The following is a 57,200-nucleotide window of genomic DNA, read 5'->3' as shown; positions in this document are numbered from 1 at the left end:
GTCAGCGAGACCGACTCTCTTCATCATCTCGGCATACGCTTCTTCAACACCGCCCATATCGCGGCGGAAACGATCCTTGTCGAGCTTCTCCTGGGTGTCAACATCCCAGAAACGGCAGGTATCGGGTGAAATCTCATCCGCGAGAATGATGGTGCCGTCGGGCAGTCTGCCAAACTCGATCTTGAAGTCGATCAGGTCTACCTTGCACTCCTTGAAGAACGCAACCATGACCTCGTTGATCTTCATGGTGTATTTCGCGATGGTGTCCAGCTCTTCCCTTGTCGCAGCGCCGATTGCAATAATCTGGCTGTCGTTGATCATGGGATCGCCGAGCGCGTCATCCTTGAGACAATACTCCAGTGTGGGAGCCTTGAACGCGGTACCCTCGGGTACACCAAAGCGCTTGGAGAAGGAACCTGCTGCCTTGTTTCTCACGATAACCTCGAGGGGTACGATCTGCACCTTCTTGAGAACCGTATCGCGGTCGCTGAGCTCCTCGACAAAGTCGGTGGGAACACCGTTCTTTTCCAGCAGCTTAAACATAAAGTTGCTCATTCTGTTGTTGACAACACCCTTGCCTACGATAGTACCCTTCTTCTCACCGTTAAACGCGGTCGCGTCGTCCTTATAGGATACGATGCACAGTGCGGGATCCTCGGTAGCAAATACTTTTTTTGCCTTGCCTTCATAGAGCATTTCTTTCTTTTCCATAAGTCTGATTCCTCCAAATCAAAAACAGTTTGAAAATACCAATACGTCTACTATTATATATGATTTTTGAATATTTGGCAACCGTATTAGAATTAAAAATGATTTTTTCTGAAAAAAATAAAATATGCACGGACTTTTAATAAATTATTAGATATTTTTGAGGTTTGCGCATTTTCCTCTTGATTTTTTGCATCAAGTCATGTATAATATACAAAGTCAATACGCCGGTGTGATGGAATTGGCAGACGTAGTGGACTCAAAATCCACCGGTAGCGATACCGTACCGGTTCGAGTCCGGTCACCGGCACCATAGAGAGTGGTTTATCTAAAGCCGCTCTCTTTTTCTTTAACTTAACTTAAACTGTTCAAAAACGGCTTAAACACTGGGTTTTTGAACACCTTGAAAATTAAGTTGAGAAAAGTTGACGAAAAGAAACTGCAACGAGATAAACCAACAATTAAGCAAATGTAGGCTTATAAACCTACAAGTAAACCTACAAAATAACCCCAAAAAATAAAAAAGCAAAAGAACCATACACAAAGGATTTGTTTCGCTTCGCCCTCTGTTAACCGCAGAGGGCTGTTTTTTTGTTCAAGGGTGGGAAGGTGGGAATATAGATTAAAGGGAGCAATAAGCTCCCTCAACCTTATACTATTATATAGCTGCTTGCAATTTCTTTTCTTCCTCTTTCTTCTGTTCGTAACGTTGACTTCCGAACATATCCCTTATATCGTCCATAGTCAATTCTTCATGGCTTTTCTTTCTGAATTTGTCCTTGTGATAATACCAAGCCTTTTTCTTATAGGCGAATTTGAAACCGAGCTGTTTTAAAACCTCTTTGTGTTCTTTGGTGTTGCCTGATACCCAAATCCATTTACCGCATATTTCAACCTCTACGCCCTGCAAGCTAATTAAAACATTAATGATATGTATAAACTCATGCGGCGTTTCGGCGGTCTCCTGCTTTGCCGTGTAGGTTTCGCCCTGTGCGTTGCTGTGTACATTCTTTAACCGCTCCCAGAGCTTTTCAAATTCGGCTTGCATAGCCTTGAATTCCTCGCCGTCGCCCCCGACAATGTCGGGGTGCAACTTCATAGCGAGCTTGCGGTATTCCTTTTTGAGTTCTTCGGCTGTTTTGCAGTTCTTAAAGTATTTCATATTCTCGCTCCCTTTGCGCTGAATTTAGCTATATATTTATCAATGAGGTTGTCGGGCATACTTTCAAAATTTTCGCTGTCGCAAGGCGCATAGCAGAGGAAAAAGTCACCGCAGATAAAATCAAGTATTCCATTGTTGCGGTTGAGCAAGTATCGGTTCGGCGTGAGGTTGCACAACTTTCCTTCCTCATTGCAAACTAAAGCAACTTCATCATCAAACGGATAAATCGCCTGAATATAGCCGCCGACAACGGCTTGCATACTTTCAAGGTCTCCCTTGATATTGGCTACATAAGGGTTAGTGAACGGTTTGACAATAATGACTTTCATTGTGATTAGCTCCTTTTCTTGAAAAATTCTATTCGGTAATTCTGAGTTGGTGGGCTTTACTTAAACCCGATATTGAGTTGTATGCTGTTTTATCACCTTTCCTTTCTGTTATCTGCTATTCGTATAATTCGTCGTGTATGGGCTTTACGGTGCATACAAAGCGGAGAGAATGGCGATATGTCAAGAAGCAAACAACGTGATACGCCGTAGGGCAATTCTTGATATAGCGACATTCGCGGAGCAAAATATGTGCCTAAAGCCAATGACGGCGATTTTGAATAGCGGAGAACAGAAACATAAGTGAGCATACAACGGGAAAAATATCGGGCATAAAAATAACGCTGCGGACAAACCGCAGCGTCAACCTTATATCAATATAAATAAAATTAACATAATTTACATAATCAACTTGAAATATAATAATCATTGTGCTAAAATTAAAAGTGCCAAACAAAATTTTATTTTTTTCACACTTCGAGGTGTGTATTTTTATTTCGGTAAAAATACATGCTCTAATTCTTCACATCTCGAAAGTGTTGAAATTTTGTTTGGCGACAAATGAGCTGTGTTTTTCGTGCGTGGCTCGTTTGTGGCTGCGCATTTTTTAATGACCCTTATAGCTCTAAAAGGAGAGTGAACGCTTATGAAAATCACACACATCATTTGCGGATTGTTAGCTTTTGTTTTACCGTTAGGCTGTGCGGTGAGCGTATCGGCGGCAACACATATACAGCACACGGACAGCAGTTTGATTGGTGACGTTGACAACAACTGTTATATCAATATCTCGGACGCAACCTTATTGCAAAAGCAGCTTGCGGAGTTTGATGATTTAGGGCTTGATATTGAGGACTATAGGACGATAAAAGCTCTTGACGTGAACAACGACAATAACATCACTATCTATGATGTTACCACCATTCAACGCTATCTCGCGGAGATTCCGACTGATTTAACAGGAAGCCCGATAACCAAACACAACCCAATAACACAGGTAACAAAAGTCGAAACAATTGTGGACGCAGCCTACACATTCAAAGCAGGCGGAAAATGGGAACAGCACGCATTCTGTTGCTGTTGTCATCAAGACCTCACAATCATGTACAGAAAATACATCGAAGAAAACCCAAAAGGAACATCTGGTTACTTTGGTGATTTAACCTCGTGGGCACAAACAAAACATCAACACTCAGAATGGATGTACTCACCCGTAACAGGAAAACTCATCAAAGTTCTCGTAACCTGTGACGGTACTATATGGCATAAAGATTTCGGAAGGTCAACTAACAGCCACGAAGCAAAAGAAAAAATCGGTGCTAAACTGGAACCAGTCTATATCGGCGGAAAGGAATACACTTATCCTGCAATACGGAAAATCACATACACCGAAACAACTGACGGCGTAGTGACAAGACAGTGGGCTGAACAGACCGCATATCCAGGACTGGATGAAATCATCAATGGCACTTATACAGAACAATGGGTGTCGGTTGATCCGTAAAAAATAAGCGAAAATTTTACAGCATAATTTATTGCATAATTATCACTGTATTTATCGCTTAATCAACTAAAACATTCGCGGTCAGAATGGAACACAAAAATTAAACAAAATGGTTCCGTTCTGACCGTAGTATTCCTAAACAAAGGAGCGCAACTATGAAGAAACGTATTATTTCCGCTTTACTGTCTGCAACGCTCTTGCTCACGCCATGTGTATTCAGCGTGTCGGCGGAAGAGACTGCAAAGCCTGACAGCTATTTGTTCGGCGACGCAAATTTTGACTCGTATGTTACGATTTACGACGTAACGCGATTGCAGAGGTATCTTGCGGAGTACAACATTGAAGAAGCCCCAGTTTACGGCGGACGTTACACCAAAGATGGCAGCTTAATGACCACAGAAGCCATTATCGAATACGCTTGCGATGTTAATAACGATGGTCACGCCGACATTCAAGACGCAACGCTTATACAGAAATACCTCGCGGGACTCGACGTAAAAGATACCAACCTCGGTAAAATCGCATTCGAATGGCGTGACGCAGAATACCGTAACGTATATCCGAACAAGGAAGTCGAAGTTGTGGATGAAGAAGCCTATGATGAACAAAAGCTTGTTATTGATAAAGAAACAATAACAATCAAACATCCAATCTACAAGAGTGGGTACGACTGCATCTGCAATGACTGCGATATGGTTATGCGTTGGAACAACGGCAAAGCCTTCACAAGCACAGAAATCCTTAACCACCTAAACTCCCACACCAACACAAACCAGTTGCCGACACTGACACCAAATCTCGCAAGATACTACGTAGACGCATACGGACAAAAAAGACCCGTAGGACCCGGATACAGCGTATGGGTAACCTTCAAAGACGAGAACGGCAACCTCTACAAAAAAGACATGCCGTACGATGAAAGCCTGCCTCTGTATCACGGCAACGGCTCTAACGGCTCGTACCGTTACACCTACACAACGAACATCCCTACGGGTGAGTACGAAGAAATCAAAGTTCCCGCAAGAGTGCCTGTATACACAAGCGGTGAAGCGTATATCGCAACTGCCACAGGCGAAGTGCTCTATCACGCAGATGGTGTAGCGTGGACGCCGAGCGAGTTCGGATGGTTCATCGAACGTCGAGCACAGGAAGGCTACGACAATGGTCTGAGCGGGCAAGAACTGATAGCTTACACAGGACGCATCGAGAAACAGTGGACAGACAAAATCCCGACAGGCGAGTTTACAGACCAGCCGTTGGAAGGCTGTTACCACTATGAAATGGTGCATCATGACGCTGTAACACACACAAAAGAAATAACTGACTACGACGCAGAGCCTATCGACAAAAAGCTTATCAAGCCTGAGGGCTACTATGCAGTACAGTAAACAAAATCAACGGAGAGTGCTCACGCACTCTCCCATTTTTTTAGAACGCAAACACCACAAAAATGTTGACTTTATGGGAGAAACCGCAGATTTTACTGAAAAACGAATAGCGCAAGGGCATTTGAAGCAATAAACGACAATGCCCTTGCGCTTTATTTTTTTGCAAAATAGTTGTGTATATCTTTTAATTGATGTTCGCTCATTAAATCGTGTGTTCTTATATGATTAGATATATCTTCTTTTAGCTGTTCTTCAAGTAAGATAAATTTATCCTCAAACAATGCTGTTATCATAATTTCAAGTTTCTTATCCTTTAGAATACTTGCTATTCTCGCGTTTGTTTCTTGTTCATAAACAATATCGTTGCGATAATCTTCAAGCATATCGTATTCGGTGGGGGTCAATTCATTTATTCGCGTCAGACCTTTGCGGTTGACAGCGAGTAATTCATCAACGGTAAGATATCTATGAGCTTCGTCGGCTTCATCATAAAACATAACCGTTTCGTCTTCCGGCGATATATTTGCTTTTATTAGCTTTTCATCATGATCGTCAATCGCTTGCGAGATATAGGCTTCTTCTTCAAATTCTAATAATTCAGAGTTTGTGTATTCAATATTCCGTTCGCTTACTTTAACCAAATGCTTTTTTACTTTTTCATCAGTAAAAAATTTATCAAGGAATTTTTTTGGAACATAGCTTATGGTTTTATCTGACGGAAGATTATTATTTATATAGCGACGTATGTATTTTTTTAATGCGTCATCATCTATACTTGTCGTTATTTTATAAAATCTTTTTATTTCGTGTAAAATATCGGGAATCGAATATAAACCCTCTCTTTTTTTATTCGCCATTTTAGGCATAAAAACCACTCTCCAAACCACAAAAAGGACAGTTTTTGAAATTGTCCTTTTTATTTTAGCATTTTAATTGTGGTTTGTCAATAATTTGTCTTTTTGAGTGTCTCTTTGGTTTGTGTCATAATAAAACCACAGCAAACGAAACGCTGCAAAGACAATTGAATAGCGGCTACGCAAAGGATATACCGCCAAGACCTCTGTTTAGAGCGAGCGCAACACAAAGTTGACGACACAGCGTCGAACCCATGGATTGCCTGTCAGGAAAATATGCATAGTTCGTGATTAAAGCTTAGGGAGTGGTTAATTTGATTGTATAAAAAAATGACAGCAAATTAAAGATAAAAATTAAAGATAAAAAATTTTTTCGAAAGGATGATTCCTAATGAATTGCAATTATAATAAAAAACCTCTTAAAAATGTAAACCTTAAAAACGCATTGCCGTTTTACACACCCGATTTTGATCTTGATGAAAACAACTTGCGTGAACTAAATTTACAAATTGATTGTGCGGTAAAAAGTATTCTTAATGATTGGCAATCAAACCAGACATACAGCCAACTCAAAACAATTTACCAGCACTTAGATGTTTACTTGGGAACGTTTACATACTTATTTGAGGTGAATGATAAAACAGACTTAATTCATAAACCTAAGGAATTTGGTGATTTTGCTTATGATAAACTATTTGAAATCATGTCTGAATCGCCCATATATTTTTTACCTTTCGGAATTGTGGCTGTACATAATTTTGTACGTCCTGATTTAGCCGGAGTTTCTTTCCCTTTGGTTATAATCACACGCAAATGTGTATCTCATTCAGAGATCGGCGAAATTTACACCAAATTAAAAAATGCGCTTGATGAAAAAGCCGCGATTTTCAACCGCTAAACACTTCAAGCTGCGCTATCGGCTATACGGGCATAACAATACTTATAACGAATACTGATAAATTTGAGTTTTAGATCAGAGGTTTTAACGAATGATACAGAAAATCATACTTACACAAAATTCTTATACTATCACTGATTTTACTGTTGTTTTGCTTAACGCTGTTTCGTTTGAAGCAATAACGCAAAACGGTGAGCGTACTCAGCAGTTTATTAAAGTCCGAAACAAAATAGAGAACATCTTGCTGAAAACTGCAATCGTTCTTAATGAAAATGAACGCAAGCAATTATTTTCAAAAGAAGATTTTGAAAAAGTTTTACATAATAAAAAGTTTTTAGCTTTGCTTGAAGATTTAACAGGAAACGCAATGCAGTTTGAAGTTATAAATTGCTTTAGTGATCCAATAAAGCTAAATCAATCCTTTTATACAATCGGGGATTTTGCATTGATAGTTTTTAATTGCTTGGGTGCTCGGATCCGTAAAAAGTCCGGAGAAGAAACACCAAGCATGAGCAGTACAAAAAGACGACTGCGCAGAATGCTGTGTAATTCACATAAGAATATTTACAGCAGGGGTGAGCTTATCAAAACACTTGATGAATTGATTCTTTGGGTTGTTAGTAACAAGTATTGCGATATGCCGATCTTCGATCAGGCGAAATCCGATATATACAATGACGTGCGGAATGCGATAATTGATATTTTCAATTCCGACGATAAGGAAATAATCAAATGCATTCAATCAGCTATAAAACGCTGGAAAATTTGAAAGTTTTAATACGCAAAAACTTTTTGTTCTGTAATGTGACTTTTAAAATGGCTTAATAAAGCCGTTGGTCGCTTATTTGGTTTGTAATAGTCACAATCGGTAATATTACACCGTCGAAGATTATGAATTATCATGATACAATGTAATCACAAAGTTGAGGTTGTCAAAAACAATCTGAATTTTGTTATCAATTTTAATGCGCATTAAATTGAAATAAATAAGAAAAGAGGTTAATTATGCAACCTATTATCACAACAAATTTTTCAAAAACAAAAAACTATCCTAAAAATTCCACACACAAAAACAAATACACCCTGAACATCACGCTTAACACTGACAAAGATTATTTTCTTGACGAGGGCAGCATAGAGACAATGTTTGGCAAGCTTCAAGAAACAGCAAAAACAATGTTCATACCAAAAAGTGAGCGCTATGCAGAACAGGAGAAAAGCATATGACAAAGAGCTATTTCCTTGTAAGCGCATTAAAATCTATTATTGGTATGATCAACAACGTCCAAAACGGAAAGTTGCAGATTGTAGACGATAATGCGGTAACTACACCATATCAATACACACTTGACAGTTTTCTTAACAGGCTCATAATTACCGCCGAGAACGGGCTACAACTCTTTTATCTCGACAAAAAACAATATCGCAAAAGAAAGGACGATAAATAATATGAAATACCTTAATCAATTCAGCGTATTTGACCTCGACAAATTTTTGAACGGAAAAAAACTTGTTGTGACAGGCTGCGCTCCGCTCAAAGATAACGACACAGGAAAGGTGCTCGGTACAAGAGTATCTACCGTAATTTTTGCAGATAACACAGAATATAGGCACAAGGACGGTGAGACTGGCTCGAACCGCTTTGAGAAGCTTAATATCAAGGTGAGCAAAATTATTTCAGTTCCCGAAAATGCGGTTGTGATCCCTGTTAATGCTGTAGGAACAATCTACGGTGAATTCCGTAATCAGCTCAGCATTAAAGCCGAGGATATCAGAATCGTTCAGCCGCCCAAGCAGTAATGAGACGGTATGATAGCAAGGCGTGGTTGTTTCGCTATACTGCGCCTTGCAGGAAAATGCTCTTATCAAGCGTGATTGTTCTGTTAGCAATCGTAATAGTTATATTGATATATTTTTGTTTATCAAATATTTTCGGTATAACACCGTCAGAAAAGATATACCCTATAATTATAGTTTCGGTTGCTATAAACACCATATTAATCGTTTTGTCGGTTGTTATGGTTGTGAAGCAATCACAAGCAAATAAGATAAAATATAAAGTTATGAAAGGCTTGTTCTCATATCCATATGGCAATCCTTTACATCTGAAAGACGGTCAAATATTACCTAAAATCACTTGTACATCAGCCGACAACGGACGCTTTATTTTAACCATATATGCAACCACTGTCACAGTTGAGGATATACAAAACGTCGCGCCGAATATAAGCTCTATTCTTAACCGCAAGTTCGAGCGTTACGCTGTTACAATTTCCAATGCTGACTTAGCTTTTAATTATGTTCAGTTTATTATCGAGGACGTTATGATTGACAATTCTCTTCATTTCACGAATGTAAACCAAATGAAAACAGACCGCCCGATCAAGATTATAATAGACAAAAATAACCACATTGATCTTACTGCCAGCGGATCAATGTTAGTCGCAGGCAAGACAAGGAGCGGCAAAACAACAGGGATAATATCGATCCTCTTGCAAGCTCTTTTATGGGGGCGCGACGAATACGGCTCTAACATCACTATCATTGATCCGAAACAAGCAGAATTATCTGTATTACCTCATGTAGTAACCGTCGATAAAGACGGAGAAGCGAGAAAAATACTGGAAGCTATGAGGGTGTTTGAAACGATAATGACAGAACGGCAACAGCGATTGAACGAATTATCAAAGCAACAAGGCGACGCTATGCACTGGTTTGACTACGATTTTCACCCCTGCTTTTTATTCATTGATGAATATGTTGCTTGCCGTTCGCTGTTTCCGAAAAAAGCCGAGAAAAACAGCGATTACTGCCTTGCGACGTTTGACGCTTTGATTAAGCGTATTGTTACTATGGGTGCTTCGGCTGGCTGTTACGTGATTATTTCAATAGCAGAAGCAAGCGTGGACGAGGGCGGTTTGCCGACTATGCTGAAAAATGCCATGTCAACTAAAATTTTGTTCAGACCTACGCTTTCTGAGGGAAGATTAATGTGGAACAGCGAAAAGCTAAAGACGTTTCCTGAGCGTGTATATAAACAAGGCGACGCTTGGTTTTCGTCTACCGACGGTATTCACGATGATGTTAGCTTTGTGCATTTCCCGTACATGGATTTTTCGGTGTATAAAGAGCTTGGACGCTTGTTAAAAGAATACTATTTGTAATACTTACACGGTATGCAAGCGATTCTTGAGCGCAGCATACCGTGTTCCATGTTCCATTTTATCATTTTTCTATTATTATGGCGGTGGATTGGGCTTGTTATATCCACCGCCACATCACCAACCACTGTTCCATGCAATGCAATGACAGTAAACTTAACATAAGGACGTGAAAAAACTTGGAACAACCAAAATCCAACAAAAGCCGCAATATGATGTACACTCAGCAAATAACGCACCTTCCTTTTCCGCTTGACGAACTTGAAGCCCGATTGAAAGCGCTAAATCCTGAAAAATACGCTTTTGTTGTACATGACAAAGACACAGCAGAGGACGGACAGCCAGCCGAAGCTCACGTACACGCTATGCTAACATTTACAAATCCACGGTCGCTCAATTCCGTAGCGAAAACATTAGGTGACAAACCGCAGTACATAGAGCGTTACGATAAGCAAGCGGATAACGGCTACTCTTATCTCACGCACCGCACGGATAAAGCAAAAAGTAAGCACCAATATGATTTCAGCGAAGTAACCGCGAGTTTTGATTATCCTGCTTATATGGCAGACATAGAGAGCAAAGTGTTAAACGCCACAAAGTACAACCAGACAAAGCTGCTCCTTGACGCGTTCAAGGCAGGACACATTACCAAACAAGAGCTTGAACAGAGATTGACAGGTTCGGAATACGGCAGATTAAAACCGCAAATAGAAAACATACACAGCATAATACTCCGACAAAAAGCTGACGAATGGCGCAAAGAAGTCATTTCACAGGGAAAAACGCTTCAAGTCATTTGGATTTACGGCGACGCAGGAACAGGCAAATCAAGTTTAGCAAAACAGTTTGTGAGAAAAAAAGGGCTTGACTGCTTTATCAGCGGCAGCTCCAACGATACGTTTCAAAGCTACAACGGAGAACATTCCGCGATAATAGATGATTTCAGACCTCGAATTATGCTTTACGCTGATTTGCTCCGCATTACAGACCCCTATTCAATAGAGCATGGCGTTAATGTTCCCTCCCGTTATTACGACAAAGCCCTTTCGGTGGAGTTGATTATCATTACTTCCCCGTATTCGCCCTATCATTTCTATTTAGAGTCTGTTTCAAAACACAAGCGTGATATAGACACGTTCGCACAGCTGAACAGGCGTATTGCGTTAACGCTTTACTGCGATATGGACTATATTTATCAGTCTAAATTTGATACAGCTAGTAATGATTTTATCATTGACAGCACAACCAAGCAACCAAATAAACTATCTCAAAAAGCGAGACCGAAACCTATCGGACAACGCTCCGAGGATATATTTAAGAAAATTTTTGAATAACGCAAAGGAAGATTTTTTATGATTGACACTAACACGAATGAAACCATTACAACCGAAAACAACGAATTAAAATTTTTAAACACAGAAGAAGTAGCCGCGGCTCTCGGTTGTTCACTGCCAACAGCCCGAAAAATTATGCGCAGACCTGATTTTCCGCTTATAAGGGTTGGGAAGAATATGCGCGTATCAAAATCAGCTTTTATGAAATGGGCTGATTCACGGAGAATTTAGCATAGGGCAATAATTCGGACAATGCACGCTTAACACCGCAAATATTTCAACTAATCACTTGCGCAGTGGGATTTGCTATGATATAATAATTATAACAAACAAATCCTCTGTGCTTGTGGTTAGAAAGGATTTTATATATGGCAACCACAAAAACACAGAAAACAAAAAAACGCCGTCCGAGAGGAACAGGCACTATCTATTATGACGCAAAGCGTAAGAGATATATGGGACAAACCATCATAGATTTGGGTAACGGTAAAACCAAGAAAAAGACGGTTAGCGGTACAACAAAAACAGCCGTTTCAGATAAGCTGCGTGAGATTGAGCATAAATCAATTAAAGGTGAGTACATAGAAAAAGACAGTACGAAGCTTTATGATTTAGCTGACAAAATGATTGAGGAACAGTACGCGCTGAATGAAATACGCGTTTCAAGCTATGACCGCAAAAAAGCAACCTTAAAAATGCTTGATGATATTTCAAACAGAGAGATACAAGAAATTACAGAGGACGATATTAAATCATTCTTTGCCAATCATCTCTATTATTCGCAGTCCTGTGTTAATAAGATGTTTCAATTACTTGGTGCTTGTTTTAAGCTCGCGATTCGCAAGAAACTGATTATTGATAATCCAATGGCTGATATGAAGCGTCCAAAGTCATTGCAAAAACATATCCCTGTTCGCGCTCTAACGCTTAATGAGCAAAAGAAACTGCTTGATGTGTTGAAAGCAAAAGATGTTCTATACAGGGAAATAATGATGTTGTCAATGTTCACGGGTATGCGTATTGGTGAAATTTGCGCTCTTGCTGTTGAGGATATTAAATTTGAGGATAGTTCAATTTTTATCCATAAGACAGTTACAAGAGGTACAAATAACAGTACAGAGATAGGCGACGAAACAAAAACATTACGTTCAACGCGAACCATTTACATCAATGAAGAAATTGCGGACTTTCTGAAAGATTGTATCGGTGATAAGAAAAGCGGCTTGATTTTTAAGTCAACCAACAATAAAGTAATAACGACAAATCAAGTCAATTCCTCATATTCAGGCGTTATGCGGAAATATGGAATTATTGACAGTACCATTTACGGAAAGGTTGATTTGCACTCGCTCCGTCATACTTATGCCACAAGATGTATTGAATCAGGAATGCCTGCAAAGGTGCTTCAAAATATACTCGGACACACTGACATCAGTATAACTCTTAATATTTACTGCTCTGTTTTTGAAAAATTCAGAAGTGAACATATCGCTGTTGCGGACGAATATATGAAAGAAAATAATCTTGCTATTGCATAGATAAACCAACACATAAGCCTACAAACCTTGAAAAGTGGCTTAAATACTGTATTTCCTATGGTCACCGGCACCATAGAAACAGGGAATACTTTTTGAAGTATTCCCTGTTTCTATTTTACAAGCAAGCCGGTGACCGGACTTGAAGGCGAGCGTAAAGAAAACAGTCCGGGGACTGTTTTTAGCGAGAGAGAAGATGATCTTTTTCCCATGCCGACACACCGCAGCAAACGAAATGAAACACAAGAAAAAAGTGAACCAAGGTCACCGGCACCAACAAAAGCACATACCCATGCGGGTATGTGCTTTTGTTGGTTATGAAAAAATTAATCATCCGAGTAATCATCATATAAAAAGTCAGCCCAGTAATACTGACTCATATACTCGTTTTGGTAAGCGTTGACCGCGCCCGCGTCAAGTTCCTTGAAGCGATAGTAGTCGCAGTCGAGCACCTCGGGGTTGACTGCTAAGGCGTTGTAGCTGCGCACCACCGCATCCTCCGCGCCGACAGCCTTCAGGCTTTTGATCATGGCGTAAATATAGGTTTGCAGGAGGTTTTGAAGCTTTTTCTCATACGACTCGTCCTCAAAGATCGCGGAGAAAATCTCGCGCGTGGTGCAGGAGCTGCCCTGCTTGTGAACAAGATATGCGAATACCTCCCTTGCCTTGCTGCGCTCAAAACGGACGTGCGCGCCGTCGGGCGTAAATACGTCGAAGTTTCCGAAGCACTGTACGCGCAGCTTCGCATTTTTCTTCGGAATGATCGGGAAGCGCAGATCGGAAAGCTCCTGCTCGATCTTTTCCTTGATAACGGGCTTCATAATATAGCCCGAAGCGTGCAGGCTCATAGCTTCTCCGGCATATTCCGAAAAACCCGTGACAAATATGATATTCATCTTGGGATTGACAGTTTTCAGTTCCTTGGCAAGCTCCACACCGTTCATACCGCGCATATGGATATCTAAAAAGGCGATGTCACAGCCGTTCTTCCGCGCGTCCTCAAGCAGCTCCGCCTGCTTTCTGTAAGCAGTGATATCCGCGTCAGGGCGCGCTTCTTTGATTGCCATTTCAAGCATTTTGAGCATTAATGGCTCGTCGTCCACACATAGCATCCTCATTGTCCGCTTTCCTCCTTCTTAGGAATTATCACTCTTGCTTTCGTCCCTTTCCCTATTTCACTTTCTATTATGACCTCGCCGCCGCACATTTCCTTGATTCGGCGCTTTGTGTTTTCCATTCCGACGTGGCTTCTGCCGTCATTCTTTCTTTCAGCTGTCGTGTCAAAGCCCACGCCGTCATCTTCGACGATCACTTCATAAGCGTTATCGGTTTCTCGGGTGGATATCTTCACAGTGCCGCCGTCCTCCTTCATTCCGACGCCGTGCTTGACGGCGTTTTCAACCAACGGCTGAATCGACAGCAGGGGAATCTCAAAATCTGTTGCCTGTATGTCGTACTCGATATTCAGCTGATCGTCAAAGCGCAGCTTTTCGATATACAGATATTTTTTCAGGTGCTCCAGCTCCCTCGCAAAGGGAACGGGAGCCGTTTGTTTCAGTGAGTCCATATTGCCGCGCAGATAGTCCGAAAACGTCACCGTCGCGGTATACGCGGTGTCGGGATTGAGCTTACAGAGTATCGCGATGGACGACAGCGCGTTGTACATAAAATGCGGTCTGATCTGACTGACCATCACGCTGACCTTTGCTTCGTAAAGCTCGCGCTGTACCTGCTGATAATGAATAGCCTCTTTATACTGACGGCGGAAATCCATTGCGAATCGCACCATCTGGTATATGGTCGTTACCGCGAGACCGAACCACAGATGCGCTCCGCCGGGAATATGCAGATAGATATCAAGAAGATCGATCATCAGGAACGCACTCAGGGGAACCCATGAGATCAGATAATCAAACAGTACAAATCTCTTTTTGCCGCGAATTTCAATGCCCAAAAGGCTTATCATCACCACAGCACAGATAATCATAGCGATATACATTGCACCCGCTGTCGCCATCATATCCGCTACATTTGTCATCTGTAAAACAACTTCCGTTACCGTGAGAGCAAGGTACGCCGTGATGGCAGCGGTAACGATATTTTTTGATATTTTATTGTGCAGCAGCGATCTCAGATAAATCATTACGGCAAGAACAAAAAGGCACAAGCACACCTTGTCCGTCATCAAACAGACAGTGGGGTCTATGATCCACAGATTGAGATAGTCGCTGATTTTTCCGATTACCATATATATTCCCGTAAAAAAGCACAGCGCTCCGAAAGCAACGTAGCGCAAATCGATTCGCCCCAGCAGTCCGCTTGCGATTGGAAAGAAGAAAACACCGAAGAAGCACACCAGCAGGAACATCAATACAGGTGCAAGCGCCTCGAAAAATAAGGTCTGATAAATGCCGTCGGAATAGCACGTCAACACATAAAAGCAGTCGGAGAAGTTCTCGGTCGTCAACTCATAGGGAAACTCCACCTCCAGCGTGAGCTCTTTGTCGGATTGAAATCTTTTCTTTAACTCAAGATATTCCTGATTCACATAATATCCCGGCGTGTTTTTTAAGTGATCGCCGATATACGGGCTGTCGGGGTAATCCTCCTCCGCTCTTCGGTCAAACGCGTCGATGATGAAAGCATTATTTGTTGAGAACGGCTCGAAAGAGAACGACTATAAAGCCGATGATTTCAAAGTGTACGGCACTCCTCTCAAGAAGATGGCTCCGCTGGTAGCGGCACTGGTTGCTTGCCCTCTGGCAGGCACTTACGAAATCTATTCTCAGATCAAAGACGGCTCGATTCTTGTAAAAGACGACACAAAGGCAAACTACGACGCGAATATCGCCGCATACTTGCTGCTCGAGCGGCTGACAAAAGAAATCGGCACTCGCGACAATTACTGCAAGAAATATCAGAGCGGTATAAGCAACCTCCTTCTTTCGCTCATGAACGACGTTAACGCTCTCAAAAAAGAGGAATTATACGATCTTCTCGGCGAGGTGCTTCTGGGCATGGCTGTTTCTTCGGTACCCGGCTTTGAATCTTTAGCAGAGAAAGCCATCCGTAAAGGTTTGCCCTCAGACGCAAACGCCAATCAGATCATTGATGCGATCAACCCGCTCCTCAAAGTTGTCGGTAAGGTTTACTGGGAGCGCCCCAACGAGCTGATCTCCTTAGGTGTTTATATCAAAGAGGTTTTCCAGACTCACGAAAACAGCATCAACATCGCTCACCTCGAAGCGCAGGACACCTATTATGTAGACGCATACAACGCAGAGAACGGCGAAAACTTAACTCTCGCAGCATTAAGAGATAACGCGGATTTCGGACGCGTTACATTCAAGGATTACAACGACATCGGACTGTATAGCAGCGAAGACAATACCTGCTTTGTCAGTGTAAAAGGCAAAAAAGCTGTTAAGAGCGAGATCAAAGAGTGCAGCGACGGTTTTGCGGTAGGCTATTATTCCTATGCGACAGAGGAAGGAATGGAGCTTTTCATGCCGGTCAACCAGAAGTACATCCTGAATATGAAGGGCTACTCTATTAAGCCGTATCACAAGGTAAACTACAGCGCGTTCTATCAGGCGGTAGGTCCCAACAGCAAAAACCTCTTCAGAGCTGACAGAGGTCACGATTCCGACTGGTTCTGCGGAAATACCGACTCCAATCAGATCAAACTCAATATGATGTTTTGATTTCCCACACAAAAATCGAAGATGAAATAAGCGAAACGAAAAGGCCGGCGTGATGCCGACCTTTTTCATTATGTGTTGAATTATGCGCCCCAGCGGTCAAAGAAACGGATCTGCTGATAGCTGAGGATGAAGTTCTGGCTCTCATGGAAGGAGCTGTTGACGAGATACGGCGCGTACATGTAGAGAATTCGGTGCTGTACCGCGCTGCCGTCGTCGTCAAAGACGTAGCGCACCGCCTGACGGCATTCCTCCGAGGTGCCGCGTGTGGTGCTGCCGTCGTAACGGCATTCGCGGATAACCTCCGGGATAGTGGTGTAGCCGTCGAAGCACATCGCGTCCTTTACCGCCTGCGCGATCAGCGCCGCGCCGATAAAGCCGCCGGTGCCGAACTCGCCGTAGCAGAGATTTTCGAGCAGCTGTCTGTCCGAATCCGTGAGGTCGATGTGGTAGGTCGAGTAGGACGTATCGGGGTTGTCGATCGCGAGAAGATAGCCCGCGTCCCACTGTGCCTGATAATCGGCTGGAGAATCGGGAACCTCTGCGGTCGCAAAAACAACGTCGCCCTGCTGTGCGGCCTGCGTTGTCGCGGGCGCCGTTGTCAGCGCCTCGGTCGCTCCTTCCGTCGCACGATCACGCTCTGTCGCGGCGTTGTTGACAGTCGATTCCCTCGGCTCCTCATATGCTGTGTGAGCTTCATCAAGCGTGCTGTACGCAATCTCGTTTGCCGCGGGGTTGATGTTGGACGCGGGAAGCGAGGTGTTGCTCGCTTTCTTCGCGGGACCGCTGAAAATGACCAGAACCGCAATGAGCACCGCCGCAAGCAGCAAGGAGCCCGAAAACAGGAACACGTTTTTGTGTTTCTTGATGTAATCAATCATTCTTGGAATATCTATAACCATTCGTTCACCTTTTTTCGCAATTCTAAATTAGATTTTAGCACAAATCAGTGAATAAGACAACCCCCATTGCCGAAAAAGTTTTTGGAAAGCCGCTGATGATTTCATAACGGTTGCCTAAAAATGTTCATTAGAAAAAAAGCTCCGTCCAAATCGGACGGAGCAGGTGGTAGAATCACGCTTTTCTGTAAGCAGAAGGAGTTTTTCCAAAATGCAGCTTGAAAGCGCGGTTGAAGTTGGAGAGGTTGTTGAAACCCGAAAGAGCCGCAATTTCAATGATCGCGCTGTCGGTTGTCAGCAGCAGCATAGCCGCTCTATTGAGTCTCAGGTCGTTGACGTAGCCGACAAAGGTCGTATTCATCAGCTCCTTGAAGAGATGCGATACGTAGTAGCGGCTGATTCCTGTCGCGTTGGCGACATCGTCGAGAGACAAGCCGTCGATATAGTGCTCGTCAATGTAGGTAGTAACGCGCTGGAGAGCACGGTACTTTTTGCTTTTGCTCTCGGAATCGACGATCTTGACGAATCTGTTGGCAAACAGCTCATAAAACGCCTCGTACATCTTGCCGTAAACAAGGAGCTGGAAAAACTCAGACTTTTCGGTTTCCGCCTTCGTAGCGGTCTGGATGCAGTCGAGAAGCTTCGGATGAGCTCCCTCGCTGGGAGAGATGCGCGCGTAGTTGGTGCAGTTGCCGTTCACCAAAGCCTTGATAATGCTCTGCGGGAGGTAATCTTGAGTTATCGCCGCGGGATTGGTGAAGTTGATGGTAATGACATCAATGTTGACGCTGTTGCTGTTTGTCAGCTTATACCGTGTGTTGGGCGATACAAAATAGATGTCGCCCTCATGGAGGTGAAACCCTCCGTCGGTTCCCTCAAAAGTGACAGAACCGTTTTTAACGTGGCCGAACAGAGCTTCGTGATGAGTAATGCTTTTGTCATTTAAAGGCATTTCTCCGCACACTACTCTAAACGCCGAGTTGGATGCCGAAGAGGCATTCAGTAACTCAATACTCATAGAAAATCCCCCAATTTTTTTGTTCGAGTATGCGCCGAATAGACCTATCCTATTCTAGAAATATTCTACCATATTTGTCATATTTTGTCAATGAATTATTGCGATTAGACAAAAAAGAATTATAAATAATAACAACTTACAAATATCTAACAAAATTATAGGCTATATATTTGTAATCAGACAAAAAAACAACAAAAAATAAAGGGAAAAAGGAGAATTTTCCCGGTTTGAAGGGGATGCTTCCGACCAGTGCGGCATCGATAAAATAAAAAGAGGATGTGGTGAAATATTTGTTTATTAATTTCAAGATACTCTCAGGAGCTTCAATATTTGCTCATAATAATATTACAATATCCGTCTGATATCAGTCAAAAGATAATATACCAAACAAAAATCTAAAATGTTCATTTATGCAAATAATGATTCCTTGGAGCGCAAATCTTGTTCTCACGATGAGTGGAACGGAAAAAAATTGTACAATATCTTGTAATTGTACACAAAAATATTGCTGTTTTTTTATCACTCATATTATCGCCTAAAAACTTACAATTGTCAAGTGACAAGAAAAAAAGCCGGCATTTTTGCCGGCTTTTTTGGGATTAGATCAGATGATTTCAGACATACCTGACGCCGATTTGTTCACCGGCAAAGCCGATATCCTCAGTAAAATCGGCAATGTATCTCTGAATACAGGTTGCGTCGATGATATTGATTTCCCCGTCGCCGTTCACGTCGCCGCAATCAAAATAGATGGCAGTGCTGACTTCCGCTGAGTAAAGCTGAACGAGGGTCACATCATCAATGCTGATCAAGCCGTCTCCGTTAGCGTCGCCGCAGTAGACAGGTATTTCGATCCGTGCCTCGGTTGTTTGGGGTGCCGTCGTATAAGGCGCGGGAACGGTGGTGACATCGGGACTGCTTGTCCACACGGAATTTTCTTCGCTCGGGTAGGTGACTCTCTGACTGTAGGGAACCGTGGTATACGGATAGGTGGGCGGATAGGTGACAGTCTCGGCGGGAATGGAAGGCTGAGTGATGGTGGTGTCAATGCCGTCGCCGCTGACAGTCAGTGAGCCCGAAAGGGAATAACAGGAAAATTTAACGTCGCCCTTTTTCAGCACCATAAAGCTGACGGTTTCTCCCTCTGTTTTGGGGTCTGCGGGATAGATGCAGGAGCCGATATAGACCGTGGCGTAGTAGAGCTTGTTGGAGGGCTCCAGATCGGAAACGGTTTTGTAGAAGTTGACGGAGAAGCCGGGAACTTTCTGCTCCATGCCGTATTCGCCGACAGGCTTGTCCGAACCGTACTGTCTGATGACAAGGTCGCAGTAAAGCTCGAGTGTGCCCGGATACACTTCATCGGTGAAATCTTCTTCATAGGGGCTGCCGTCGGGGTTGGTAAGTCCGCTCGTCGGGTAGGTATAGGGACTGCCGTCGGGATTGGTAAGACCGCTCGTCGGATAGGTATAAGGGCTGCCGTCGGGATTCGTCATACCCGAATAGGGATTGGAAGGATAGGAAGAAATCTCAACGCAGTGGTTGGTGCCGACCTGCTGGTGTGATGCGGACGCGGCAAGCGTGTTGACCGAGAGACCGACAATCAGGCAGATGGACAGTGCGAGTGCGGCGGCGATAACAGCAGCTTGTTTCCAGAATGCTTTCATAAGCCAAAACTCCTCATTTTTTTGATTATAAATAGTATAACATACATATATAAAAAATTCAAAATACATATTCAATAAAAATACAGAGGAGTTTTGACTGTTATGCTGTGATATTTTATCCCTTATCCTTCGGCTTGAAGAGGACGCCCGCAATCAGACTGAGGACCATTGCCGCGCCGATACCTCCCGCGGCGCTTTTGAGCGCACCCGTGAGGATGCCGACAGCGCCGTCCTCACGCAGCGCGTCCTTCATACCCTCCGCCATCAGGCATCCGAAGCCGCTGATAGGAGCGGCGGCGCCTTCTCCGGCGAAGTCAAGAAGCGGCTGATACAGTCCCAGCGCGCCGAGCAGAACGCCTGCCGTAACGAAGAGCGTGAGGATTTTCGCGGGCGTCAGCCCTGTCTTGTCGATCAGGATCTGACCGACGGAGCAGATCAGTCCGCCGACCAGAAAAGCTGTCAGATATTGCATGATGATCTCCTTTCTTATTTATATAGGCTTGGATTAGTATTCGCGTTTTTCGCATACCTATTCAAAAATGTGAATTTCTGTTGAAAATTTTCCAAAACCGCTACACAAAATCAAAGTTTTGTGTTAATATTAAAAACGATGTTATCAAAATAAAGGAGTGAGGCAGATGGTTGAGGTAAAAAACCTCACAAAATGCTATGGCGACATCAAGGCTGTTGACGATATCAGCTTTACCGTTGACACAGGCGAGGTGCTCGGATTTCTCGGCCCGAACGGCGCGGGAAAATCCACGACCATGAACATCATCACGGGCTACATCTCGTCAACCTCGGGAACCGTTACCGTTGACGGCAGCGAAATTCTCGAGAATCCAAAGGAGACCAAGAAAAAAATCGGCTATCTCCCCGAAATACCCCCGCTTTATCCCGACATGACGGTGAGAAAATATCTGGAGTTCATGTTTGACCTCAAAAAGGTCAAGCTGCCCAAGAAGGAGCACATCGACGAGGTCATGCGTCTGGTGCAGATTTCCGACAAGGAATCCCGCATCATCAAGAACCTCTCGAAGGGCTACCGTCAGCGCGTCGGCTTTGCGCAGGCGCTGCTCGGCAATCCGCCCGTGCTGATTCTGGACGAGCCGACCGTCGGACTCGACCCCAAGCAGATCATCGAGATCCGCAAGCTGATCCGCGGTCTCGGCAAGAAGCACACGGTCATCTTTTCGAGCCACGTGCTGTCAGAGGTCTCCGCGACCTGCGACCGCGTGATCGTTATTTCCGAGGGCAGGATCGTCGCGGACGCCAAGACGGAGGAGCTTTCCAAGTCCTTCGCCGACGTCCAGAAGCTCTCCCTCACCGTTGAGGGCGGCAGCTCCGATGTTCTCGGTGAGATCAAGAAGATCCCCGGCGTCAAGAAATACGTCAAGCTCAGGGACGTTTCCGACAAGATCGCCGAGTACAGCATTGAATACAGCAACGACGCGGATATCCGCCGCGACGTATTCAGCGCGATGGTGCGTATCGGCTGTCCGATTCTCGAGATGAAGTCGGGCAACGAGAGCCTTGAGGACATGTTCCTCAAGCTGACGCAGAACGCGGGAAAGAGAGGAAAGTAAGATGGGCGCGATATTAAAAAGAGAGCTGGGCGCGTATTTCAGCTCGGCGACCGCCTATGTGGTCATGGCGGTGTACTTCTTCTTTTCGGGACTGTTCTTCAACTTCTACGTATTCTCGCAGAACAGCACCAACCTGACCTATGTATTCAATAACATGTTCTACATCATCATGTTCCTGATTCCGATCATCACCATGAAAACCTTTGCCGAGGAGAAAAAGCAGAAGTCCGATCAGGCGCTGCTCACCTCGCCCTGCTCCCTGACGGAAATCGTTCTGGGCAAGTTCCTCGGCGCGTTTGTGATGTACACCCTCTGCACCTGCATTTTCCTTGTTTACGCGATCGTGATTTCGTTCTTCGCGCAGCCGCAGTGGTCGGTCATTCTCTGCACGTTTCTGGGAACCCTGCTGCTGGGCGGCTCGATGATCGCAATCAACGTGTTTATTTCCGTCCTCACCGAGAGTCAGGTCGTTGCCGCGGTGCTGGGCATGGGCGTCGGACTGATCATCTCGATGATGAGCTACTTTGTCAGCCTCGTCAGCATCGAGTGGATCAAGACCGTGCTCGAAAAAATCAGCTTTATGAGCTACTACGAAAATTTCACCTACGGTATTCTCAGCATTACCGACGTGGTGTTCTTCCTGAGCGTGATCGCGCTGTTCCTGTTCTTCACCGTGCGCGCGCTCGAGAAAAGACGCTGGAGCTAAGGAGGATTCAAGATGGAAAAGAAAGAAAAAACCTCAAAGGGCTTCAAAGCGTTTCTCAAATCGCGCAAGGCGCGTCACGGCAGCCTTGCCATCGCGATCGTTATCGGCGTGATCGCAGTGGTCGTTGTGATCAATATCATCGTGGGACTGCTCGTCGACCGCTTCCCCAACCTCAAGGCGGACTTCACGGCGAACAACGCCTACGCTTTGCAGGATGAAACCGTCGACTACCTCTCTCACATGAGCAAGGACGCGAAGCTCTATATCCTCTCGTCCGAGGAATATTTCACCCAGGGGGGCGAGTATTTTGTGCAGGCGAAGAACCTGCTGGAAAAGATGATCGCGGTCTCTGACGGCAAGCTCAGCATCGAGTATGTCGACGTCACCTCCAACCCGTCCTTTACGGGCAAGTACAGCAACATCGACTGGAAATCCTCCGATGTGCTCGCAGTCGTGGAATGCGGCGACCAGTATCAGGCGCTCACGGTCGACGAGTGCTTTACCTACAACGCGGAGTACTATCAGATGTACGGCTACCGTCAGTATGAAAGCACCACCATCGAGCAGGCTGTCGTCACGGGCGTGCTCAACGTCGCGACCGAGGACAAGGTCGTGGTCGACTTCATCACGGGCAGCGGAGAAGCGGATTTCACCACGCTGAAATCCATCCTCACCTCCAACGCCTATCAGGTCAACGAGGTTTCTCTCCTCACGGGCGACCTTGACGAGGACGCGAAGTTCGCGGTCATTTTCGCGCCGAGTGTTGACCTCGACGAAAGCACCGTCGAGAAGCTCGAAAAGTGGCTCAACAACGACGGCAAGTACGGCAGAAACCTGATTTACGTTCCCTCTCCCGAGAATATCAACTCTCCCAACGCGGACGCGCTGGTTGAAAGCTGGGGCATGAAGATGACAGAGGGCTTTGTATATGAAACAAGCGAGGATCACCTGTTCAGCGGCGGCGATTACTTCGCCTTCATCACCGATTACGGCGACTATTATACCGAGGGTCTGAAAAACAAGGACATCCCCGTGATGGTCTACCAGACCAGAGGTATCGAGATCACCTCCGAAAACGACGCGCACGCGCTGCTCAATTCCTCGAACCGTGCGGGCGTGATTCCCTACGAACCCGCTGACGACTGGAAGATGGAGGACGCGATCACGGGTTCTCCGATCGCCGTTGCCGCAGAGGGCGTCAAGAAGGGCGGCGACAGCGAGTCGCACCTGATCGTATTCGGCTCCGACCGGATGCTTTCCACCAACTTCCTCAAGCTCAACAGCGTCAACAACGCCGAGTTTGTCATGAACATCTTCAACACCCTCTCCGAAAAGGAGAACGAGAGCGTCACCATTACGGGCAAGTCGCTCGCGAATTCCGAGCTGGGTGTGACCGACCTCAATACCTCGGGCGCGATGATGATTATTTTCGTCGTAGCGCTTCCCGTCGTGATTCTGCTGACGGGCATCATTGTCTGGGTGCGCAGGAGGAACAAGTAATGAACAAGAAAAAGACTTTAATTATCGTCATTATCGCTGCGGTCGTTCTCGTCGGCGTCATGCTCGCGCTGATTTTTCTGCCCAAGGGCAGCGGCTCCGATCCGGACGCCGCATCCGTGGACGAGGGCGTCAAGCTGGAGCTGAGCACCGACGAAAAGGGCGTGCATCAGGCGATCATCGGCAGGGACGCGTTCGGCAACGTCGAGCACAACAGCAGCGGCACGCTGCTCGAGTATGTGCCCGCCGATATCAAGACTATTCACGTAGAGAACAACGCGGGCAGCTTTGATATCACCGCATCCACCCCCGAGGGTGACGCGACGGCATATACGCTCGTCGGCTTTGAGGAATATGAAACCCAGTCGGGCATTCCCGACCAGATCGCGAACGCCGCTTCCACGCTCGGCTTCACGCAGGTCGCGGGTCAGGACAACGGCGGCAGCGAGTTCGGCTTTGACAAGCCGCGCTCCGTCGTCACCGTCACCTTTACGGACGATACCTCTGCGGTGATCACCGTCGGCAACGACGCGCCGCAGGGCAAGGGAACCTATGTCAAGTTCGGCGACGGCAAGGATATCTTCCTCTCCGATACCACCACCGTCAGCGTCTTTGATTTCGGCGTGACCGACCTGATCGCCAAGACCATCACCGAGAGCGCCTCCTCCACCGACGCAGACAGTGCGCAGGTGAGCCTGATGGAGGTCGAGGTCGGCGGCGAGAGCATCGCAATCGAACCCTATACGGGCGACAAGTACCAGACCCACTACCGGATGACAAAGCCGAAGAAGTGCTTTGCGGGTGAGATGGAGGCAAGCCGCATCGAGGGCGGCATCCGCGGACTCTATGCCGACAAGGTCGTGATGGTCAATCCCTCCGACGGACAGATCGCGGACTTGGGACTTTCCCACGCGTCCATGCACGCGGAATATCCCGACGTCAGCGTCAACCTCCGCGCATCCGCTCCCGACAGCGACGGCAATGTCTATGTGATGGTCGAGGGCAGAAATATCATCTATCAGCTTGCCGCCGACAAGGTCGCGTGGGCAGATACGAGCTATGAAAAGCTCAAGGGCGACTATGCGCTCAGTCCCAAGCTGACCGCGCTCAAGGGCTTGAAAATCAACGACAGGGACTTCACGCTCAGCACGCGCGTTTCCCACAAGACCGACGACGAGGGCAACGAGACCACCTCCACCGTCACTACCGTCTTTGAGGGCAAGGACGAGATCCAGATCGAGAACTTCCAGAGCTTCTACGACGAGGTCGCCATGATCGCTCTCGCGGACAATACGGAAGCAAACGCAGGCGGCTCGCCTGAGCTGACGCTTCACTACACCTTTGACGACGACACCTCCGACACGGTGGAATTCTACGCCGCCGGAGACAGCAAATATGTCGTCGCGGTGAACGGCGATATCACGGGTCACGCGAGAAAATCCGACATCACCAGAGTGCTCGAGGATCTGGAAAAGGTCAACGCATAACGCATACAATTATATATATACATTCAGGAGGAATACAACATGGGTATGACAATGTCTCAGAAAATCCTCGCGGCTCACGCGGGACTGGATGAGGTAAAGGCGGGTCAGCTGATCAACGCGCAGCTCGACATGGTGCTCGGCAACGACGTCACCTCGCCTGTTGCTATCAACGTGTTCGAGGAGAACGGCGCGACCGCCGTCTTTGACAACACCAAAATCGCGATGATTATGGATCACTTCACGCCGAACAAGGATATCAAGGCGGCGACGCTCGTGAAGCAGACCAGAAGCTTTGCGAACAAGTATGACATCAAGAATTTTATGGACGTCGGCATGATGGGCATTGAGCACGCGCTCCTGCCCGAAAAAGGTCTGGTCGGCCCCGGATGCCTCTGCATCGGCGCGGATTCCCACACCTGCACCTACGGCGCGCTCGGCGCATTCTCAACGGGCGTCGGCTCTACCGATATGGCGGCAGGCATGATCAGCGGCAAGGCTTGGTTCAAGGTTCCCTCCGCAATCCGCTTCGAGCTTGTCGGCAAGCCGCAGGGCTATGTCAGCGGCAAGGACGTCATTCTCCACATCATCGGCATGATCGGCGTGGACGGCGCGCTCTATAAATCCATGGAATTCACGGGCGAGGGTATTCAGTACCTCAACATGGACGACCGTCTCTGCATCGCGAACATGGCGATCGAGGCAGGCGCGAAGAACGGCATCTTCCCCGTCGACGACATCACCAGAGAATACTGCACCGGCAGATATCAGGGTACTCCCGTCGAGTACACCGCCGACGAGGACGCGGTCTATGACGAAGTATACACCATCGATCTCAGCACCATCCGTCCGACCGTCGCGTTCCCGCATCTTCCCGAAAATACCAAGACCGTCGATGAGATCGGCGAAAATGAAGTGAAGATTGACCAGTGCGTCATCGGCTCCTGCACTAACGGCAGAATCTCTGACCTCAGAGCCGCCGCGGAGATCTTCAAGGGCAGGAAGATCGCCAAGGGCGTGCGCTGCATCATCATCCCCGGCACGCAGAACATCTGGCTGCAGGCGATGCATGAGGGTCTGTTCGATATCTTCGTAGAGGCGGGCGCGGTCGTTTCCACACCGACCTGCGGCCCCTGTCTCGGCGGACATATGGGCATCCTCGCGGCAGGCGAAAAGGCTGTGTCCACCACCAACCGCAACTTCGTCGGCAGAATGGGTCACGTCGAGAGCGAGGTCTATCTCGCAAGCCCCGCAGTCGCAGCGGCAAGCGCCGTCGCGGGCTATATCGTTGACCCCGAGAAGGTTATGTAAGGAGGAAGCAACATGAACGCAAAAGGCAGAGTACATAAATTCGGCGACAACGTCGACACCGACGTTATCATCCCCGCGAGATACCTCAACACCGCCTCCCATAAGGAGCTTGCGGCACACTGCATGGAGGATATCGACGCGCAGTTCGTCAACAAGGTGCAGGAGGGCGACATCATGGTCGCCGAGAAAAACTTCGGCTGCGGCTCCTCTCGTGAGCACGCGCCCATCGCGATCAAGGCGAGCGGCATTTCCTGCGTCATCGCCTCCACCTTCGCGCGCATCTTCTACCGCAACGCGATCAACATCGGTCTCCCGATCCTCGAGTGCGATGAGGCGGCAAAGGAAATCAAGGACGGCGACACCGTTTCCGTCAACTTCGATACGGGCGTTATCACCGACGAGACCACAGGCAAGACCTATCAGGCGGAGCCCTTCCCCGAGTTCATCCAGAACATCATTCAAAAGGGCGGTCTGATCAACTCGATCCTGTAATTTCCTGATTTTTAATTTTGAGAGAGGTTGGATTTGTTTCCTGCCTCTCTCTTTTTCTTTTAAAAGGGACATATCTATTGACAACACAGAAAAAAACCGCCGTGTGATGATATTTTTTTGTCGACTTTTTGCCGGTGCTGTGAAAAAATTAAAAAATAATCTCAATGTTTACCATAATCATAGACACACATGTCGTTTTGTTTATTAGAATGAAGAGAAAAGATGCCTGAAAACTCTGAAAATGGCGGAGATATTCAAGCAAATATCAGGTTCTCATGCGCGAAAAAATGCGCGTTATGGCAAACTTATTTTGTAAGGATCCCAAAATTTTCGGGTTAGGAGAGAGTTAAATGCAAGCTGAATACGAACGTATAATCTTCATCATCACAGAGTTTGATACAGAAGACGTGATTACGACGTCGGGAGGACTGCTCCCGACCGTTCCGTCCACCGATCCGACCAGTTCTACCGAATCTGATGATGAATTGGAAAACCGGTACGGCGATTACGACAGCATCGGAAGCGGTTCGTTTTTCTGATAATGCGAATCGACGTCGTGCGCGGAGAAGGGAAACAGGCTTCCGGTCCGGATGCCTGCCGCAGGAGAACACCTGTCTGCCCCGGTCAAAGGGTGTTCCGAAACTCAGCGCGCGAAAGTCAAGCGGAGCAGACTCGTTTTGAGTCTGCTCGCTGTTTATGCCGTACAAAGGCAATTCCCTGCACAGTGGAAGATGGTTGTTTGTAATCAACAGAAACCAACAGTATCTTTTAGTAAAAATGCTGATGGTTATGTTGTAAGACAGAGAAATAACAGAGATGAAAAGCAAAACATCAACTGCACCAGAGGAATCTCGATTACGGGCGAAAACGGAGATCCGACGGGTACGATTATTGACGACCACCGCAATTTTGATAACTACAGGCTTTACACGTTTGTCGTCACCTATGAGAAATCGGCAGACAAAACAGACAAAAAGGTTGTCGCAAGATCCTATATCCGCTACTACGACGCAAACGGATGGCTCCGCGTATTCTATAATGACTATAAGAAGAATATGTACTACGGCGGCTGTCTGTGCAGCTTTGAGCAGGTTTCGGGAATCGCTTTGTCAAAGCAATCCCAGCAGGCGGAACCCGCGCAGGAAACAGGCGATTGATTCAATTTGAAGTTGTGCTGTCTGAGACAGTCATCTGACGGACTGACCAAGCAAGGCTTGGTCAGTCTTTTTTTACTATCTGTTTTGCTGAATGCCGAATTTAAATAAAGGATTCGTATTCATAAATATTTGATTTGTCCGTGAGAAATGGGATTGGCGCGAGTCTGATGAACACATCCCGCGAAAACGTGTATTCAGAAAATAAAAAAGTTTAAAAACGCGAATCAAAAGACTTTACATTGGTTGGCAAAAGTGATAAAATATAGGGTAATGAAACGTGTGATTTTTTTGCACGTTGCGGCTATTTTCCCCGATTTAGCCGTGTCGATTTATAAGGAGGACGAAACCAATGGCAAGAAAAATGAAAACCATGGATGGTAACAGCGCTGTCGCTCACGTTTCCTACGCGTTTACCGATGTTGCTGCTATCTATCCCATCACCCCTTCTTCCGTAATGGCTGACCTGACCGACCAGTACTCGGCAAACGGTCTGAAAAACCTTTTCGGAAGAGAAGTTCAGGTTACTGAGATGCAGTCTGAGGGCGGCGCAGCAGGTGCTGTTCACGGCTCTCTCGCGGCAGGTGCGCTCACTACCACCTACACCGCTTCTCAGGGCTTGCTCCTGATGATCCCCAACATGTACAAAATGGCGGGCGAGCTGCTCCCCGGCGTTATCCACGTATCCGCTCGTGCGCTGACCAGCCACGCACTTTCCATCTTCGGCGATCACTCCGACATCTATGCCTGCCGTCAGACAGGTTACGCGATGCTCTGCTCCAACAATCCTCAGGAATGTATGGATCTCGGCGCCGTTGCTCACCTCACCGCGATCAAGGGCAGAGTTCCCTTCCTGCACTTCTTCGACGGCTTCCGCACCTCTCACGAAATCCAGAAGATCGAGCAGTGGGATTATGCTGACCTCGCTGACATGCTCGACTGGGACGCTGTAGAGGCTTTCCGCAGACGCTCCCTCAACCCTGAGCACCCCGTTACCCGCGGTACCGCTCAGAACGACGATATCTTCTTCCAGGCAAGAGAAGCCTGCAACCAGTACTATGACGCTGTTCCCGAAGTCGTGATCGAGTACATGAACAAGGTCAACGAGAAGATCGGCACCAACTACAAGCCCTTCAACTACTACGGCGCTGCTGACGCAGAGCACGTGATCGTTGCGATGGGTTCCGTCTGCGACTGCGCAGAGGAAGTTGTTGACTACCTCAACGCCGCAGGCGAGAAGGTCGGTCTGCTCAAGGTCAGACTGTATCGTCCCTTCGTCGGCGAGTATATGGTTTCCGAGCTGCCCAAGACCGTCAAGACTATCTCCGTTCTCGACAGAACCAAGGAGCCCGGCTCCATCGGCGAGCCCCTCTACCTCGACGTTCTCGCTGCTCTCAATGACTCCGAGTTCGCGGGCGTAAAGGTATTCGCAGGCCGCTATGGTCTCGGTTCCAAGGACACCACCCCCGGAGACGTTATCGCTGTTTACAGAAACGCTGAGGCGGAGGCTCCCAAGAAGCGCTTCACCATCGGCATCGTCGATGACGTTACCAACCTCTCTCTCCCCGTTGTGGAGAATCCCGACACCACTCCCGCAGGCACCCACAGCTGTAAGTTCTGGGGTCTCGGCGCGGACGGTACCGTCGGTGCGAACAAGAACTCCATCAAGATCATCGGCGACCACACCGACATGTACGCACAGGGCTACTTCGCTTACGACTCCAAGAAGTCCGGCGGTCTGACCGTATCCCACCTGCGTTTCGGCAACACCCCGATCAAATCTACCTACTATATCTCCAAGGCTGACTTTGTCGCTTGTCACAACCCCTCTTATGTTGACAAGTACGACATCGTCGACGACCTCAAGGAAGGCGGTTCCTTCCTGCTCAACTGCGCTTGGGATGTTGATGAGCTTTCCAAGCGTCTCCCCGGCAAGATGAAGAGAATCCTCGCCGAGAGAAAGATCAACTTCTACACCATCGACGCGATTCAGATCGGTAAGGAAATCGGTCTGGGCGGCCGTGTCAATACCGTTCTGCAGTCCGCGTTCTTCAAGATCGCCGACATCATCCCCGCTGAGGAAGCAAAGCAGTTCATGAAGGACGCTGCAAAGAAGTCCTACTCCAAGAAGGGTCAGGCTATCGTAGACATGAACTACGCCGCGATCGACCGCGGTATGGAAGACCTCAAGAAGGTCGAGATCCCCGCTGAGTGGCTCAACGCTGCCGACGACGCTGTTGTTGACAACGCTGCAGGCGAAGGCGCTCTCGTCGAGTACGTAAACGGCATCCTCAAGCCCGTTAACGCTTATAAGGGCAACAAGCTGCCCGTTTCCGCTTTCGTTGACCACATCGACGGCACCTGCCCCAACGGCTCCGCTGCTTTCGAGAAGAGAGGCATCGCGGTTGACGTTCCCGAGTGGCAGAGCGAGAACTGCATCCAGTGTAACCGCTGCGCGATCGTTTGTCCGCACGCTGTTATCCGTCCCGTTCCCATGACTGACGCGGAGGTTGCCGCTGCTCCCGAGGGCACCGCTGCTATCCCGATGATCGGTCTCAAGGAACTCAAGTTCGTTATGACTGTTTCCACCCTCGACTGCACCGGCTGCGGCGCTTGCGCGCAGGTTTGCCCGGGCAAGAAGGGCAACAAGGCTCTCGTGATGAAGCCCATCGACTCTCAGAGACCCAAGCAGGCTCTCTTCGATTACGGTCTGACCGTAGACGAGAAGCCCGAGGTTGCAGAGAAGTTCAAGTTCACAACCGTCAAGGGCAGCCAGTTCAAGCAGCCCCTGCTCGAGTTCTCCGGCGCGTGCGCAGGCTGCGGCGAGACTCCTTACGCTAAGCTCGTTACACAGCTCTTCGGCGACAGAATGTTCATCGCCAACGCTACAGGCTGCTCCTCCATCTGGGGCGCTTCCGCACCCGCTACTCCTTACACCACCAACAAGAAGGGCTACGGCCCCGCGTGGATGAACTCCCTCTTCGAGGACAACGCCGAGTTCGGTCTCGGTATGGCTCTCGGTCAGAAGGCTATCCGCAACAGACTCGTTGGTTATGTAACCGAGATCAAGGATACCACCGACAACGCTGACCTCAAGGCAGCTTGCGAGGGTTATCTCGACACTATCACAGATTCCACCTCTTCACGTCCCGCTACCGACGCTCTTATCGCAGAGCTCGAGAAGGCTGTTGACGACGCTAAGGTCGGCGAGCTTGCAAAGAAGACCCTCGTTGACAAGGACGAGCTTGCCAAGAAGTCCATGTGGATCTTCGGCGGCGACGGCTGGGCTTATGATATCGGCTTCGGCGGTCTCGACCACGTAATCGCTTCCGGCGAGAACGTAAACATTCTCGTATTCGACACAGAGGTTTACTCCAACACAGGCGGCCAGTCCTCCAAGGCTACTCCTATCGGCTCCGTTGCACAGTTCGCAGCTGCCGGTAAGGCTGTAAAGAAGAAGGACCTCGCTGCTATCGCAATGAGCTACGGCTACGTTTACACCGCTCAGGTAGCTATGGGCGCTGACAACAACCAGGTACTCAAGGCTATGGTAGAGGCTGAGAGCTATGACGGTCCTTCACTGATCATCGCATACGCTCCCTGTATCAACCACGGTATCAAGGGCGGCATGGGCATCGCTCAGCTCGAGGAGAAGAAGGCTGTTGACGCAGGCTACTGGAACCTCTTCCGTTACGATCCCAGACTTGCTGCTGAGGACAAGAATCCCTTCCAGCTCGACAGCAAGGCTCCCACAGCTTCCTACCGCGACTTCATCATGGGCGAGGTTCGTTACAACGCTCTCACCCGCAAGTTCCCCGAAAGAGCAGAGAAGCTCTTCAACGAGGCTGAGAAGTACGCTGAGCAGAAGTACGCGCATCTCTCCAGAATCGCAAGCTTCGAGGACGCGACCTGATTTAACACAAATCAATACAAATAATAAAGGGCTGCCGCACATTCGTGCGGCAGCTCCGCTTTTGTCTGCATAAAAATAAGCCGTCAGGAGAAAACCCTGACGGCTGTTATTTTTCCGGGAATATCTGTCTATATCAACGTCATCGCGAATTCGCCTGCTAATGCGGTGCCGTCGCGGAACTCCGCGAGGTATTTCTGGATGCAGGTGACGTCGAGGATCGAGATGCGGCTGTCGCCGTTCACGTCGGCGAGATACAGTTGGTTTTGACTGAACTTCACGAGATCGATCGCCGCGCGCTGGATCAGGGTCGCGTCCGCGATCGTCAGCTTGCCGTTCATGTCCACGTCGCCGAAGCAAATGTCGCCGTGATACGCGGGTGCGGTGGTGGCGGGTGAGGTCGTCCATTCCTGCGGAAGGGTCGTTACGTCGGGTAGGGTCGTCGGGTAGGTCACATCGGGGTCGGTGGTGAGCTCAACGCCGTCTCCGCTGATAGTAAGACTTCCGCCGGGGGCGTATGCCCTAAAGCTGACGGTGCCTTCGCTGCGCACATAGAACCATTCGTCGCTGCTGAAAACGAGTTCATCCGGCCAGATGCAGGAATAAACATTGAGTGTTGCCTTATAGGGTGTGTCAAAAACAGGCAGATCGCTGATGTCTGCGGTGAACGTGGGGGAGAAGCCCATGACAGCCTGATACATGCCGCTTTCCATCACAGCGCCGTCGGGACGGTAGATCTTGAGAATGCAGTAGAGCTCCAGCGTTTCACCGATCGGTTCGGAGGTGGGCTCCATGGTGGTGGGAGTTTCTTCATATGGCAGCGTGTACTCGCTGTCAGTCATTTCGAGATCAACGTTCCGCTCAACCGTGAGCGTGTCGGTGAAGGCGTGGTAGCGGAAGGTGACCTCGGTGTCCTTCCTCACATAGAACGCGATGTTATCCTCTTCGCAGTATTCGGGAGGATCGGCGGGGAAGATGGCGGAATACAGCGCGACGTTGCACTCATAGGGATAAGGAGACGCTTTGAGCGTCAGGGTCTCATAAAAATAGAGATCATCCGAGCTGCCGGTCTGCGTCATGGCGTATTCGGGCATGGCGGGATAGTCGAGCTCGGGCTGGGAGATGACGAGCTTGGGGATCACCTCAAAGACGGGAGGCATCGGGTCATCCGGATAGGTCGTGCTGAATTCCTCACAGTGGTTGGTGCCGCCTTGGATGTCGCCGTTTGTGCCGACGGGAACAGGGGTTGTTGCCGCCGAGGTGCTGACCGCCATGACAGTCATGAACGAAACGGTCATAACGAGCGCCAGAAGCACCGCGAGCAGCTGCTTTGCCGTGGTTTTCATAAATGCAATCTTCCTTTCTAAATAACACGTATTCCGCGTTTTTCTCCATTATAGCATAGAAATTGCATTTTAACCACAGCAAAAATATACAAACCTCAGTCCTTGCCCTTAGCCTTTCCTAACAAACCGCCTAACAGGCTGAAAATGATCGCCGCACCGATACCCGCGGCGGCGCTTTTTAGTGCGCCCGTGAGGATTCCGAGAGCGCCGTCCTCGCGCAGAGCGTCCTTCATACCCTCCGCCATCAGGTTGCCGAACCCGCTCAGCGGCACAGCCGCGCCTTCGCCCGCGAAGTCCGCGAGAGGCTGATACAGTCCGAGCACGCTCAGCGCAACGCCCGCGATAACAAAGCCCGTCAGGATTTTGGCGGGGGTGAGTTTAGTTTTGTCGATCAGGAGCTGACCGATAAGGCAAATCGCTCCGCCGACAAGAAATGCGTAAATGTATTGCATGGAAAAACTCCTTTTTAATTGAAAATTGAAAATGTAAAATGGAAAATTAAGGGTCGCTGACGCTCCGATTTGATAAAACGTCATTAATCATTGTTTCCGCGTTTGCCGTAAAAATTCGTGAATGTGAAATTCCGTTGAAAATTTTGATAAATCTCTACCCAAACGGCGATTTTTGTGGTAATATTATTATCGGTGTTTTATAGAATAAGCAAGGAGTGAAGTACATGATTGAGGTGAAAAACCTTACCAAGCGATACGGCGACATCAAGGCTCTTGACGACATCAGCTTTACTGTCGATACGGGCGAGGTTCTGGGTTTTCTCGGGCCGAACGGCGCGGGCAAATCCACGACCATGAATATTATCACGGGCTACATATCGTCTACCTCTGGAACCGTCACGGTTGACGGAACCGAGATTCTCGAGAACCCGCGCGAAACCAAGCGAAAAATCGGCTATCTGCCCGAGATCCCGCCGCTCTATCCCGAGATGACGGTGCGCAAGTATCTCGAGTTCATGTTCGACCTCAAGAAGGTCAAGCTGCCCAAGAAGGAGCACATCGAGGAGATCATGCGGCTTGTGCGCATCACAGACATGGCTGACAGACTTATCAAGAACCTCTCCAAGGGCTACCGCCAGCGCGTGGGCTTCGGTCAGGCGCTGCTCGGAAATCCGCCGGTGCTGATTCTCGACGAGCCGACCGTCGGCCTTGACCCCAAGCAGATAATCGAGATCCGCAAGCTTATCCGCAGCCTGGGCAAGAAGCACACGGTGATCTTCTCCTCGCACGTTTTGTCCGAGATCTCGGCGACCTGCGACAGGATAATCGTAATTTCCGAGGGCAGGCTCGTGGCTGACTCAAAGGCAGACGAGCTCTCGAAGGCTCTCGCCGATACCCAGAAGCTCTCGCTGACCGTTGAGGGTTCACCGTCCGATGTTCTCGGCGAGATCAAGAAGATCCCCGGGGTCAAGAAGTACATGAAGGTTCGCGAGCTTGGCGAAAAGAGCGCGGTCTACAGCGTTGAGTACGGCAACGAATTTGATATCCGCAGAGAGGTATTCAGCGCGATGGCGCGCATCAACGCCCCGATTCTCGAGATGAAGTCGGGCAACGAGAGCCTTGAGGATATGTTCCTCAAGCTGACTCAGGGCGCGGGAAAGGCAGGTCGATAATATGGGCGCGATATTAAAGCGCGAAATGAGCGCGTATTTCAGCTCCGCGACGGCATATGTCGTGCTGGCGGTGTTTTTCTTCTTTTCGGGATTGTTCTTCAATTTCTACGTATTCGCCCAGAACAGCACCAGCCTCACATATGTATTCTCAAACATGTTCTTCATCATAATGTTCCTCATTCCGATAATCACGATGAAGTCCTTTGCCGAGGAAAAGAAGCAGAAGTCCGACCAGGCGCTGCTGACCTCACCGTGCTCTCTGACTGAGATCGTGCTCGGCAAGTTCCTCGCGGCGTTCCTGATGTTCGCGATGTGCAACGTGATCTATCTTATCTACGCGGTGGTGATCTCGTTCTTCGCGCAGCCGCAGTGGTCGGTTATCCTCTGCACTCTGCTGGGAACTCTTCTGCTCGGAGCCTCGATGATAGCGATAAACGTGTTCATCTCGGTTCTGACGGAGAGCCAGGTAGTCGCGGCGGTTCTCGGCATGGGCGCGGGACTTCTCATCAGCATGATGAGCTATTTCGTGAACAACATCAGCATTCAGTGGATCTCCGCTGTGCTCGAGAAAATCAGCTTCATGAAGTACTACGAAAACTTCACATACGGTATTCTCAGCATTACCGACGTGATATTCTTCCTGAGCGTGACGGCGCTGTTCCTATTCTTCACCGTCCGCGCGCTCGAGAAAAGACGCTGGAGCTAAGGAGGTATTAATATGGAAAAGAAAAACAATTCCTCCAAGGGCATCAAGGCGTTTCTCAAATCGAGAAAGGCGCGCCACGGAAGCCTTGCCGTCGTACTTGTGATCGCGGCGGTCGCGCTTGTCGTGGTACTCAACATAGTTGTGGGACTGCTCGTCGAGCGGTTCCCGAACCTCAAGATGGATCTGACCTCCAACAGCGCGTACGCGCTCTCAGACGACGCGGAGGACTTCATGTCCCACCTCGACAAGGACGTTAATATGTACATTCTCAGCCCCGAGAACGACTTTGTGGGCAACGGCGAGTACTTCGTTCAGGCGAAGAACCTGCTCGAGAAGATGGAGGCGGCTTCAAACGGCAAATTCACCGTGTCCTACATCGACACCACCTCAAATCCGTCCTTCACCAACAAATACAAGAACATCGACTGGAGCTCCAAGGACACGATGGCTGTCATGGAGTGCGGCGACAGATATCAGGGCGTCAAGACAGACGACTGCTTCACCTACGACGAGCAGTACCTCTCGGCGGGCTACTACCAGGTCAACGGTACGACGATCGAGCAGGCGACAGTCACCGCGGCGATGAAGGTCACGACAGAGAACCAGGTCGTCGTCGACTTCATCACGGGCAACCAGGAGAGCGACTACACCGCGCTCAAGTCACTGATTTCGAATAACGCCTATGACGTTCGCGAGGTATCTCTCCTTACGGACGACCTCGACGAGGACGCTCAGTTCGCTATAATCTACGCGCCGAAGGTCGACCTCGACGCCAAGGCTGTCGAGAAGCTTGAGAAGTGGCTCGACAACGACGGCAAGTACGGCAGGAACCTGATCTACATTCCGACTCCCGAGAACACCGACACGCCAAACGCCGAGGCGCTGATCGAGGAGTGGGGCATGAAGCTCACCGACGGCTTCGTATACGAAACGAGCGAGGATCACCTCCTGAGCAGCTCCGATATGTTCGTATTCATCACGGACTACAACGAATACTACACCGACGGCCTCAAGAACAAGGACATTCCCGTCATGGTTTACCAGACGCGCGGAATCGAGATCACCGACGAGAACACCTCTCACGCGCTTCTCAACGCGTCCGACCGCGCGGGCATCTTCCCGACTGACGCGGACGACAGCTTCAAGCCCGAGGACGGCATCACAGGCAAGAAGATAGCCGTTGCCGCCGAGAGCGTCAAGAGCAATTCCGACGCGGAGTCAAGGCTTATCATCTACGGCTCCGACAGAATGTTCTCGTCCGACTTCATGACGATGAACAGCCTCAACAACGCGGACTTCTTCATGAGCGTGCTCAACACGGTTTCCGACAAGTCTGACGAGAGCGTTACGATCACGGGCAAGAAGCTCGACAATACAGAGCTCGGCGTGACCGACGTCAACACAACGGGCGCGATGAGCATAATCTTCATCGGCGTGATTCCCATTGCAATCCTAATCACCGGCATCATAGTATGGCTGCGCAGGAGGCATATGTAATGAGTAAGAGCAAAAAGATAACACTGATAGCGATAATCGCCGCGGCGGTAGTCCTCACGGGAGTGATGGTTCTGCTGCTTCTCCTGCCGAAGGGCGGCGATTCCGACAGCAGCGCCGCTACTCCCGACGAGGCCGCGGATATCTCCCTGAGCACCGACGCAAACGGCGTTCACCAGGCGGTGATCGGCAAGACGGGCGGCAGCAAAAACGGCTACGGTACCCTGATGGAGTATGTGCCTGCCGACATAAAGACCATCCACGTTGAGAACGAGAACGGCACCCTCGACATCACCGCCAACACACCCGAGGGCGAGGCGACTGTGTACACCCTCGTCGGCTTTGAGGATTTTGAGATCCGTTCGGGCGTGCCCGATCAGATCGCGAACGCGGCGGCTACTCTCTCGTTCACAAGAATAGCGGGCGAGGACAACGGCGGCAGCGAATTCGGCTTTGACAAGCCGCGTTCCGTCGCGGAAATCGCCTTCACGGACGATACAAAGGAGGTCATCACCGTCGGCGCGGACGCTCCGCAGTCGAAGGGCACCTACATCAAGTTCGGCGACGGCAAGGAGATATACGTCATCGATACCGACACCGCGAATAACTTCCTGCTCGGCGTGAATGATATGATAAGCCTGACGATCAACGACACCGCCGACAGCACCGACAACTCAGGCGCACAGACTATCAACGTGACCTCAAACGGCGCGTCGTTCATCCTCGAGAGATACACGGGCGTGAAGTTTTCATCTACCTATTACCTCACCGAGCCGATGACGAGATTCGCGAGCGAGAGCGAGTCGAGCAAGATAGAGGGCGGTATCCGCGGCCTGTACGCGGACACGGTGAAGTATGTCAATCCGTCCGACTCTCAGCTCAGCGATGCGGGACTCTCACAGCCCCACGCGACGCTCAATGCGGATTATCCAGACACAAGCGTCAGCCTCTCGGCTTCAAAGCCCGACGCTGACGGAAACGTCAACCTCATGCTCAGCGGCAGAAGCATCGTCTACACGATCAAGGCGGAGAAGGTTCCGTGGGTAGACACGACATACGAGAAGCTCTGCAGCGAGTACGTGCTCTATCCCAAGATGACGGCACTGACGGGCTTCGAGGTCAACGGCAAGGCGTTCAGGCTCAGCACACGCGAGTCACACACCACCGATGACGAGGGCAACGAGAGCACCTCTTATGTAACGACCGTATTCCTCGGCGGCGAGGAGATACAGATCGAGAACTTCTCGGGCTTCTGCTCGGACGTGGGCATGATCGAGCTTGCCGACCCCAACGAGGGCAGCACAAGCGGTGAAGCGACCCTTACAATTAAGTACACCTACGAGGACGGCGACTCAGACGACGTCGCGTTCTATCCCGACACCGACACACTCTACACCGCCGTTGTCAACGGAAAGGTGATGGGTCACGCGAGAAAGTCCGACATCACAAGAGCCCTCGAGGGTCTTGAAAAATTTAATTAACATATTAAAAAATTGGAGTGATACAATATGGGTATGACAATGTCCCAGAAAATCCTCGCGGCTCACGCGGGGCTCGAAGAAGTCAAGGCTGGTCAGCTGATCAACGCCAAGCTCGACATGGTTCTCGGCAACGACGTTACCTCGCCTGTCGCGATCAACGTTTTCGAGCAGAACGGCGCGACCGCGGTTTTCGACAACACAAAGATCGCGATGATCATGGACCACTTTACGCCTAACAAGGACATCAAGGCGGCGACGCTCGTTAAGCAGACCCGCACCTTCGCGAACAAGTACGACATCAAAAACTTCATGGACGTCGGCATGATGGGCATTGAGCACGCGCTTCTGCCCGAAATCGGTCTTGTGGGCCCGGGCTGCCTGTGCATCGGCGCGGACTCTCACACCTGCACCTACGGCGCGCTCGGCGCGTTCTCAACGGGCGTAGGCTCAACCGACATGGCGGCAGGCATGATCAGCGGCAAGGCATGGTTCAAGGTTCCGTCCGCGATCAAGTTCAATCTCGTCGGCAAGCCCAAGGGCTATGTCAGCGGCAAGGACGTTATTCTCCACATCATCGGCATGATCGGTGTTGACGGCGCTCTCTACAAGTCGATGGAGTTCACGGGCGAAGGCGTTGCGGAGCTGAACATGGACGACAGACTCTGCATTGCCAATATGGCGATCGAAGCAGGCGCGAAGAACGGTATCTTCCCCGTAGACGACGTTACCCGCGAGTACTGCAGCGGCAGATATCAGGGCACTCCCGTCGAGTACACCGCCGACGAGGACGCTGTTTACGACGAGGAATACACGATCGACCTCGGCGAAATCCGCCCGACCGTCGCTTTTCCGCATCTTCCCGAGAACACAAAGACCGTCGACGAAATCGGCGAGGGTGAGGTAAAGATCGACCAGTGCGTGATCGGCTCCTGCACAAACGGCAGGATCTCCGACCTCAGAGCGGCCGCTGAGATTTTCAAGGGCAGGAAGCTCGCCAAGGGCGTGCGCTGCATCGTTATTCCCGGCACCCAGAAAATCTGGCTGCAGGCTATGCACGAGGGTCTGTTCGACATCTTCGTTGAGGCAGGCGCTGTCGTTTCAACACCCACCTGCGGTCCCTGTCTCGGCGGCCACATGGGTATTCTCGCGGCAGGAGAGAGAGCTATTTCGACAACCAACCGCAACTTCGTCGGCAGAATGGGTCACGTCGACAGCGAGGTCTATCTCGCAAGCCCTGCTGTGGCAGCGGCAAGCGCGGTGGCAGGCTACATCACCGACCCGGAGAAGGTTTAAGGAGGAAAGACAATGAACGCAAAAGGCAGAGTACATAAATTCGGCGACAACGTCGACACCGACGTAATCATTCCGGCGCGCTACCTCAACACTGCGTCCCACAAGGAGCTCGCGGCTCACTGCATGGAGGATATAGACGCGGAGTTTGTCAACAAGGTGAATGAGGGCGACATCATGGTTGCCGAGAAGAACTTCGGCTGCGGCTCCTCGCGTGAGCATGCTCCCATCGCTATCAAGGCGAGCGGCATTTCCTGCGTGATCGCGTCGACCTTCGCGAGAATCTTCTACCGCAACTCGATCAACATCGGACTTCCGATTCTCGAGTGCGACGAGGCTGCGAAGGAAATCAAGGACGGCGACACGGTTTCGGTTGACTTCAACACGGGCGTCATCACCGACGAAACCACAGGCAAGACATATCAGGCAGAGCCCTTCCCCGAGTTCATTCAGAACATCATTCAAAAGGGCGGACTTATCAACTCAATTCTTTAAAATATTGAAGGGTCGGCTGAGTGCCGACCCTTGATTTATGCCATGAAATTGTATCAGAGCGCCGAATAGCCGTAGCTGTTGACGAGAGCCTCTATCTTTTCGCCGCGCTGGCAGATCGGGCAGCGGTGCGGCTTGTAGCTCTGGTAGTCGCCGAGGTCGTTCGGGTCGAAAATCGAGTGGACGGGGTGACCGTCGCACTCCTCGACAGTCGCGAAAATTGCAGAAATACCTACGACGATACCGCCGTAGTATTTGATTGCGTCGACCGCTGCGAGAGCGGTTTTGCCCGTGGTGACGGACGCGGCGAGAATCAGGACGTGCTTGTTGTGAACCATCGGGATAAGGTTGTCGCGGAAAATCATCTGACCGCCGCCGATGAATTCGGGGCTGACGACGTAGATAGTCTGGTGGGCGTTCATGTTGACGAAGTTGTCCGCGGTCAGTTCGCGCGCGATGGAAGCGCCGATTACCTCGGTGCCGTCAAGACAGATGATAGTGTCGACGATAGTTGACGCGCGGTAGGCGGCAACCATCTCTTTTGCGACAGCCTCAGCCTCGGACAGACGGGTTTTCTGAGTCGTCACGTCGATGTAGTAGTTCGTGTGGCAGTGCATGGTCGCAAAGTGACCCTTCTTGACGCGCAGAAAGACATTTTTGTTTTTGGTTCTGATTTTATATTCGCGTGACATAAGCGCCCTCCCGAAAAATTCATAAAAATTATTTTCTGATATAATTAATCTTACAACATGTTGACAAAAAATGCAAGGGCTTTTTCGCATATTGCGCAAATTTGATACAAAAAAGGAGAGGCTTGAATTCAAACCTCTCCGATTTTTTATACTTTAAGATGAATCGTCAGCTCAGCCTTTTCGATTATGCGAAGGTCGTTGTCGTAGGAGCAGAGCTTGCGCGCCTGCTGCAGATCGACCCAGATGTAGCTGTCGATCTCCTCCTCCTGAATCTTCACGTTGTCGGTGAAGGCTCGCGCGAGGAAGAATACAACGCGCTTGCGTATCTTGCCGAACGGACTGTACTCGCTGATTTCGCGGAAGCCCTGAACGAGAGTAACGTCCAGTCCCGTTTCCTCCTTGATCTCGCGGATAGCGGTCTCCTGTTCGGTCTCACCCTCCTCGATGTGACCCTTCGGGAAGCTCCAGTACCTGCCGTTATTGTTCTTGACGAGGAGAATCTTTGTGTTCTGCCGCGTCTTGTAGAAAATTATGCCGCCGCAGGATTTCTCGTACAGACAGCGTATCGACTTAAGCTTTATGTTTCTCAGCCGCGAGAGGATCTTTCGCAGCTCGGGCTCATAGAAAACCTCACCGTAGGTCGATACGATCGGGCGTTCTCCGTCAAGCCCCTCAAATTCGGCGACAGCCACGACAACGCCGTCAAAGTATTCTTTTATCTTTTTCCGCGTGACGACATAGGCGCTCTTGTTTGAAACGCTGCCCGTGCCGATACGCGCGGAGTAAAGTCCTTCGCTGATGCTTCCGAACAGCGAGACCTTGACATTTTCCGCAATCATACTGCCGCCTCCTTTCATTATTTTTCAGACAAAGATCTAATTGAACATACCCGTCATGCTGTCGAGCTGGAGCTGGGTGTTCGCGCTCATAACGCCGTTCGCAAAGAGCACGTCGGTGATACCGTTCTCCACGCAGTAGGCGGGAAGGGTCTTGCCGACGGTCGAGGAGAAGTAGCGGAAATCGACTACGTGAACCTCCTCGTAGTTGTTTGTAAAGTACGGAGCGAGGGCGTTGCCGTAGCTCTCCTTTACGATAACGAGCTTCTTGCCCTTCTCGGCGTTCTCGGACTTCGACTTGATAACGGTCAGCGGATTGTCGCCGAAGATGAACACGCCGTAGGTCAGGGAGCCCTCTGTCGCGCCCGAGTAATACGGACTGTCGTAGGTCTCCGTCGCGCCGCCGTCGTAGGTGAGGGTCATCTCTGTTCCGTATGGGAACTCCCAGTAGTGAACGGTGTCGGAGTCAAGGCTCGGAGCGGAGTTTGTGAAGCTGCCCGTGAAGCCGTCGATCGTCTTTTCGGTGCAGTCCTCGAGCTTGAGGGCGGGCATGTTGTTTGTGTCGGCGAACGCCTTGTATGCGTAGTACGCTCCCAGACCCGTCCAGTGGTGGTCGGACTTGAAGTAGATGTACTCCTCGTTGTGGTCGGCGAGGTAGTTATAGATATTAATGGGGGTGACGTTCTTGTCCATCGCCGCGTACGCGGTCTTGATGCTATCTGCCTGAGAGGTCGAAACGATGTCGCCTGACTTGAGACGCTCGGGCAGACCGTACTCGGTGTGGTTCGGAATGATCATGTCGTACACCTTGATGCCCGGCAGCTTGCCTGCAAGGGTGTTTATGGTGTTGGCGTAGGTCTTGGAGTGCTCGTCGTCGCCGCCGAACAGCTCGTAGCCCGTCTTGTTCCAAACGTAAATCGAATAGTACAGCTCGCCGTTTGTGTTGTCGTCCTTGATAACAGGCGTCTTGAAGTAGGTCGGCTGCAGATCCTGCGACAGCGAGGAATTGCTGTTGGCCGCCTCGTCCTTAGTTGCGGTTGATGTACCGCCCTGCTGAGCGATCGTGTCGGTCGAAACCTTGTCCTTGTCGCCGCTGCCCGATGAACAGCCGCGTATCAGGAGCGAGAACAGCACGATGATCAGCACGAGGATAGCAACGCCCGTTCCGACGATGATCGCGCGGTTCCTGAGTCTGCGCTTGCGCTGAGCCTCGCGCCTTCTGCGCGCGCTCGCGTTTCGGTAAACGGGTCGTCCGCTCGCACCGTTATTCGGGCGGCGCTGCGGCTGAGAGCCGTTTCTCGGGGGATATGAGTCGTTTCTCTGTGGACGGGCACTGTTCCGATGGGGCTGACTCGGAGCCTGACGTCTGCGTCGGTCTATGCTGTCGTCAAAATTGTCGAGGTCTTCGCGGGATACCAATTCACACACCTCCGTTTGATTTTTGAATTATTGTTTTGTGTGCGCAAAACATATATATTTATTATACAACATATTAATAATAAAAACAACAGATTTTTTGAGATTTTTTGACTAATTATGTCTGTTCAAAGAGCTTCGGATTCATTCTGCTGTAGTGAAAAATATACTGTTGGGCTATGCCTGCGTACTGTCCAAAATCCCCGGGAGTCATACCGGGAAACAAGGTCGCCATCGCGCGCTTCATCCACACGTCGAGCGGAAACGCCTCTATCCTGTGCAGTCCGAACAGCAGGGCGCAGTCCGCGACCTTGACTCCGACGCCCGTGATCTGCATAAGCTCGCGCCGCGCTTCATCGTAGTCACAGCTGCGGCACTTCTCAAGGTCAACATCGCCGTCAGCGACCTTCCTTGCAGCGTCTACGAGATAACGGTTGCGAAAGCCCGCCCTCAGCGGTGCTAAGTCGTCGGCGGTGAGAGAAGCCATTTTCTCTGCGTCGGGAAAGGCGTATGTGCCGTCGGGCAGCCTGTCGCCGAACTGCTCGCAGAGCCTTTGAACGATACCTTTTATGCGCTTGATGTTGTTGTTCTGCGAGATGATGAAGGTGCACAGCGCTTCATACGGCTCCTGCCTGAGAATGCGTATGCCGGGAGCGTATTTGGCGGCGTCGGCGAGTATCGGGTGAATGGCGCTTATTTCCTCGCGGATTTTGCCGTAGTCGAGCCCGAGGTCAAAGTAGCTGTGCCACAGCTCGCGGTCGCTCTCGTCCGCGTTTTCTATATATAGATCCGTGCCGTCGAGCCTGACGGTTACGCTTCTATTGAACGCCACGCCGTCAAAGCCGCCGTCCTCACGTTCGACCCAGCGGAAGCTCTGACCGCAGTCGAGCGTCTGGGCGAGGTCGAGATCAGTCACGTTCTCAAATTTCAAAAACTTTTTCATAAATATATCTCTCCGAACTTCCACAATGAATTATTATGTGGTACAATGTATTTATCAACTGATTTAGGAGTTTTTGCCATGAAAGAGACCATTGTTACCATACCTATCAACGACCTCTTTGCGCCGAAGTGCGGTTGTCCTCTCTGCCGCATGGAGGAAATGCTCGAGGAGCAGTACGTCACGTTTATCACAGGCGACGCGATGATGGAGCCGAGCGTGCGAGTCGCGACGAACAAGAAGGGCTTCTGCCACCGCCATTTCTCGCGCATGACACAGCTCGGACAGAAGCTGCCGAACGCCCTTATTCTCGAAACCCACCTCGAGGTCATCAGGGACGAGCTGATGCCCAAGAAGCTCGGCGGCAAGCCCGATAAGAAGAAGCTCGAGGCTATCCGTCAGACGATGAACTCCTGCTACGTCTGCGACAGGGTAGAGGCGGATATGTTCCACCTCGTCGCCACGGTATTCGCGGAGTGGTCAAAGGGCGGAGAGTTCCGCAAGACCTACAGCGAGCAGCCCTTTATCTGCCTCAAGCACTATCAGTTCATCATGACCGCCGCGATGGGCAAGGGCGGAGTTCCGTCAAAGCTGCTCGGTGACTTCCACGCAGAGACCGCCGCTCTCACCAAGAACTACCTCGAATCGCTCTACGGCGACATCAAGCATTTTGTGTCGATGTTCGACTACCGCAACCGCGGCAAGGACTGGGGCACCTCGACCGACGCTATCGAGCGCAGCATCGAGTTCCTCACCGGCGAGAAGCCGACCGTCGCGGAAAAATCAGAGTAAAAATTTAATAAGCTCGCGCACGCCGCCCTCGTCGTTAGAGGGAATGACCTTGTCGGCGGCTCTCAGACAGGCAGGAGTGGCGTTGCTCACGGCAGCGCCCAAGCCCGCGAGCGCGAGCATATCAGCGTCGTTGTCGGCATTGCCGGCAGCGGCGGTATTTTTTATGTTAATATCAAGCAGTCCACAGAGTCTTTTCAGCGCGTTCGCCTTAGTCGCGGTGCCGTTCATCAGCTCGACGAAGTTCTTCGACGACGAGGTGATGTAAACATTTGGAAGCTCACGCTCGAGCATACCCCAAAGGCTCTCGCGCAGAGCCTTGTCGGTGCTGACAAATTCAATGCTGTCGAGGTTTTTGCGGTTGCGGCGGATATAGCCGCGCATATCGGCGCAGCAGCCGCGCGAGCCGCGCACATAGCCGACATAAGCCTCGGAGCAGCCGTATTTTGTCGGGTCGTCGTAATATCTCTTGTCGGTGCAGGTCTCGCCCTCGAGGAACGCCTCCCAGATAAGGTCATGCTCCTTTGTGAGGTCGAGCACGCGCAGAACGTCCGCTTCACTGAGGGTGTCTGAGTGCGCACGTACTCCGTTTTTGTATATAGCCGCGCCGTTTGAGGCGACGACCCAGCTGATACCGTCGATCGCGAGCACGTCCTTCGGCATTGACGAGAACGGCCTGCCGCTTGCGACGGCGACTTCTATTCCGCCGTCGATAGCCTGTTTTATCGAGTCCTTTACCTCGGGCGCGAGGGTGTTGTCGGTGCGCAGGACGGTGCCGTCGAGGTCGAGCGCGAGCAGCTTAATCTCCATTTTTCAGCTCCTTTACTCCCATGCGGCAAAAGCCGTTCATGCAGCAGTCTTTGCATTTGGGGCTTCTCGCCGTGCATACCGCTCTGCCGTGCAGCACGATTCGGTGACAGAAGTCGTTGCTCTCCTCGGGCGGCAGCAGCTTTCGCAGGGCGTTTTCTATCTTTCTCTGGTCGGTTTCCTTGTGCAGACCGAGCCTTGTCGTGATACGTATGCAGTGGGTGTCGACGACGACGGCGGGCTTGCCGTAAACGTCGCCGCAGATCAGGTTCGCGGTTTTTCTGCCTATACCCGGCAGCTTTGTGAGGTCGTCGATATTGTCGGGAACCTCTGAGCCGAAGTCGCTGACGAGCATCTTCGCCATCGCCACGAGGTCTTTTGACTTTGTCTTGTACAGTCCGCAGGATTTGATATACTCCGCGACCTCAGATACCTCCGCTCCGGCAAGGCTCTCCGCGTCGGGGAATCTTGCGAACAGCGCGGGCGTGACGAGGTTGACTCTCGCGTCGGTGCACTGAGCCGAGAGCCTTGTCGCGACGAGTAATTGCAGCGGAGTTTCGTAGTCGAGCGAGCATTTCGCGTCGGGATATTCTTTTTTGAGCGCCTCGACTGCCGAGAGCGCGATTTCTTTTTTCGTCATAACAGCACCTTCTCCGATAAAAATTTTATCATATTTTCAAAGCTATTGCAATCGCGGATTTTTCAATATATAATGGTATAATAAACGGAGGAGATTCAATGTACAAGAATTACATTTTCGATTTATACGGAACCCTTATCGACATCAACACCGACGAGTGGTCGGCAAAGCTCTGGAAGTCCCTGCAAATCCTCTACGCCTACCACGGCGCCGAGTACACTCCGCAGGAAATCAAACGCGAGTACGGCAGACTTGTCGACAAGGAGAAGGCTTCGGTACGCCGCCGCCACCCCGAATTTACCGTTATCGACGTGAAGATAGAGAAGGTTTTCCGCGCGCTGTTCACCCAGAAGGGCGTTAAGGTGCCGAAGAGCCGTATCGACTTCATCGCCGAGGCGTTCCGCTGCTATTCGACGAAGTATATCAAGCTGTACGACGGAGTTCAGGACTTGCTCGACACACTCAAGGCGCACGGCAAGAAGATATACCTGCTCTCGAACGCCCAGCGCGTGTTTACGGAGAACGAGCTGAATATGTTCGGTCTGGACAAGTACTTCGACGGCGTGTGCATCAGCTCGGACGAGGAGTGCTCAAAGCCCGACGCGCATTATTATCAGACGCTCTTTGACCGCTACGGACTGAAAAAAGAGGAGAGCATCATGATAGGCAACGACTACATCTCCGATATCGGCGGCGCGGCTGATTTCGGAATCGACAGCCTCTATATCCACCAGAGTATTTCACCCGAGATAAAGGGTGAGCTGCGCAGTCAGTACACCGTAATGGACGGCGACGTTTATAAAATCAAAAAATTGATAGTCAAGGAATAAAAAGCATCACCTCGGGCATACTAACCCCGAGGTGATTTTTAATGAGCAAGAAAAAGAAAAAGAAGTCCGACGACACCCCGGTTACCGAGATGAACACGGTATACACCAACGAGATGACGGGCATGGTTCCCGCGAATCCCGACGAGAACGACGAGGACTACGCTGAGGACGAAGAGCTTTAAAACAAAAGGGCGGAGATGTTTTCATCTCCGTCCTGTACTTTTAAATTATTTTACTCTGTGCATACCGCTTAGGTCGGCGGTGAGGATACAGCCGACGGTGCAGTTTTTCGCGCAGACCGCGAAGTCGGGGCAGTTGTCGCACTTTTCGTAGTCGATGACAGCCACGTTGTCGACTACCTTTATCGCGCCGAGAGGACAGACCTTCTCGCACTTTTTGCAGCCGATACAGCCGTTCGAGCAAACCTTTCTTGTGACGGCGCCCTTGTCCTTGTTGCTGCACGCGACGACGACTCTTTCAACGTCCGCAACGAGAGAGATAAGGTGGTTCGGGCAGGTCTTGGCGCAGAGTCCGCAGCCAACACAGTCCTTTGTGTTGACGCGCGCAACGCCGTCCGCGATACATATAGCGTCGTGAGGGCAGACCTTCACGCAGTCGCCGAGTCCCAAGCAGCCGTAGGTGCAGCTTCCCTTGCCGCCGTACATCAGCTTTGCAGCGGCGCAGGACTCAATGCCCTGATAAACGACCTTGTCGCTCGTGTGCTCGCAGTCGCCCGAGCAGTGCACTACCGCGACCTGCTCGACAACGTCGGCGAATTCAACGCCCAGAATATCGCTGAGCTGTCTTGAAACGCCGTCCGCGCCGGGGATACACAGGTTAGTAGGCGTGTCGGGATTTTCGCAGAGCGCCTTAGCGTAGCCGTCGCAGCCCGCAAAGCCGCAGGCTCCGCAGTTTGCGCCGGGCAGACATTCCCTGACCGCGGGGAATCTCTCGTCCTCCTTGACCGCCATGACCTTGGCGGCGATAACGAGCACCGCGGCGCAGATAACGCCGATGATTACGACGGGTATGACCGCCGTGAGAATCGCTTCCATGTAACTTCCTCCTTACGCGAACAGATTTTCAATAACGCCGCCGAAGCCTAAGAACGACAGCGAAACGATAGCCGCCGCGACGAGCGTGATCGGCAGACCCTTGAAGCTCTTGGGCACGTCGGCTTTTTCGAGCACCGAGCGCACGCCCGAGAACATAACCATCGCGAGGAAGAAGCCCAGACCGCTTCCGAGCGAGTTGACCATCGCCTCAAGGAAGGTGTAGCCCTCGTCGATGTTGAGGATAGTAACGCCGAGAACCGCGCAGTTTGTGGTGATAAGCGGCAGATAAACGCCGAGCGACTTGTGCAGCGAGGGTACGAACCGCTTGAGCACTATCTCGACGAGCTGAACGAGAGCCGCGATGACGAGGATAAATACGATCGTCTGCAAATAGCCCAGACCGTTCGGGTTGAGCAGGTAAATCTGGATAGGATATGTCGCCGCGGTCGCCATCAGCATTACGAAGATGACCGCGAGGCTCATTCCCGTCGCGGAGTCGAGCTTCTTCGAGACGCCGAGGAACGGACAGATACCGAGGAAGCGCGAAAGCACGTAGTTGTTGATGAATACCGCCGAGAGCAGGATAATGATCAGCTTAGTCATTTGCCGCAGCCTCCTCTCTGTTCACGCAGGAGTGCGAGCAGATCTCGGCCGACGGACAGCCCGTGCAGCCGAAATCCTGTTTCTTGGGCTTGTGGGCGGAGAACTTGTTGACCGCCGCGATGAGCAGACCGAATACGAAGAAGCCGCCGGGAGCCATCGTGAGAATCGAGATGTGGTTGTCGTAAAGTACGGGGATAGGCAGACCGAAGAAGGTGCCGTTGCCGAATACCTCGCGGATAAGCGCCATCAGGCTCAGCGCGAGGGTAAAGCCCGCGCCCATGCCGAGAGCGTCGACAGCGGAGTCGAAAACCTTGTTCTTGTTGGCGAACATTTCCGCACGACCGAGGATAATGCAGTTAACGACGATCAGCGGCAGGTAAATTCCCAGAGCCGCGTCGAGAGCGGGTGCGAACGCCTTGACGAGCATCTGAACCATGGTAACGAAGCCCGCGATAAGCACGATATAGCATGGAATGCGCACCTTGTCGGGAATGACCTTGCGCAGCGCGGAGATAACGATGTTCGAGCAGAGCAGAACGACAGTCGCCGCCAAGCCCATTCCGAGGGCGTTTGAGATGCTTGTGGAGGTGGCGAGAGTGGGGCAGGTGCCGAGAACGAGAACGAGAACGGGGTTCTCCTTGACAAGACCCTTCGAGAAATTTTGCAGGGTGTTCATCACTTCGCCTCCTTCGTCAGTTGATCGTAAGCGGCAAACGCGTTGCCGAGCGCTTTTTTGTATGCCTTTGAGGAGATCGTCGCGCCCGTTACCGAGTCGACCTGAGAGTAATCGTCCTCACTTTTACCGATGTAGTTGTCGCCGTAGTTGCCCGCGACTACCTTCGAGCCGATGCCGCTCGTTTCGTTGTGCGAAAGGGTTTTGATTTTTGTCAGCTTGCCGTCGAGGATACCGCAGATGAGCTTGATGTCGCCGCCGTAGCCCTTTGTGGTCAGCATGAAAACATAGCCGCCGTTGTCGGCAAGGTATGCTTCCGTAACTCCCTCGGGAAGCTCGGAGTCGATTTTCTCAAAGCTGTTTGCCTCGGGCATGACCTCGAGCCGCGCTTCCTCTGCAGCCTTCTGTTCGGCGGCGAGGATTATCGGCGAGGTGACGGAGTTGATATATGCCAGCAGCGCGGTGACGACAAGACAGATAGCGCCGAGTACCGCGATGGGCTTGATTATGTCTTTCATTCCTCAACACCTCCCACCAGCGGCTTTGAGCGCGTGAGCTTGGAGATGTACGGCGTGAGGATATTCATAAGGAGTATCGAGTAGCTCACGCCCTCGGGGTAGTTGCCCCAGAAGCGGATAAGTATGGTGATAAGACCGCAGCCCACGCCGAAGATGATCTTGCCCCATTTTGTGTTTGGAGTTGTGGCGTAGTCGGTCGCCATGAAGAACGCGCCGAGCAGCAGACCGCCCGAGAGCACCTGACCGGGCACGTCCTTGCCGCAGACGAGCGACATGAGCGCGACGGTGCCGATGAACGCGACGGGAGTGTGCCATGTTATTACGCGGCGCACGAGCAGATATCCGCCGCCGAGCAGAAGCGCAAGCGCGCAGGTCTCGCCGAGCGAGCCGCCGTGTCTGCCGAGGAAGAGGTCGAGGTACGAGGGTACGTCGGTGCCGTTGGTCATCGCGAGCAGCGGCGTCGCGCTTGTTGAGGCGTTGACGTCGGTGAAGAAGCCGCTTGGGGTTATCCACTTTGTCATGTCGCCCGAGAACGCTACGAGCATGATGATTCTTGCGGTGATGGCAGGGTTAGCGAAGTTCTGACCAATGCCGCCGAAGAGCTGCTTTACCACGATTATCGCGATAACGCTGCCGAGCATCGCCTGCCAAATCGGGATAGTCACGGGCAGGTTGAAGGCGAGCAGGATTCCCGTCACGATCGACGAGAGGTCGGAAACGGTGTTCTCTCTCTTGCAGAGCTTCTCAAAGAGGAACTCCGAGAGCACGCAGGTGCCGACGCATACCGCCACGATAAGGAGCGCGCGCCAGCCGAAGATTATCGCCGAGGCGATTTCCGCGGGCACGAGCGCGATGATAACGTCGAGCATTATCATCTGTGTGCTGCGCGGCGTATGGAAGTGGGGCGAAACGGTTGAAATCAGCTTGTTCATCATTTGCCCTCCTTTTTGCTGTTCTGATACTGCCTGAGCACGAACTTCGCTAACTTATTTGTCTGCACGAGCGGTCTGTGCGCAGGGCAGATGTACGAGCAGCAGCCGCACTCCATACAGAGGTCAACGCAGAGCTTTTCGAGCGATTCCGCGTCGTTCATTTTGTAGGAAATCGCGATCTCGCGCGGGTCGAGCTTCAGCGGACAGTGGTTGATGCACGAGCCGCAGTTTATGCACGGAGTAGTCCTCGGCGGCTTTGCCTCGCGTCTGTCCATCGCGACAATAGCGTTTGTGTTCTTCAATACCGGGCTGTCAAGCGTGGGCACGGCAATACCCATCATCGGGCCGCCGTAGAGCACCTTCGCAGGCTCTTCCCTGCAGCCGCCCGCCGCCTCGAGCAGATCGGCAATGCTCATTCCGATAGGCGCGATGACGTTTTTTGGTTCCTTTACCGCGCTTCCGTCGACGGTCACGCACTTCTCAACAAGCGGCATGCCCGTTTCGAGGTACTCCGCAATGAAGGCGAGGGTCGTGACGTTTATCACAATCGCGCCGACGTCCAGCGGCAAGCCGCCCTTGGGGACGATTTTGCCCGTGCAGTTGTAAATCAGCACCTTCTCGCCGCCCTGAGGGTACATCGCGGGCAGCACCTTGACGGTAACGCCGTCTGTCTGTGAGGCGAGCTCCTTCATCTTCGCGATAGCCTCGGGCTTGTTGTCCTCGATGCCGATTATGAAGGTCTTTACGCCGAGGTACTTTTTCATCGCCTCGATACCCTTTCTGATCGAGTCCGTGCGGTCGAGCATCGTGCGCGTGTCCGAGGTTATGTACGGCTCGCACTCCGCGGCGTTGATGATAACGTACTTGAAAACCGAGAGATCCTTTGTGACAAACTTCACGAAGGTAGGGAAGCCCGCGCCGCCGAGTCCGACGGAGCCGCTGTTCTTCACCGCGTCGATGAAGCTGTCGAGGTCGTGAACCCCAGGCAGCGTAATGCTTTCGTCGGGGGTCTGCAAGCCGTCGCTGTCGATAAGAATACATGGCACCTTCGAGCCGTTCATAATGGTGATCTCGTCAATCTTCTGCACCTTGCCCGAAACGCTCGAGTGAATCGGCGCTGAGATGTATCCGTCCGCCTCGGCGATCAGGGTGCCGACCTTGACCTCGTCGCCGCGCTTGACGACGGGCTTTGCAGGTCTGCCGATGTGCATGGACATCGGGATAGCCACGGTCTTTGGCGGCTCAAGCCGTACAGGCGGCAGATGTGCCGTGTTTTTCTTGTGCGGCACATGAATACCGTGTAGTTTCATATATTTCCTCCTCGTTTGGTTACAACTCTGTTTGAGCGCATATGTAGTTATTATACCATTTAAAAGGGTTTTTGTATATGTGATTTTTGTCAGAAATACGGTTTTGAATTTATCGAAGTTTCACAAAAAACCGTGCCGCCGTTCTTTGTGGGTATTCCATGAAAACAGAGTTGTATCGTTGTGCAGGGTGCACAATTGACAAAACGGAGAATTCGGCTGATTCTGCATAAATATAAAATTTATTTTTTTCGATTTGGAAAATGTTGACTTTGGTGAAAAGTGATGATATATTTATCTCGGAAAAATCCGCATGGATTCCGAAAGGAGATTATTTTATCATGAGAAAGATAATGAAAAAAGTCGCGGCTATCGGTGCTGCGGCGGCTCTCGCGGCAACTGCAGTTATCAGCGTTTCCGCGGCGAGACTTGAGAATGAAAACATTATTGTAAGAACAAGCACTAACAGAATGGATATGTTCAGCGCGAAAGGCGGCAATCTGCTGTACTCGTTTATATCGCGTAACGGAGATACTGCCGACGCTACCTCACGTCCGTATGTCAGCGTAAACGAAAGCATGAGCGTTCCGGACTTCTATGACGACGTTGTCGATCCCGCGAACCTTACGCTCACCGGTACATCAAAGGTTTACGGCATCGATGTTGTAAGAACCATCCGCATTATCGGCAACAACACCAACGGCGCGATGGATACCGCCGAGTTTTCACTCACACTCACAAACAACACCGACACATCAAAGAACGTCGGCGGCAAGTTCTTCCTCGACACCATGGTTGAGGGCAACGACCATGCTCCCTTCCGTGTTGCGGGCGTAGGCGCGATCAGCACAAAGACACAGTTTGAGGGCGATGCTATTCCCGCGTCCTTCCAGGCGTTCGACAGCCTCCAGAGCCCCAAGACGATCGGCACAGGTACATTTGCTGCAGGCGCAGGCAAGCCCGACGTGGTACAGTTCAGAAACTTCGGCGACTCAAATTATCCGCTTGTTCCCGAGATCGATACGTCGGAGGAAATCGGCGACAGCGCGGTAAACGTTATCTGGCTCGAGCGCGAGCTTGCACCCGGCGAAACCCGTGTACTCACGACCTACTACGGTCTCGGCTATATCGACGTCAGTGAAGGAAGCGAGCTCAAGCTCGGCGCGACCAAGATCGACGGCAGCTTCACCATCTCTGAGGACGGCAACAGCTACAATCCCGTCAGACTGACCTCCTACGTCAGCAACACAGGCAACAGCGAGCTCAGCGGCGTCGGCATGTACCTTGATCTGCCCGAAGGCGTTACCGTTACAGGCAGCAGCAGCGGAGTCGCCTATCCGAGCCTGAAGGTCGGCGAGGAAAAACAGCAGACATGGACGCTCGAAGCGGCTCCCTCACCCGTTGAGAGAACCGTGACCGTTACTATCAACGCGCAATCCACGGAGACCGGCAAGGGCGAGCCTATTATCTACACCTATGTAATTCCCGCAATCAACGGCGCAGAGCCCATCGTTGAGCCTACAACAGCCGAGCCCACCACAGCAGAGCCTACAACCGCAGAGCCCACAACCGTTGAGGCGACTACCGCGGCTCCCGCCACCGTACAGCCCACCACAGCCGCTACAAAGGACGAGGCGACCAAGTCCGAGGCTACAAAGTCAGAGGCTAACGGCACCGTAAAGACAGGCGAGGCATTCCCTGCGATCGCTGTTCTGATCACTCTCGTTGCAGGAGTCGGCGCTGTCTACTTCTACAGAAGAAAGTACTCAAATTAATAAACTGAATTAATATTCGGGACAGAAAGGCACAGGCTTTTCTGTCCTGTTTTTTTACCATAAAAAGTATGACAGAGACAGCCGCACTTGCCGAAAGCAGAAAGTCTGACCCGCCGTTTATGAACATTTCAGGCAGATGATTGTTAAAAAAGGCGGAGGAGGCACCCACCGGTGCACACACTTACCAAATCAATGGGCATTATCGACGGGTTCATTCGCTAACTTTTACAAAAAAAGTTAACGAATGCTTGCTAAAATACTTGAAAAGAAATGCTTTTTATGATAAAATACACTTGATACTATGTGCCCGTGTGACTAACGAGGAAATCAGCGAGGACATAGAAAAATTAATATCCGTCAGAATGGAGTTGATTATTTATGGCAAGAAGCGCAGGCGTATTATTATCCATCACTTCGCTTCCTTCCCCCTACGGAATCGGCACCATCGGCAAAGAGGCTCGCAAATTCGCGGATTACCTCAAGGAGTCAGGTCAGACAATCTGGCAGATTCTTCCCGTTGGCCCGACAAGCTACGGCGACTCGCCGTACCAGTCATTCTCAACCTATGCGGGCAACCCGTACCTGATTGATCTCGACACGCTGGTCGAGGAAGGTCTTGTTACCAAGGAGGAGCTCGACAGCCGCGACTGGGGCGACAACCCTCAGCAGGTTGACTATGAGAAGATTTACAACAACAGGTTCGCAGTTCTGAGAATCGCTCACGAGAATTTCAGAAAAAAGGACCAGAAGAAGTTCCGTGTGTTCACCCGCAAGAACAGCAAGTGGCTCAAGAACTACGCGCTGTATATGGCGGTCAAGAACAGCTTCGATATGAAGTCGTGGACAGAGTGGCCTGAGGACATCAAGATGCGCGAGCCAGAGGCGCTTGCGCGTTATGAGCGCAGACTCAGAAAGGAGATCTCCTTCTGGAAGTTCGTTCAGTTCAAGTTCTACGAGCAGTGGGAGAGCTTCCGCGCGTACGTAAACGGTCTCGGAATCAAGATCATGGGCGACATGCCGATCTACGTCGCTATGGACAGCGCCGACACCTGGGCTAACCCCGAAATCTTCCAGCTCTACGACGACGGCGACCCCATCGCTGTTGCAGGCTGTCCGCCCGATTACTTCTCCGAGACGGGACAGCTCTGGGGCAACCCGCTCTACGACTGGGATTACCTCGAGCAGACCGACTACGAGTGGTGGTTTGAGCGTGTCAAGGCGGCGTCAAAGCTCTACGACATCACCCGTATCGACCACTTCCGCGCCTTCGCGAGCTACTACTCCATTCCTTATCCCGCCGAGAACGCTATCAACGGCGAGTGGGTAGTCGGCCCGAGAATCAAGTTCTTCCGCATGATGGAAGAGGCTGTCGGCAAGTTTGAAATCGTAGCCGAGGATCTCGGCACACTCACTCCCGACGTCACCGAGCTCATGGAGCAGACCGGTTATCCCGGAATGAAGGTTCTCGAGTTCGCGTTCGACAGCGGCGAGGAAAATGACTATCTGCCTCACAAGTACACAAACAACTGCGTTGTTTATACAGGTACTCACGATAACGACACTCTGATGGGCTGGCTCGAAACCGCTAACCCCGAAGACGTCAGATACGCAAGAGAATACTGCAAAATGCCTCCTGACGAGCCGTTTAACTGGGGTCTGATCCGCACCGCCTACGAAAGCAAGGCGGACATGGCTATAGTGCCTATGCAGGATCTGCTCGGACTCGGCAAGGAAGCGAGGATGAATACACCGTCGGTTCTCGGCAACAACTGGACATGGAGAGTGACTGAGGACGCTTTCACTAAGGAACTGGCGGAAAAATTAAAAACAATGTCTGTTAAATGCGGACGACTGGAGGAATAATAATGTCAAATATTATGGAAAAGCTTGAGCTTACCGCTCAGTCCATGTACTGCAAGAAGATTGAGGAGCTTACCGCTTCCGAGCTTCACCTTGCTCTCGGCAAGGCTGTAATGGGCGAAATCGCTCCCAACTGGGCAAAGAGCAAGGCAAAGCACAACAGTGAAAGACGCGCGTACTACATGTCCGCGGAGTTCCTGATGGGCAGAATGATGTACAACAACCTCTATTGCCTCGGCATTCTCGACGAGGTAAAGAAGCTTCTCAAGAAGAAGGGCATCGACATCAACGTATTCGAGGACATCGACGACGCTGCTCTCGGCAACGGCGGTCTCGGCAGACTCGCAGCCTGCTATCTCGACTCAGCCGCTACCCATGAGGTACCCCTCGACGGTTACGGAATCCGCTATAAGTACGGCCTGTTCAAGCAGCTCATCAAGGACGGCTATCAGGTAGAGGTTGCCGACAACTGGCAGCGCTTTGAGGATCCGTGGTGCATCCGCAAGGAGGACGAGACCGTCACCGTAGCGTTCAAGGATCAGACCGTAAAGGCAGTTCCCTACGATATGGCTGTAATCGGCTGCAAGACCGACAACATCAACACCCTCCGTCTGTGGCAGGCTGAGGCTGTCAACGACTTCGACTTCACCGCGTTCAACAACACCGAGTACGACCTCGCTGTCAAGGAGAAGAACGACGCCGAGAATATCTCCAAGGTTCTCTATCCCAACGACAACAAGTACGAGGGCAAGGTGCTCAGACTCAAGCAGCAGTACTTCTTCTGCTCCGCTTCGCTTCAGGA

General features: G+C 50.5%; 57 protein-coding genes and 1 tRNA gene (1 of these 58 running past the window's edge). 34 read left to right on the top strand and 24 right to left on the bottom strand.

The window, feature by feature from the left end; all coding sequences use genetic code 11:
• Window positions 1-711 carry the 5' portion of a phosphoribosylaminoimidazolesuccinocarboxamide synthase gene (gene purC / locus JKK62_RS12860; RefSeq protein ID WP_092968996.1) on the bottom strand. The gene continues 3 nt to the left of window position 1, outside the view, so the window shows 711 of its 714 coding nt (coding positions 1-711); its start codon is at window positions 709-711; the stop codon falls past the left edge of the window.
• 223 nt (window positions 712-934) lie between these two features.
• Between purC and JKK62_RS12855 the strand changes: the two genes are divergently transcribed.
• Window positions 935-1,021: transfer RNA gene (locus JKK62_RS12855), tRNA-Leu, on the top strand.
• 345 nt (window positions 1,022-1,366) lie between these two features.
• On the opposite strand, the gene JKK62_RS12850 is transcribed toward JKK62_RS12855, so the two are convergent.
• Together JKK62_RS12850 and JKK62_RS12845 are read right to left on the bottom strand one after the other, a co-directional pair.
• Window positions 1,367-1,870, bottom strand: coding sequence for a J domain-containing protein (locus tag JKK62_RS12850; RefSeq protein ID WP_201428228.1), 504 nt, complete (start codon window positions 1,868-1,870; stop codon window positions 1,367-1,369).
• Window positions 1,867-2,199: a DUF3846 domain-containing protein gene (locus JKK62_RS12845; protein WP_201428227.1), complete on the bottom strand. Its 333-nt coding sequence runs from the start codon at window positions 2,197-2,199 to the stop codon at window positions 1,867-1,869. Before JKK62_RS12845 ends, JKK62_RS12850 begins: the two co-directional genes overlap by 4 nt.
• A 643-nt stretch (window positions 2,200-2,842) precedes the next feature.
• On the opposite strand from JKK62_RS12845, the gene JKK62_RS12840 reads away from it, so the two are divergent.
• Complete coding sequence (locus JKK62_RS12840; RefSeq protein ID WP_201428226.1) at window positions 2,843-3,700, top strand: dockerin type I repeat-containing protein; 858 nt, start codon at window positions 2,843-2,845, stop codon at window positions 3,698-3,700.
• 155 nt (window positions 3,701-3,855) lie between these two features.
• Complete coding sequence (locus tag JKK62_RS12835; RefSeq protein ID WP_201428225.1) at window positions 3,856-5,088, top strand: dockerin type I repeat-containing protein; 1,233 nt, start codon at window positions 3,856-3,858, stop codon at window positions 5,086-5,088.
• A 152-nt stretch (window positions 5,089-5,240) separates the two neighbouring features.
• On the opposite strand, the gene JKK62_RS12830 is transcribed toward JKK62_RS12835, so the two are convergent.
• Complete coding sequence (locus JKK62_RS12830; protein WP_201428224.1) at window positions 5,241-5,954, bottom strand: hypothetical protein; 714 nt, start codon at window positions 5,952-5,954, stop codon at window positions 5,241-5,243.
• Between the two features lie 379 nt (window positions 5,955-6,333).
• On the opposite strand from JKK62_RS12830, the gene JKK62_RS12825 reads away from it, so the two are divergent.
• The 9 genes from JKK62_RS12825 to JKK62_RS12785 all read left to right on the top strand — a co-directional run bounded on the left by JKK62_RS12825 (window position 6,334) and on the right by JKK62_RS12785 (window position 12,873).
• Entirely contained in the window at window positions 6,334-6,840 is a 507-nt protein-coding gene (locus JKK62_RS12825; RefSeq protein WP_201428223.1) for a hypothetical protein, read from the top strand.
• Between the two features lie 91 nt (window positions 6,841-6,931).
• Window positions 6,932-7,609 carry a hypothetical protein gene (locus JKK62_RS12820; protein ID WP_201428222.1) on the top strand — a complete coding sequence of 226 codons (678 nt, stop codon included), beginning with the start codon at window positions 6,932-6,934 and terminating at the stop codon, window positions 7,607-7,609.
• 236 nt (window positions 7,610-7,845) lie between these two features.
• A complete protein-coding gene (locus tag JKK62_RS12815) occupies window positions 7,846-8,067 on the top strand; it encodes a hypothetical protein (RefSeq protein ID WP_201428221.1) in 222 nt (73 codons plus the stop codon).
• Window positions 8,064-8,288 (top strand): hypothetical protein, encoded by a 225-nt coding sequence (locus JKK62_RS12810; RefSeq protein ID WP_201428220.1) that lies wholly within the window; start codon window positions 8,064-8,066, stop codon window positions 8,286-8,288. The genes JKK62_RS12815 and JKK62_RS12810 overlap by 4 nt, the downstream gene beginning before the upstream one ends.
• Before the next feature lies 1 nt (window position 8,289).
• Entirely contained in the window at window positions 8,290-8,640 is a 351-nt protein-coding gene (locus tag JKK62_RS12805; protein ID WP_201428219.1) for a hypothetical protein, read from the top strand.
• A gap of 224 nt (window positions 8,641-8,864) precedes the next feature.
• The gene (locus JKK62_RS12800) at window positions 8,865-10,004 is read left to right on the top strand and encodes an FtsK/SpoIIIE domain-containing protein (RefSeq protein WP_207752191.1); all 1,140 of its coding nucleotides are present in this window, start codon (window positions 8,865-8,867) and stop codon (window positions 10,002-10,004) included.
• 176 nt (window positions 10,005-10,180) lie between these two features.
• Window positions 10,181-11,335 (top strand): Rep family protein, encoded by a 1,155-nt coding sequence (locus JKK62_RS12795; RefSeq protein ID WP_279380632.1) that lies wholly within the window; start codon window positions 10,181-10,183, stop codon window positions 11,333-11,335.
• A gap of 18 nt (window positions 11,336-11,353) precedes the next feature.
• Entirely contained in the window at window positions 11,354-11,566 is a 213-nt protein-coding gene (locus JKK62_RS12790) for a helix-turn-helix domain-containing protein (RefSeq protein WP_201428216.1), read from the top strand.
• 137 nt (window positions 11,567-11,703) lie between these two features.
• On the top strand, window positions 11,704-12,873 hold the full coding sequence (locus tag JKK62_RS12785) for a tyrosine-type recombinase/integrase (protein WP_201428215.1): 1,170 nt from the start codon (window positions 11,704-11,706) through the stop codon (window positions 12,871-12,873).
• 323 nt (window positions 12,874-13,196) lie between these two features.
• Here JKK62_RS12785 and JKK62_RS12780 read toward each other — a convergent pair whose 3' ends face one another.
• Together JKK62_RS12780 and JKK62_RS17995 are read right to left on the bottom strand one after the other, a co-directional pair.
• Complete coding sequence (locus JKK62_RS12780) at window positions 13,197-13,988, bottom strand: response regulator (protein ID WP_201428214.1); 792 nt, start codon at window positions 13,986-13,988, stop codon at window positions 13,197-13,199.
• On the bottom strand, window positions 13,985-15,418 hold the full coding sequence (locus JKK62_RS17995) for a sensor histidine kinase (protein WP_201428213.1): 1,434 nt from the start codon (window positions 15,416-15,418) through the stop codon (window positions 13,985-13,987). Before JKK62_RS17995 ends, JKK62_RS12780 begins: the two co-directional genes overlap by 4 nt.
• Window positions 15,419-15,503: 85 nt before the next feature.
• On the opposite strand from JKK62_RS17995, the gene JKK62_RS12770 reads away from it, so the two are divergent.
• The gene (locus tag JKK62_RS12770) at window positions 15,504-16,574 is read left to right on the top strand and encodes a hypothetical protein (RefSeq protein ID WP_207752190.1); all 1,071 of its coding nucleotides are present in this window, start codon (window positions 15,504-15,506) and stop codon (window positions 16,572-16,574) included.
• Window positions 16,575-16,654: 80 nt separating this feature from the next.
• Here JKK62_RS12770 and JKK62_RS12765 read toward each other — a convergent pair whose 3' ends face one another.
• From JKK62_RS12765 to JKK62_RS12750, 4 genes are all read right to left on the bottom strand, one after another.
• Entirely contained in the window at window positions 16,655-17,452 is a 798-nt protein-coding gene (locus JKK62_RS12765) for a hypothetical protein (protein WP_201428211.1), read from the bottom strand.
• A 193-nt stretch (window positions 17,453-17,645) separates the two neighbouring features.
• Entirely contained in the window at window positions 17,646-18,488 is an 843-nt protein-coding gene (locus JKK62_RS12760; protein ID WP_092966487.1) for a helix-turn-helix transcriptional regulator, read from the bottom strand.
• Window positions 18,489-19,102: 614 nt separating this feature from the next.
• Complete coding sequence (locus JKK62_RS12755; RefSeq protein WP_201428210.1) at window positions 19,103-20,152, bottom strand: dockerin type I repeat-containing protein; 1,050 nt, start codon at window positions 20,150-20,152, stop codon at window positions 19,103-19,105.
• Between the two features lie 115 nt (window positions 20,153-20,267).
• Window positions 20,268-20,624, bottom strand: a complete 357-nt coding sequence (locus tag JKK62_RS12750) for a SpoVA/SpoVAEb family sporulation membrane protein (RefSeq protein ID WP_201428209.1) — start codon at window positions 20,622-20,624, stop codon at window positions 20,268-20,270.
• Window positions 20,625-20,790: 166 nt separating this feature from the next.
• On the opposite strand from JKK62_RS12750, the gene JKK62_RS12745 reads away from it, so the two are divergent.
• The 9 genes from JKK62_RS12745 to nifJ all read left to right on the top strand — a co-directional run bounded on the left by JKK62_RS12745 (window position 20,791) and on the right by nifJ (window position 32,295).
• Entirely contained in the window at window positions 20,791-21,738 is a 948-nt protein-coding gene (locus tag JKK62_RS12745; RefSeq protein WP_201428208.1) for an ABC transporter ATP-binding protein, read from the top strand.
• A gap of 1 nt (window position 21,739) precedes the next feature.
• Window positions 21,740-22,444 (top strand): ABC transporter permease, encoded by a 705-nt coding sequence (locus JKK62_RS12740; protein WP_092966495.1) that lies wholly within the window; start codon window positions 21,740-21,742, stop codon window positions 22,442-22,444.
• 12 nt (window positions 22,445-22,456) lie between these two features.
• Window positions 22,457-23,944 (top strand): motility-associated ABC transporter substrate-binding family protein, encoded by a 1,488-nt coding sequence (locus JKK62_RS12735; protein ID WP_201428207.1) that lies wholly within the window; start codon window positions 22,457-22,459, stop codon window positions 23,942-23,944.
• The gene (locus tag JKK62_RS12730) at window positions 23,944-25,428 is read left to right on the top strand and encodes a DUF4340 domain-containing protein (RefSeq protein ID WP_201428206.1); all 1,485 of its coding nucleotides are present in this window, start codon (window positions 23,944-23,946) and stop codon (window positions 25,426-25,428) included. Before JKK62_RS12735 ends, JKK62_RS12730 begins: the two co-directional genes overlap by 1 nt.
• 39 nt (window positions 25,429-25,467) lie before the next feature.
• A complete protein-coding gene (gene leuC / locus JKK62_RS12725; RefSeq protein WP_201428205.1) occupies window positions 25,468-26,736 on the top strand; it encodes a 3-isopropylmalate dehydratase large subunit in 1,269 nt (422 codons plus the stop codon).
• 12 nt (window positions 26,737-26,748) lie between these two features.
• A complete protein-coding gene (leuD, locus tag JKK62_RS12720; protein WP_092966503.1) occupies window positions 26,749-27,228 on the top strand; it encodes a 3-isopropylmalate dehydratase small subunit in 480 nt (159 codons plus the stop codon).
• Window positions 27,229-27,578: 350 nt separating this feature from the next.
• Window positions 27,579-27,767: a hypothetical protein gene (locus JKK62_RS12715; RefSeq protein WP_201428204.1), complete on the top strand. Its 189-nt coding sequence runs from the start codon at window positions 27,579-27,581 to the stop codon at window positions 27,765-27,767.
• A gap of 192 nt (window positions 27,768-27,959) precedes the next feature.
• On the top strand, window positions 27,960-28,385 hold the full coding sequence (locus JKK62_RS12710; protein WP_201428203.1) for a hypothetical protein: 426 nt from the start codon (window positions 27,960-27,962) through the stop codon (window positions 28,383-28,385).
• Between the two features lie 349 nt (window positions 28,386-28,734).
• On the top strand, window positions 28,735-32,295 hold the full coding sequence (gene nifJ, locus JKK62_RS12705) for a pyruvate:ferredoxin (flavodoxin) oxidoreductase (protein ID WP_201428202.1): 3,561 nt from the start codon (window positions 28,735-28,737) through the stop codon (window positions 32,293-32,295).
• Window positions 32,296-32,423: 128 nt separating this feature from the next.
• Here nifJ and JKK62_RS12700 read toward each other — a convergent pair whose 3' ends face one another.
• Together JKK62_RS12700 and JKK62_RS12695 are read right to left on the bottom strand one after the other, a co-directional pair.
• Window positions 32,424-33,638, bottom strand: coding sequence for a dockerin type I repeat-containing protein (locus JKK62_RS12700; protein ID WP_201428201.1), 1,215 nt, complete (start codon window positions 33,636-33,638; stop codon window positions 32,424-32,426).
• Window positions 33,639-33,733: 95 nt separating this feature from the next.
• Complete coding sequence (locus JKK62_RS12695; protein WP_201428200.1) at window positions 33,734-34,090, bottom strand: SpoVA/SpoVAEb family sporulation membrane protein; 357 nt, start codon at window positions 34,088-34,090, stop codon at window positions 33,734-33,736.
• A 224-nt stretch (window positions 34,091-34,314) separates the two neighbouring features.
• On the opposite strand from JKK62_RS12695, the gene JKK62_RS12690 reads away from it, so the two are divergent.
• The 6 genes from JKK62_RS12690 to leuD (JKK62_RS12665) are packed head-to-tail and all read left to right on the top strand — an operon-like array spanning window position 34,315 to window position 40,728.
• Window positions 34,315-35,262, top strand: a complete 948-nt coding sequence (locus tag JKK62_RS12690) for an ABC transporter ATP-binding protein (protein ID WP_201428199.1) — start codon at window positions 34,315-34,317, stop codon at window positions 35,260-35,262.
• Between the two features lies 1 nt (window position 35,263).
• Window positions 35,264-35,968 (top strand): ABC transporter permease, encoded by a 705-nt coding sequence (locus JKK62_RS12685; RefSeq protein ID WP_201428198.1) that lies wholly within the window; start codon window positions 35,264-35,266, stop codon window positions 35,966-35,968.
• A 12-nt stretch (window positions 35,969-35,980) separates the two neighbouring features.
• The gene (locus JKK62_RS12680; protein WP_201428197.1) at window positions 35,981-37,465 is read left to right on the top strand and encodes a GldG family protein; all 1,485 of its coding nucleotides are present in this window, start codon (window positions 35,981-35,983) and stop codon (window positions 37,463-37,465) included.
• On the top strand, window positions 37,465-38,943 hold the full coding sequence (locus JKK62_RS12675) for a DUF4340 domain-containing protein (protein WP_201428196.1): 1,479 nt from the start codon (window positions 37,465-37,467) through the stop codon (window positions 38,941-38,943). The genes JKK62_RS12680 and JKK62_RS12675 overlap by 1 nt, the downstream gene beginning before the upstream one ends.
• Window positions 38,944-38,970: 27 nt before the next feature.
• The gene (gene leuC / locus JKK62_RS12670) at window positions 38,971-40,236 is read left to right on the top strand and encodes a 3-isopropylmalate dehydratase large subunit (protein ID WP_201428195.1); all 1,266 of its coding nucleotides are present in this window, start codon (window positions 38,971-38,973) and stop codon (window positions 40,234-40,236) included.
• Window positions 40,237-40,248: 12 nt separating this feature from the next.
• Window positions 40,249-40,728 (top strand): 3-isopropylmalate dehydratase small subunit, encoded by a 480-nt coding sequence (leuD, locus tag JKK62_RS12665; RefSeq protein WP_201428194.1) that lies wholly within the window; start codon window positions 40,249-40,251, stop codon window positions 40,726-40,728.
• A 53-nt stretch (window positions 40,729-40,781) separates the two neighbouring features.
• Here leuD (JKK62_RS12665) and JKK62_RS12660 read toward each other — a convergent pair whose 3' ends face one another.
• The 4 genes from JKK62_RS12660 to JKK62_RS12645 form a co-directional block, all read right to left on the bottom strand.
• Complete coding sequence (locus JKK62_RS12660; protein WP_201428193.1) at window positions 40,782-41,417, bottom strand: type I phosphoribosyltransferase; 636 nt, start codon at window positions 41,415-41,417, stop codon at window positions 40,782-40,784.
• 146 nt (window positions 41,418-41,563) lie between these two features.
• Window positions 41,564-42,256, bottom strand: coding sequence for a bis(5'-nucleosyl)-tetraphosphatase (locus JKK62_RS12655; protein ID WP_201428192.1), 693 nt, complete (start codon window positions 42,254-42,256; stop codon window positions 41,564-41,566).
• 36 nt (window positions 42,257-42,292) lie between these two features.
• Window positions 42,293-43,672 carry a DHHW family protein gene (locus tag JKK62_RS12650; RefSeq protein WP_201428191.1) on the bottom strand — a complete coding sequence of 460 codons (1,380 nt, stop codon included), beginning with the start codon at window positions 43,670-43,672 and terminating at the stop codon, window positions 42,293-42,295.
• Between the two features lie 115 nt (window positions 43,673-43,787).
• On the bottom strand, window positions 43,788-44,612 hold the full coding sequence (locus JKK62_RS12645; RefSeq protein ID WP_201428190.1) for a DNA-3-methyladenine glycosylase family protein: 825 nt from the start codon (window positions 44,610-44,612) through the stop codon (window positions 43,788-43,790).
• Window positions 44,613-44,690: 78 nt separating this feature from the next.
• On the opposite strand from JKK62_RS12645, the gene JKK62_RS12640 reads away from it, so the two are divergent.
• Entirely contained in the window at window positions 44,691-45,401 is a 711-nt protein-coding gene (locus JKK62_RS12640; protein ID WP_201428189.1) for a DUF6062 family protein, read from the top strand.
• Here JKK62_RS12640 and JKK62_RS12635 read toward each other — a convergent pair.
• Both JKK62_RS12635 and nth read right to left on the bottom strand, forming a co-directional pair.
• A complete protein-coding gene (locus tag JKK62_RS12635; RefSeq protein WP_201428188.1) occupies window positions 45,393-46,208 on the bottom strand; it encodes an HAD-IIB family hydrolase in 816 nt (271 codons plus the stop codon). The genes JKK62_RS12640 and JKK62_RS12635 overlap by 9 nt on opposite strands.
• Window positions 46,198-46,845 carry an endonuclease III gene (nth, locus tag JKK62_RS12630; protein WP_201428187.1) on the bottom strand — a complete coding sequence of 216 codons (648 nt, stop codon included), beginning with the start codon at window positions 46,843-46,845 and terminating at the stop codon, window positions 46,198-46,200. The genes JKK62_RS12635 and nth overlap by 11 nt, the downstream gene beginning before the upstream one ends.
• Window positions 46,846-46,943: 98 nt before the next feature.
• On the opposite strand from nth, the gene JKK62_RS12625 reads away from it, so the two are divergent.
• Together JKK62_RS12625 and JKK62_RS12620 are read left to right on the top strand one after the other, a co-directional pair.
• Entirely contained in the window at window positions 46,944-47,675 is a 732-nt protein-coding gene (locus tag JKK62_RS12625) for an HAD family hydrolase (RefSeq protein ID WP_201428186.1), read from the top strand.
• Between the two features lie 41 nt (window positions 47,676-47,716).
• Window positions 47,717-47,857 (top strand): hypothetical protein, encoded by a 141-nt coding sequence (locus JKK62_RS12620; protein WP_201428185.1) that lies wholly within the window; start codon window positions 47,717-47,719, stop codon window positions 47,855-47,857.
• A 45-nt stretch (window positions 47,858-47,902) separates the two neighbouring features.
• Here the strand turns inward: JKK62_RS12620 and JKK62_RS12615 are convergent, their stop codons facing one another.
• From JKK62_RS12615 to rsxC, 6 genes are read right to left on the bottom strand one after another with little or no spacing between them, the layout of a single operon-like run.
• Complete coding sequence (locus JKK62_RS12615; protein WP_201428184.1) at window positions 47,903-48,730, bottom strand: RnfABCDGE type electron transport complex subunit B; 828 nt, start codon at window positions 48,728-48,730, stop codon at window positions 47,903-47,905.
• 12 nt (window positions 48,731-48,742) lie between these two features.
• Complete coding sequence (locus JKK62_RS12610) at window positions 48,743-49,333, bottom strand: electron transport complex protein RnfA (RefSeq protein WP_201428183.1); 591 nt, start codon at window positions 49,331-49,333, stop codon at window positions 48,743-48,745.
• Entirely contained in the window at window positions 49,326-50,009 is a 684-nt protein-coding gene (gene rsxE / locus JKK62_RS12605) for an electron transport complex subunit RsxE (RefSeq protein WP_201428182.1), read from the bottom strand. Before rsxE ends, JKK62_RS12610 begins: the two co-directional genes overlap by 8 nt.
• Entirely contained in the window at window positions 50,009-50,524 is a 516-nt protein-coding gene (locus tag JKK62_RS12600; protein ID WP_201428181.1) for an RnfABCDGE type electron transport complex subunit G, read from the bottom strand. Before JKK62_RS12600 ends, rsxE begins: the two co-directional genes overlap by 1 nt.
• Entirely contained in the window at window positions 50,521-51,456 is a 936-nt protein-coding gene (locus JKK62_RS12595) for an RnfABCDGE type electron transport complex subunit D (protein ID WP_316609103.1), read from the bottom strand. The genes JKK62_RS12600 and JKK62_RS12595 overlap by 4 nt, the downstream gene beginning before the upstream one ends.
• Complete coding sequence (gene rsxC / locus JKK62_RS12590) at window positions 51,456-52,766, bottom strand: electron transport complex subunit RsxC (RefSeq protein ID WP_201428179.1); 1,311 nt, start codon at window positions 52,764-52,766, stop codon at window positions 51,456-51,458. The genes JKK62_RS12595 and rsxC overlap by 1 nt, the downstream gene beginning before the upstream one ends.
• A 350-nt stretch (window positions 52,767-53,116) precedes the next feature.
• Between rsxC and JKK62_RS12585 the strand changes: the two genes are divergently transcribed.
• From JKK62_RS12585 to JKK62_RS12575, 3 genes are all read left to right on the top strand, one after another.
• Complete coding sequence (locus JKK62_RS12585) at window positions 53,117-54,538, top strand: hypothetical protein (protein ID WP_207752189.1); 1,422 nt, start codon at window positions 53,117-53,119, stop codon at window positions 54,536-54,538.
• Between the two features lie 378 nt (window positions 54,539-54,916).
• Window positions 54,917-56,401, top strand: coding sequence for a 4-alpha-glucanotransferase (gene malQ / locus JKK62_RS12580; RefSeq protein ID WP_201428177.1), 1,485 nt, complete (start codon window positions 54,917-54,919; stop codon window positions 56,399-56,401).
• A gap of 2 nt (window positions 56,402-56,403) precedes the next feature.
• Window positions 56,404-57,200, top strand: a 797-nt coding sequence (locus JKK62_RS12575; RefSeq protein WP_201428176.1) for a glycogen/starch/alpha-glucan phosphorylase, incomplete at its 3' end; no start/stop codon positions are given.

This window comes from Ruminococcus difficilis (genome assembly GCF_016680995.1).
This window is presented reverse-complemented; position numbering and strand designations above follow the sequence as displayed.

Excerpts from the sequence above, each read along its gene's own strand:
- JKK62_RS12850 (WP_201428228.1), bottom strand. The coding sequence starts at position 1,870 with ATGAAATACTTTAAGAACTGCAAAACAGCCGAAGAACTCAAAAAGGAA.
- JKK62_RS12845 (WP_201428227.1), bottom strand. The coding sequence starts at position 2,199 with ATGAAAGTCATTATTGTCAAACCGTTCACTAACCCTTATGTAGCCAAT.
- JKK62_RS12840 (WP_201428226.1), top strand. The coding sequence starts at position 2,843 with ATGAAAATCACACACATCATTTGCGGATTGTTAGCTTTTGTTTTACCG.
- JKK62_RS12835 (WP_201428225.1), top strand. The coding sequence starts at position 3,856 with ATGAAGAAACGTATTATTTCCGCTTTACTGTCTGCAACGCTCTTGCTC.
- JKK62_RS12830 (WP_201428224.1), bottom strand. The coding sequence starts at position 5,954 with ATGCCTAAAATGGCGAATAAAAAAAGAGAGGGTTTATATTCGATTCCC.
- JKK62_RS12825 (WP_201428223.1), top strand. The coding sequence starts at position 6,334 with ATGAATTGCAATTATAATAAAAAACCTCTTAAAAATGTAAACCTTAAA.
- JKK62_RS12820 (WP_201428222.1), top strand. The coding sequence starts at position 6,932 with ATGATACAGAAAATCATACTTACACAAAATTCTTATACTATCACTGAT.
- JKK62_RS12815 (WP_201428221.1), top strand. The coding sequence starts at position 7,846 with ATGCAACCTATTATCACAACAAATTTTTCAAAAACAAAAAACTATCCT.
- JKK62_RS12810 (WP_201428220.1), top strand. The coding sequence starts at position 8,064 with ATGACAAAGAGCTATTTCCTTGTAAGCGCATTAAAATCTATTATTGGT.
- JKK62_RS12805 (WP_201428219.1), top strand. The coding sequence starts at position 8,290 with ATGAAATACCTTAATCAATTCAGCGTATTTGACCTCGACAAATTTTTG.
- JKK62_RS12790 (WP_201428216.1), top strand. The coding sequence starts at position 11,354 with ATGATTGACACTAACACGAATGAAACCATTACAACCGAAAACAACGAA.
- JKK62_RS12785 (WP_201428215.1), top strand. The coding sequence starts at position 11,704 with ATGGCAACCACAAAAACACAGAAAACAAAAAAACGCCGTCCGAGAGGA.
- JKK62_RS12780 (WP_201428214.1), bottom strand. The coding sequence starts at position 13,988 with ATGAGGATGCTATGTGTGGACGACGAGCCATTAATGCTCAAAATGCTT.
- JKK62_RS12770 (WP_207752190.1), top strand. The coding sequence starts at position 15,504 with ATGATGAAAGCATTATTTGTTGAGAACGGCTCGAAAGAGAACGACTAT.
- JKK62_RS12765 (WP_201428211.1), bottom strand. The coding sequence starts at position 17,452 with ATGATTGATTACATCAAGAAACACAAAAACGTGTTCCTGTTTTCGGGC.
- JKK62_RS12760 (WP_092966487.1), bottom strand. The coding sequence starts at position 18,488 with ATGAGTATTGAGTTACTGAATGCCTCTTCGGCATCCAACTCGGCGTTT.
- JKK62_RS12755 (WP_201428210.1), bottom strand. The coding sequence starts at position 20,152 with ATGAAAGCATTCTGGAAACAAGCTGCTGTTATCGCCGCCGCACTCGCA.
- JKK62_RS12750 (WP_201428209.1), bottom strand. The coding sequence starts at position 20,624 with ATGCAATATCTGACAGCTTTTCTGGTCGGCGGACTGATCTGCTCCGTC.
- JKK62_RS12745 (WP_201428208.1), top strand. The coding sequence starts at position 20,791 with ATGGTTGAGGTAAAAAACCTCACAAAATGCTATGGCGACATCAAGGCT.
- JKK62_RS12740 (WP_092966495.1), top strand. The coding sequence starts at position 21,740 with ATGGGCGCGATATTAAAAAGAGAGCTGGGCGCGTATTTCAGCTCGGCG.
- JKK62_RS12735 (WP_201428207.1), top strand. The coding sequence starts at position 22,457 with ATGGAAAAGAAAGAAAAAACCTCAAAGGGCTTCAAAGCGTTTCTCAAA.
- JKK62_RS12730 (WP_201428206.1), top strand. The coding sequence starts at position 23,944 with ATGAACAAGAAAAAGACTTTAATTATCGTCATTATCGCTGCGGTCGTT.
- leuC (WP_201428205.1), top strand. The coding sequence starts at position 25,468 with ATGGGTATGACAATGTCTCAGAAAATCCTCGCGGCTCACGCGGGACTG.
- leuD (WP_092966503.1), top strand. The coding sequence starts at position 26,749 with ATGAACGCAAAAGGCAGAGTACATAAATTCGGCGACAACGTCGACACC.
- JKK62_RS12715 (WP_201428204.1), top strand. The coding sequence starts at position 27,579 with ATGCAAGCTGAATACGAACGTATAATCTTCATCATCACAGAGTTTGAT.
- JKK62_RS12710 (WP_201428203.1), top strand. The coding sequence starts at position 27,960 with ATGGTTGTTTGTAATCAACAGAAACCAACAGTATCTTTTAGTAAAAAT.
- nifJ (WP_201428202.1), top strand. The coding sequence starts at position 28,735 with ATGGCAAGAAAAATGAAAACCATGGATGGTAACAGCGCTGTCGCTCAC.
- JKK62_RS12700 (WP_201428201.1), bottom strand. The coding sequence starts at position 33,638 with ATGAAAACCACGGCAAAGCAGCTGCTCGCGGTGCTTCTGGCGCTCGTT.
- JKK62_RS12695 (WP_201428200.1), bottom strand. The coding sequence starts at position 34,090 with ATGCAATACATTTACGCATTTCTTGTCGGCGGAGCGATTTGCCTTATC.
- JKK62_RS12690 (WP_201428199.1), top strand. The coding sequence starts at position 34,315 with ATGATTGAGGTGAAAAACCTTACCAAGCGATACGGCGACATCAAGGCT.
- JKK62_RS12685 (WP_201428198.1), top strand. The coding sequence starts at position 35,264 with ATGGGCGCGATATTAAAGCGCGAAATGAGCGCGTATTTCAGCTCCGCG.
- JKK62_RS12680 (WP_201428197.1), top strand. The coding sequence starts at position 35,981 with ATGGAAAAGAAAAACAATTCCTCCAAGGGCATCAAGGCGTTTCTCAAA.
- JKK62_RS12675 (WP_201428196.1), top strand. The coding sequence starts at position 37,465 with ATGAGTAAGAGCAAAAAGATAACACTGATAGCGATAATCGCCGCGGCG.
- leuC (WP_201428195.1), top strand. The coding sequence starts at position 38,971 with ATGGGTATGACAATGTCCCAGAAAATCCTCGCGGCTCACGCGGGGCTC.
- leuD (WP_201428194.1), top strand. The coding sequence starts at position 40,249 with ATGAACGCAAAAGGCAGAGTACATAAATTCGGCGACAACGTCGACACC.
- JKK62_RS12660 (WP_201428193.1), bottom strand. The coding sequence starts at position 41,417 with ATGTCACGCGAATATAAAATCAGAACCAAAAACAAAAATGTCTTTCTG.
- JKK62_RS12655 (WP_201428192.1), bottom strand. The coding sequence starts at position 42,256 with ATGATTGCGGAAAATGTCAAGGTCTCGCTGTTCGGAAGCATCAGCGAA.
- JKK62_RS12645 (WP_201428190.1), bottom strand. The coding sequence starts at position 44,612 with ATGAAAAAGTTTTTGAAATTTGAGAACGTGACTGATCTCGACCTCGCC.
- JKK62_RS12640 (WP_201428189.1), top strand. The coding sequence starts at position 44,691 with ATGAAAGAGACCATTGTTACCATACCTATCAACGACCTCTTTGCGCCG.
- JKK62_RS12635 (WP_201428188.1), bottom strand. The coding sequence starts at position 46,208 with ATGGAGATTAAGCTGCTCGCGCTCGACCTCGACGGCACCGTCCTGCGC.
- nth (WP_201428187.1), bottom strand. The coding sequence starts at position 46,845 with ATGACGAAAAAAGAAATCGCGCTCTCGGCAGTCGAGGCGCTCAAAAAA.
- JKK62_RS12625 (WP_201428186.1), top strand. The coding sequence starts at position 46,944 with ATGTACAAGAATTACATTTTCGATTTATACGGAACCCTTATCGACATC.
- JKK62_RS12620 (WP_201428185.1), top strand. The coding sequence starts at position 47,717 with ATGAGCAAGAAAAAGAAAAAGAAGTCCGACGACACCCCGGTTACCGAG.
- JKK62_RS12615 (WP_201428184.1), bottom strand. The coding sequence starts at position 48,730 with ATGGAAGCGATTCTCACGGCGGTCATACCCGTCGTAATCATCGGCGTT.
- JKK62_RS12610 (WP_201428183.1), bottom strand. The coding sequence starts at position 49,333 with ATGACTAAGCTGATCATTATCCTGCTCTCGGCGGTATTCATCAACAAC.
- rsxE (WP_201428182.1), bottom strand. The coding sequence starts at position 50,009 with ATGAACACCCTGCAAAATTTCTCGAAGGGTCTTGTCAAGGAGAACCCC.
- JKK62_RS12600 (WP_201428181.1), bottom strand. The coding sequence starts at position 50,524 with ATGAAAGACATAATCAAGCCCATCGCGGTACTCGGCGCTATCTGTCTT.
- JKK62_RS12595 (WP_316609103.1), bottom strand. The coding sequence starts at position 51,456 with ATGAACAAGCTGATTTCAACCGTTTCGCCCCACTTCCATACGCCGCGC.
- rsxC (WP_201428179.1), bottom strand. The coding sequence starts at position 52,766 with ATGAAACTACACGGTATTCATGTGCCGCACAAGAAAAACACGGCACAT.
- JKK62_RS12585 (WP_207752189.1), top strand. The coding sequence starts at position 53,117 with ATGAAAAAAGTCGCGGCTATCGGTGCTGCGGCGGCTCTCGCGGCAACT.
- malQ (WP_201428177.1), top strand. The coding sequence starts at position 54,917 with ATGGCAAGAAGCGCAGGCGTATTATTATCCATCACTTCGCTTCCTTCC.